55 protein-coding genes, 1 pseudogene and 1 riboswitch are annotated in these 54211 nt (G+C 71.1%); of the genes and pseudogenes, 29 read left to right on the top strand and 27 right to left on the bottom strand.

Annotated features, from left to right (window positions below; genetic code table 11):
* Positions 1 to 13: 13 nt before the first annotated feature.
* Positions 14 to 385 carry a response regulator gene (locus MMSR116_RS21860; protein WP_010686379.1) on the bottom strand — a complete coding sequence of 124 codons (372 nt, stop codon included), beginning with the start codon at positions 383 to 385 and terminating at the stop codon, positions 14 to 16.
* Positions 386 to 459: 74 nt separating this feature from the next.
* On the opposite strand from MMSR116_RS21860, the gene MMSR116_RS21855 reads away from it, so the two are divergent.
* The gene (locus tag MMSR116_RS21855) at positions 460 to 762 is read left to right on the top strand and encodes a DUF3572 domain-containing protein (protein ID WP_432419915.1); all 303 of its coding nucleotides are present in this window, start codon (positions 460 to 462) and stop codon (positions 760 to 762) included.
* 93 nt (positions 763 to 855) lie between these two features.
* Here the strand turns inward: MMSR116_RS21855 and MMSR116_RS21850 are convergent, their stop codons facing one another.
* The 3 genes from MMSR116_RS21850 to MMSR116_RS21840 all read right to left on the bottom strand — a co-directional run bounded on the left by MMSR116_RS21850 (position 856) and on the right by MMSR116_RS21840 (position 3480).
* Entirely contained in the window at positions 856 to 1713 is an 858-nt protein-coding gene (locus MMSR116_RS21850; protein WP_010686381.1) for a class I SAM-dependent methyltransferase, read from the bottom strand.
* 16 nt (positions 1714 to 1729) lie between these two features.
* Positions 1730 to 2239, bottom strand: coding sequence for an OsmC family protein (locus tag MMSR116_RS21845; protein WP_039894376.1), 510 nt, complete (start codon positions 2237 to 2239; stop codon positions 1730 to 1732).
* Between the two features lie 116 nt (positions 2240 to 2355).
* On the bottom strand, positions 2356 to 3480 hold the full coding sequence (locus tag MMSR116_RS21840) for an aminotransferase class I/II-fold pyridoxal phosphate-dependent enzyme (protein WP_039894378.1): 1125 nt from the start codon (positions 3478 to 3480) through the stop codon (positions 2356 to 2358).
* Positions 3481 to 3732: 252 nt separating this feature from the next.
* Here MMSR116_RS21840 and MMSR116_RS21835 point away from each other — a divergent pair, with 252 nt between their 5' ends.
* The 3 genes from MMSR116_RS21835 to MMSR116_RS21825 all read left to right on the top strand — a co-directional run bounded on the left by MMSR116_RS21835 (position 3733) and on the right by MMSR116_RS21825 (position 6229).
* On the top strand, positions 3733 to 4998 hold the full coding sequence (locus MMSR116_RS21835) for an adenosylmethionine--8-amino-7-oxononanoate transaminase (protein WP_039894380.1): 1266 nt from the start codon (positions 3733 to 3735) through the stop codon (positions 4996 to 4998).
* Between the two features lie 130 nt (positions 4999 to 5128).
* Positions 5129 to 5518, top strand: a complete 390-nt coding sequence (locus tag MMSR116_RS21830) for a response regulator (protein ID WP_039894381.1) — start codon at positions 5129 to 5131, stop codon at positions 5516 to 5518.
* A gap of 84 nt (positions 5519 to 5602) precedes the next feature.
* The gene (locus MMSR116_RS21825) at positions 5603 to 6229 is read left to right on the top strand and encodes a MarR family winged helix-turn-helix transcriptional regulator (RefSeq protein WP_010686385.1); all 627 of its coding nucleotides are present in this window, start codon (positions 5603 to 5605) and stop codon (positions 6227 to 6229) included.
* A 10-nt stretch (positions 6230 to 6239) separates the two neighbouring features.
* Here MMSR116_RS21825 and MMSR116_RS21820 read toward each other — a convergent pair whose 3' ends face one another.
* Entirely contained in the window at positions 6240 to 7460 is a 1221-nt protein-coding gene (locus tag MMSR116_RS21820) for a GTP-binding protein (RefSeq protein ID WP_010686386.1), read from the bottom strand.
* A 185-nt stretch (positions 7461 to 7645) separates the two neighbouring features.
* Between MMSR116_RS21820 and MMSR116_RS21815 the strand changes: the two genes are divergently transcribed.
* Positions 7646 to 9790: a TonB-dependent receptor gene (locus MMSR116_RS21815; protein ID WP_039894382.1), complete on the top strand. Its 2145-nt coding sequence runs from the start codon at positions 7646 to 7648 to the stop codon at positions 9788 to 9790.
* A gap of 12 nt (positions 9791 to 9802) precedes the next feature.
* Here MMSR116_RS21815 and MMSR116_RS21810 read toward each other — a convergent pair whose 3' ends face one another.
* Both MMSR116_RS21810 and MMSR116_RS21805 read right to left on the bottom strand, forming a co-directional pair.
* Positions 9803 to 11272, bottom strand: coding sequence for a hypothetical protein (locus MMSR116_RS21810; protein ID WP_010686388.1), 1470 nt, complete (start codon positions 11270 to 11272; stop codon positions 9803 to 9805).
* On the bottom strand, positions 11266 to 13449 hold the full coding sequence (locus MMSR116_RS21805) for a TonB-dependent receptor (RefSeq protein WP_010686389.1): 2184 nt from the start codon (positions 13447 to 13449) through the stop codon (positions 11266 to 11268). Before MMSR116_RS21805 ends, MMSR116_RS21810 begins: the two co-directional genes overlap by 7 nt.
* Before the next feature lie 285 nt (positions 13450 to 13734).
* Positions 13735 to 13927, bottom strand: a riboswitch (cobalamin riboswitch).
* Positions 13928 to 14031: 104 nt separating this feature from the next.
* Between MMSR116_RS21805 and MMSR116_RS21800 the strand changes: the two genes are divergently transcribed.
* Both MMSR116_RS21800 and MMSR116_RS21795 read left to right on the top strand, forming a co-directional pair.
* Positions 14032 to 14499 (top strand): NUDIX hydrolase, encoded by a 468-nt coding sequence (locus MMSR116_RS21800; protein ID WP_010686390.1) that lies wholly within the window; start codon positions 14032 to 14034, stop codon positions 14497 to 14499.
* A 142-nt stretch (positions 14500 to 14641) separates the two neighbouring features.
* The gene (locus tag MMSR116_RS21795) at positions 14642 to 16042 is read left to right on the top strand and encodes an RluA family pseudouridine synthase (protein ID WP_158169095.1); all 1401 of its coding nucleotides are present in this window, start codon (positions 14642 to 14644) and stop codon (positions 16040 to 16042) included.
* Here the strand turns inward: MMSR116_RS21795 and MMSR116_RS21790 are convergent.
* Complete coding sequence (locus MMSR116_RS21790; RefSeq protein ID WP_010687203.1) at positions 16009 to 16722, bottom strand: alpha/beta fold hydrolase; 714 nt, start codon at positions 16720 to 16722, stop codon at positions 16009 to 16011. The genes MMSR116_RS21795 and MMSR116_RS21790 overlap by 34 nt on opposite strands.
* A 190-nt stretch (positions 16723 to 16912) precedes the next feature.
* On the opposite strand from MMSR116_RS21790, the gene MMSR116_RS21785 reads away from it, so the two are divergent.
* From MMSR116_RS21785 to MMSR116_RS21770, 4 genes are all read left to right on the top strand, one after another.
* Positions 16913 to 17296, top strand: a complete 384-nt coding sequence (locus MMSR116_RS21785) for a hypothetical protein (protein WP_010687204.1) — start codon at positions 16913 to 16915, stop codon at positions 17294 to 17296.
* 58 nt (positions 17297 to 17354) lie between these two features.
* Entirely contained in the window at positions 17355 to 18020 is a 666-nt protein-coding gene (locus MMSR116_RS21780; protein ID WP_010687205.1) for an HAD-IA family hydrolase, read from the top strand.
* A gap of 45 nt (positions 18021 to 18065) precedes the next feature.
* The gene (locus MMSR116_RS21775) at positions 18066 to 18857 is read left to right on the top strand and encodes an ATP12 family chaperone protein (protein WP_010687206.1); all 792 of its coding nucleotides are present in this window, start codon (positions 18066 to 18068) and stop codon (positions 18855 to 18857) included.
* A 136-nt stretch (positions 18858 to 18993) separates the two neighbouring features.
* Positions 18994 to 19314, top strand: a complete 321-nt coding sequence (locus tag MMSR116_RS21770) for a hypothetical protein (protein ID WP_039894831.1) — start codon at positions 18994 to 18996, stop codon at positions 19312 to 19314.
* A gap of 28 nt (positions 19315 to 19342) precedes the next feature.
* Here the strand turns inward: MMSR116_RS21770 and MMSR116_RS21765 are convergent, their stop codons facing one another.
* Positions 19343 to 19831 (bottom strand): glutathione peroxidase, encoded by a 489-nt coding sequence (locus MMSR116_RS21765; RefSeq protein ID WP_010687208.1) that lies wholly within the window; start codon positions 19829 to 19831, stop codon positions 19343 to 19345.
* Between the two features lie 248 nt (positions 19832 to 20079).
* Between MMSR116_RS21765 and MMSR116_RS21760 the strand changes: the two genes are divergently transcribed.
* Positions 20080 to 20340 carry a DUF6894 family protein gene (locus tag MMSR116_RS21760; protein WP_010687209.1) on the top strand — a complete coding sequence of 87 codons (261 nt, stop codon included), beginning with the start codon at positions 20080 to 20082 and terminating at the stop codon, positions 20338 to 20340.
* A gap of 55 nt (positions 20341 to 20395) precedes the next feature.
* On the opposite strand, the gene MMSR116_RS21755 is transcribed toward MMSR116_RS21760, so the two are convergent.
* Positions 20396 to 20929 carry a hypothetical protein gene (locus MMSR116_RS21755; protein WP_010687210.1) on the bottom strand — a complete coding sequence of 178 codons (534 nt, stop codon included), beginning with the start codon at positions 20927 to 20929 and terminating at the stop codon, positions 20396 to 20398.
* A gap of 124 nt (positions 20930 to 21053) precedes the next feature.
* On the opposite strand from MMSR116_RS21755, the gene MMSR116_RS21750 reads away from it, so the two are divergent.
* On the top strand, positions 21054 to 22442 hold the full coding sequence (locus tag MMSR116_RS21750; RefSeq protein ID WP_010687211.1) for an aminotransferase: 1389 nt from the start codon (positions 21054 to 21056) through the stop codon (positions 22440 to 22442).
* Between the two features lie 194 nt (positions 22443 to 22636).
* On the opposite strand, the gene MMSR116_RS21745 is transcribed toward MMSR116_RS21750, so the two are convergent.
* Positions 22637 to 23959, bottom strand: a complete 1323-nt coding sequence (locus MMSR116_RS21745) for an HlyC/CorC family transporter (RefSeq protein ID WP_039894833.1) — start codon at positions 23957 to 23959, stop codon at positions 22637 to 22639.
* Positions 23960 to 24018: 59 nt separating this feature from the next.
* Positions 24019 to 25464, bottom strand: coding sequence for a hypothetical protein (locus tag MMSR116_RS21740; protein WP_010687213.1), 1446 nt, complete (start codon positions 25462 to 25464; stop codon positions 24019 to 24021).
* Between the two features lie 337 nt (positions 25465 to 25801).
* On the opposite strand from MMSR116_RS21740, the gene MMSR116_RS21735 reads away from it, so the two are divergent.
* From MMSR116_RS21735 to MMSR116_RS21710, 6 genes are all read left to right on the top strand, one after another.
* Positions 25802 to 26200, top strand: coding sequence for a DUF3775 domain-containing protein (locus MMSR116_RS21735; RefSeq protein ID WP_010687214.1), 399 nt, complete (start codon positions 25802 to 25804; stop codon positions 26198 to 26200).
* Positions 26201 to 26223: 23 nt separating this feature from the next.
* Positions 26224 to 27516: an App1 family protein gene (locus tag MMSR116_RS21730; protein WP_010687215.1), complete on the top strand. Its 1293-nt coding sequence runs from the start codon at positions 26224 to 26226 to the stop codon at positions 27514 to 27516.
* 168 nt (positions 27517 to 27684) lie between these two features.
* Positions 27685 to 27942, top strand: coding sequence for a hypothetical protein (locus MMSR116_RS21725; RefSeq protein ID WP_010687216.1), 258 nt, complete (start codon positions 27685 to 27687; stop codon positions 27940 to 27942).
* A gap of 202 nt (positions 27943 to 28144) precedes the next feature.
* A complete protein-coding gene (locus MMSR116_RS21720; RefSeq protein ID WP_010687217.1) occupies positions 28145 to 29311 on the top strand; it encodes an MFS transporter in 1167 nt (388 codons plus the stop codon).
* 65 nt (positions 29312 to 29376) lie between these two features.
* Complete coding sequence (locus MMSR116_RS21715) at positions 29377 to 31569, top strand: primosomal protein N' (RefSeq protein WP_010687218.1); 2193 nt, start codon at positions 29377 to 29379, stop codon at positions 31567 to 31569.
* A 73-nt stretch (positions 31570 to 31642) separates the two neighbouring features.
* Positions 31643 to 32005 carry an STAS/SEC14 domain-containing protein gene (locus MMSR116_RS21710; protein ID WP_010687219.1) on the top strand — a complete coding sequence of 121 codons (363 nt, stop codon included), beginning with the start codon at positions 31643 to 31645 and terminating at the stop codon, positions 32003 to 32005.
* A gap of 6 nt (positions 32006 to 32011) precedes the next feature.
* Here the strand turns inward: MMSR116_RS21710 and MMSR116_RS21705 are convergent, their stop codons facing one another.
* The 6 genes from MMSR116_RS21705 to MMSR116_RS21680 all read right to left on the bottom strand — a co-directional run bounded on the left by MMSR116_RS21705 (position 32012) and on the right by MMSR116_RS21680 (position 36368).
* Positions 32012 to 32401, bottom strand: coding sequence for a hypothetical protein (locus tag MMSR116_RS21705; protein WP_010687220.1), 390 nt, complete (start codon positions 32399 to 32401; stop codon positions 32012 to 32014).
* 486 nt (positions 32402 to 32887) lie between these two features.
* The gene (locus MMSR116_RS21700; RefSeq protein ID WP_010687221.1) at positions 32888 to 33094 is read right to left on the bottom strand and encodes a Trm112 family protein; all 207 of its coding nucleotides are present in this window, start codon (positions 33092 to 33094) and stop codon (positions 32888 to 32890) included.
* A 13-nt stretch (positions 33095 to 33107) separates the two neighbouring features.
* The gene (locus MMSR116_RS21695) at positions 33108 to 33773 is read right to left on the bottom strand and encodes an LON peptidase substrate-binding domain-containing protein (protein ID WP_010687222.1); all 666 of its coding nucleotides are present in this window, start codon (positions 33771 to 33773) and stop codon (positions 33108 to 33110) included.
* A 43-nt stretch (positions 33774 to 33816) separates the two neighbouring features.
* Entirely contained in the window at positions 33817 to 34731 is a 915-nt protein-coding gene (gene trxA, locus MMSR116_RS21690) for a thioredoxin (RefSeq protein WP_010687223.1), read from the bottom strand.
* Between the two features lie 85 nt (positions 34732 to 34816).
* The gene (locus MMSR116_RS21685) at positions 34817 to 35284 is read right to left on the bottom strand and encodes a hypothetical protein (RefSeq protein ID WP_010687224.1); all 468 of its coding nucleotides are present in this window, start codon (positions 35282 to 35284) and stop codon (positions 34817 to 34819) included.
* Between the two features lie 109 nt (positions 35285 to 35393).
* Positions 35394 to 36368, bottom strand: coding sequence for a glutathione S-transferase family protein (locus tag MMSR116_RS21680; protein ID WP_010687225.1), 975 nt, complete (start codon positions 36366 to 36368; stop codon positions 35394 to 35396).
* A gap of 251 nt (positions 36369 to 36619) precedes the next feature.
* Between MMSR116_RS21680 and MMSR116_RS21675 the strand changes: the two genes are divergently transcribed.
* Complete coding sequence (locus MMSR116_RS21675) at positions 36620 to 36844, top strand: hypothetical protein (RefSeq protein WP_010687227.1); 225 nt, start codon at positions 36620 to 36622, stop codon at positions 36842 to 36844.
* On the opposite strand, the gene MMSR116_RS21670 is transcribed toward MMSR116_RS21675, so the two are convergent.
* Positions 36838 to 37800: an alginate O-acetyltransferase AlgX-related protein gene (locus MMSR116_RS21670; RefSeq protein ID WP_010687228.1), complete on the bottom strand. Its 963-nt coding sequence runs from the start codon at positions 37798 to 37800 to the stop codon at positions 36838 to 36840. The two genes, MMSR116_RS21675 and MMSR116_RS21670, sit on opposite strands and share 7 nt — an antisense overlap.
* A gap of 72 nt (positions 37801 to 37872) precedes the next feature.
* Between MMSR116_RS21670 and MMSR116_RS21665 the strand changes: the two genes are divergently transcribed.
* The 4 genes and pseudogenes from MMSR116_RS21665 to MMSR116_RS21650 all read left to right on the top strand — a co-directional run bounded on the left by MMSR116_RS21665 (position 37873) and on the right by MMSR116_RS21650 (position 41823).
* Positions 37873 to 38988 carry an SPL family radical SAM protein gene (locus MMSR116_RS21665; RefSeq protein ID WP_010687229.1) on the top strand — a complete coding sequence of 372 codons (1116 nt, stop codon included), beginning with the start codon at positions 37873 to 37875 and terminating at the stop codon, positions 38986 to 38988.
* A gap of 27 nt (positions 38989 to 39015) precedes the next feature.
* Positions 39016 to 39534 (top strand): 2'-5' RNA ligase family protein, encoded by a 519-nt coding sequence (locus MMSR116_RS21660; protein ID WP_039894850.1) that lies wholly within the window; start codon positions 39016 to 39018, stop codon positions 39532 to 39534.
* A gap of 31 nt (positions 39535 to 39565) precedes the next feature.
* Positions 39566 to 40324: a phosphatase PAP2 family protein gene (locus MMSR116_RS21655; RefSeq protein ID WP_039894839.1), complete on the top strand. Its 759-nt coding sequence runs from the start codon at positions 39566 to 39568 to the stop codon at positions 40322 to 40324.
* 204 nt (positions 40325 to 40528) lie between these two features.
* A pseudogene (locus MMSR116_RS21650) lies at positions 40529 to 41823 on the top strand (Gfo/Idh/MocA family protein).
* A gap of 6 nt (positions 41824 to 41829) precedes the next feature.
* On the opposite strand, the gene flgH reads toward MMSR116_RS21650, so the two are convergent.
* From flgH to flgF, 4 genes are read right to left on the bottom strand one after another with little or no spacing between them, the layout of a single operon-like run.
* A complete protein-coding gene (gene flgH / locus MMSR116_RS21645; RefSeq protein WP_010687233.1) occupies positions 41830 to 42579 on the bottom strand; it encodes a flagellar basal body L-ring protein FlgH in 750 nt (249 codons plus the stop codon).
* 36 nt (positions 42580 to 42615) lie between these two features.
* Positions 42616 to 43749, bottom strand: coding sequence for a flagellar basal body P-ring formation chaperone FlgA (gene flgA / locus MMSR116_RS21640; protein ID WP_010687234.1), 1134 nt, complete (start codon positions 43747 to 43749; stop codon positions 42616 to 42618).
* Between the two features lie 23 nt (positions 43750 to 43772).
* A complete protein-coding gene (flgG, locus tag MMSR116_RS21635; RefSeq protein ID WP_010687235.1) occupies positions 43773 to 44564 on the bottom strand; it encodes a flagellar basal-body rod protein FlgG in 792 nt (263 codons plus the stop codon).
* Positions 44565 to 44578: 14 nt separating this feature from the next.
* On the bottom strand, positions 44579 to 45319 hold the full coding sequence (flgF, locus tag MMSR116_RS21630) for a flagellar basal-body rod protein FlgF (protein WP_010687236.1): 741 nt from the start codon (positions 45317 to 45319) through the stop codon (positions 44579 to 44581).
* 255 nt (positions 45320 to 45574) lie between these two features.
* Here flgF and fliL point away from each other — a divergent pair, with 255 nt between their 5' ends.
* From fliL to MMSR116_RS21605, 5 genes are all read left to right on the top strand, one after another.
* Positions 45575 to 46138 (top strand): flagellar basal body-associated protein FliL, encoded by a 564-nt coding sequence (gene fliL / locus MMSR116_RS21625; RefSeq protein ID WP_010687237.1) that lies wholly within the window; start codon positions 45575 to 45577, stop codon positions 46136 to 46138.
* A gap of 45 nt (positions 46139 to 46183) precedes the next feature.
* Positions 46184 to 47401 carry a flagellar motor switch protein FliM gene (gene fliM, locus MMSR116_RS21620; protein WP_085988068.1) on the top strand — a complete coding sequence of 406 codons (1218 nt, stop codon included), beginning with the start codon at positions 46184 to 46186 and terminating at the stop codon, positions 47399 to 47401.
* A 20-nt stretch (positions 47402 to 47421) separates the two neighbouring features.
* A complete protein-coding gene (locus MMSR116_RS21615; protein ID WP_010687239.1) occupies positions 47422 to 47922 on the top strand; it encodes a DUF6468 domain-containing protein in 501 nt (166 codons plus the stop codon).
* Complete coding sequence (locus MMSR116_RS21610; RefSeq protein WP_191991832.1) at positions 47919 to 48788, top strand: MotE family protein; 870 nt, start codon at positions 47919 to 47921, stop codon at positions 48786 to 48788. The genes MMSR116_RS21615 and MMSR116_RS21610 overlap by 4 nt, the downstream gene beginning before the upstream one ends.
* 125 nt (positions 48789 to 48913) lie before the next feature.
* Positions 48914 to 49513 (top strand): cysteine hydrolase family protein, encoded by a 600-nt coding sequence (locus tag MMSR116_RS21605; protein WP_010687241.1) that lies wholly within the window; start codon positions 48914 to 48916, stop codon positions 49511 to 49513.
* 17 nt (positions 49514 to 49530) lie between these two features.
* Here the strand turns inward: MMSR116_RS21605 and MMSR116_RS21600 are convergent, their stop codons facing one another.
* From MMSR116_RS21600 to MMSR116_RS21585, 4 genes are read right to left on the bottom strand one after another with little or no spacing between them, the layout of a single operon-like run.
* Positions 49531 to 50817, bottom strand: a complete 1287-nt coding sequence (locus MMSR116_RS21600) for a leucine-rich repeat-containing protein kinase family protein (RefSeq protein WP_010687242.1) — start codon at positions 50815 to 50817, stop codon at positions 49531 to 49533.
* Between the two features lie 3 nt (positions 50818 to 50820).
* Positions 50821 to 51012, bottom strand: a complete 192-nt coding sequence (locus MMSR116_RS21595) for a DUF1192 domain-containing protein (RefSeq protein WP_010687243.1) — start codon at positions 51010 to 51012, stop codon at positions 50821 to 50823.
* Positions 51002 to 52243: a phosphopentomutase gene (locus MMSR116_RS21590; protein ID WP_010687244.1), complete on the bottom strand. Its 1242-nt coding sequence runs from the start codon at positions 52241 to 52243 to the stop codon at positions 51002 to 51004. The genes MMSR116_RS21595 and MMSR116_RS21590 overlap by 11 nt, the downstream gene beginning before the upstream one ends.
* Positions 52244 to 52245: 2 nt before the next feature.
* The gene (locus MMSR116_RS21585) at positions 52246 to 53877 is read right to left on the bottom strand and encodes an ABC transporter ATP-binding protein (protein WP_039894840.1); all 1632 of its coding nucleotides are present in this window, start codon (positions 53875 to 53877) and stop codon (positions 52246 to 52248) included.
* Positions 53878 to 54211 lie beyond the last annotated feature (334 nt).

Raw genomic sequence — 54211 nt, 5'->3', positions numbered from 1 at the left:
AGCCCCTCCGGGGTCACTTCGGCTCAAGATAAGCGCGAACCGTTGCCAAAAACTTCGCGACCGAGATGGGCTTCGACAGGTAGGCCTCGCAGCCGCCCTCGCGGATCCGCTCCTCGTCGCCCTTCATGGCGAAGGCCGTGATCGCGATGACCGGGATGCTCTTGAGATCGTCATCCTCCTTGAGCCACTTGGTCACCTCCAGGCCCGAGACTTCGGGGAGCTGGATGTCCATGAGGATGAGGTCGGGATGATGCGCGCGGGCGAGTTCGATCGCCTCGATGCCGTGGGCGGTCTTCAGGGTCGCGTAGCCGTTCGCCTCCAGGAGGTCGTTGAACAGCTTCATGTTCAACTCGTTGTCCTCGACGATCAGCACCGTCTTCTTCATGATCCGTTGTCCCGGTGCGCGCCGATCATGATTAGCGGGCGGTGAAGCCCCTCCCTCGCCTTTGTAGCGTTCACATGTTGATGAATGGCAAACCTCTTCAAGGGCATGAGCCCGCGGAACGGCTGGCTCTGGACGTTCTTTTGTGGATCGCTGGGGACGAAGACCGCCTGTTGCCCTTCATGGCGGCGAGCGGGCTCAGCCCCGACACCCTGCGCGCGAGCGCCCGCGAACCGGCCTTCCTGGTCGGCGTCCTCGACCATGTGATGGGCGACGAGGCGGTTCTCGTCGCCTGCGCGAGCGCCCTCGGCATCAAGCCGGAGCGGATCGCCGAGGCTTGGCAGCGACTGTCGCCGCGGCCGGACGACGAGTGGGCGTGACGCCGGCGGCTGTGGAAAAAGCCCTCTCACGGACGCCTGGGACACGGCGGACGGCGATCCGGGATCGTCTCGAAGCCTCGTCGCGGCGCCCCCTCACCCTGCCTGAACCAGCCAGCAGGCGGCACGCAACCGCACGGCGCCGCCCGTCGCGTGGCGGCGCAGCGCCGCGACCGCGGCCGCCTCGGCGCGGCTGCGTAGGTCCGGTTCGGCCTCCCGCACGAGATGCGATGTCGGGCCGAGGTTGAGGGCCACGTGGGCCGCTGCCTGTGCGGCCCCGGCATCGTCCGCGCCCCGGCCGAGGACCACGTCCCGGTCCAGCGCGTCGCAGGTGACGGTCCCGAACCCGTTGCCGCGCAGGAGCGCGGCCATCGCGTCCACATCGGCGAAGCGGAACGGCCCCGGCGCGTCCGGCGGCGGAGGCGGCGGTGCCTCCGGCAGGAGCGGCAGCACGGCCTCCCTGGGTACGCTGACCCACAGGTTCTCGGAGAGTCCCCGCCAGCACAGGAAGGTCAGTCGGCCTCCGGGCTTCAGCATACGGCGCAGGTTGGCGAAGGCGCGGCCGGTATCCGAAAAGAACATCACGCCGAAGCGCGACAGGGCCGCGTCGAAGGTTCCGAGATCGGCATGCTCCACGTCGGCCTCGACGAACCGGATCGGGGCGGCGCCGGGCGCCTCGGCGGCGATGCGGCCGCGGGCCACCGCGAGAAGCGGCGCCGAGATGTCGGCTCCCGTGACCGCGCCGCCTGGCCCGACCCGATGTGCCGCGTCCAGCGTCGTGGCGCCGGCGCCGCAGCCGATGTCGAGCACGGCGTGTCCGGGTGTAACATCCGCCCGGTCAAACAGGGCCTCGGTCAGCGGCGCGAAGACCGCGTCGAGGACCGCTTGGTTGCGGGCCCAGCGCGTCCCGACCTCGCCGTTCCAGTACTCGGCCTGCGTGACGCCGCCCGCCATGATCATCCCCTCCCCGTCAGGCCGTCGTGGCGGCGACCGACAACTCCGGCTTGTGGTTCAGGGTCTGGAACACGACGCAGTAGCGCTCGGTCAGCTTCAGGAGCTGGGCGAGCTTGTCCTCCGGCGCGTCCGTATCGAGCGTGAAGGACAGGCGGATGCTGCGGAAGCCCACCGGCGCCTCCTTGTCGACACCGAGGGTGCCGCGGAAGTCGAGGTCGCCTTCGGCGCTGACAGTCCCGGATCGGAGCGGGATCTCAAGGGCCGTCGCAACGGCCTTCAGGGTCACCCCGGCACAGGCGACCAGGGCCTCCAGGAGCATATCGCCCGAGCACAGCTCGGCTCCGGATCCGCCGGTCGCCGGGTGGAGGCCCGCCTCCGCGATGGCGCGGCCGGTCTCGACCTTGCAGGCGATCTTGGTGTCGTCGAGGGTGCCCTTGGCCTTGAGGGTGATGACCGCAGCATCCGGCGCGCTGCGGTACTTGTCCTTGATCGGAGCCTGGAGGGCTCGCAGCGCGCTGGCGTCCATGTCGTCCTCTCGATGCCGCTCTGCGCCCGCTTCTCGGGGGGCGGGCATTCCGGAGCGCACCCGCGCCCCGTCAGGGCATCGGTATAGGTGCCGGGCGCGGTCCGCGCAAAGCGCCGTCAGGGGCGCCCGGTCAGCCGCGCCACCGCGTCGGCCAGGGCATCGACCTGCGCCTCCTCGTGGGCTGCCGAGAAGGCCACCCTCAGCCGCGCAGTCCCCGGCGGCACCGTCGGCGGGCGGATCGCCACCACGAGAAAGCCGGCGGCCGTCAGCGCCGCCGAGATGGTGAGCGCCGCCTGCGCCTCCCCGACCAGCACCGGGACGACCGCGCTCTCGGCCTCCGGCAGGCCGAGGCGCGCCGTAAAGCGCCGGGCGAGGACGAGCGGCCGGGCGCGCCGATCCGGTTCCGCCTCCAGGATCGCCAGGGCCTCCAGGGCGGCGGCGGCCGAGGCCGGAGGCAGGCCCGTGGTGTAGACGAAGCTGCGGGCGCGGCTCGTCATCAGGTCGATCACGGGCCGCGACGCGCAGAGATAGCCGCCGTAGGATCCCAGCGCCTTCGACAGGGTGCCCATCTCCAGCGGCGCCCGCGGGCCTCCCTCGACCACGCCGATCCCGTGGGCGTCGTCGACGAGCGTCCAGGCGTCGAAGCCCTCCGCGATCCCCAGGATATCGCCGAGCGGTGCCCGGTCGCCGTCCATGCTGAACACCCGCTCGGTGAGGACGAGGGCGCGGCCGTGCCCGTACCGATGCTCCCCGAGCTGGCGCGCAAGGTCGCCGGGATCGTTGTGGCGGTAGGTCAGCACCCGCGCCCCCGAGAGCCGCGCCCCGGCCCACATGCAGGCGTGGGAGAGGTCGTCCAGCAGGATGAGGTCGCCGCGGCCGGCCAGCGCCGGAGTGATGCCCAGATTGGCCAGATAGCCGCTGCCGAAGACCAGCGCGGCCTCCGTGCCCTTATGGGCGGCAAGCTGCTCCTCCAGGGCGCCGAGATAGGGATGGTCGCCGGTCACCAGCCGGGATCCGCCGGCCCCGGCGCCGTAGACTGCCGCGGCCTCCTGGGCGGCCGCGATCACGCGCGGATGGTGGGAGAGGCCGAGATAGTCGTTGCAGGAGAACGAGACGAGCGCCCGGCCGTCCCGTGCAGCCGCGGCACCCGTCCCGCGCTCGGTCTGCACCAAGCGGCGGCGCAGGCTTCCGGCCTCCAGGGCGTCAAGCTTTTGGCGAGCGAAGGCGTCGAGGCTGTCCATGGGGGTGATGGGCCGCGCGGTTCGGCGGATGTCAAGGCGGCCGGATCCGCGCGCGGCCGCGCGCGCTTGTGCGGGACAGCGCGCGCGGATCAATCGTTGTTCGGCGCTCTGGCTTGCGCGATCGCCGTACGGGCGCTTCCTGACCCGCGGCACGCTGCCCAACCGTGGCCGGCATCGATCGACCCGGATGGCAGCGGATCCCGAGCGCGCGCCGGCTTGACCGATACTGCTCCGGCCGCGCATGCCCTCGCCATGACGCTTGACCCGTCTCGCACGCATCTCTGGCGGCCCTACACGCAGATGCGCGACGCCGCCCCGCCACTGGAGGCGGTGGCGACCCATGGCAGCCGCATCGTCCTCGCCGACGGCCGCGAACTGGTGGACGGCATCGCGTCCTGGTGGACGGCGGTCCACGGCTACAACCACCCGCACATAGCGGGCGCCGTGGCCGACCAGCTGGCGCGCATGCCCCACGTCATGTTCGGCGGCCTCACCCACGCGCCGGCTGAGCGGCTGGCGGCCCGGCTCGCCGATCTGCTCCCGGGCGATCTCGACCACGTCTTCTTCAGCGATTCCGGTTCGGTCGCCGTGGAGGTGGCGCTGAAGATGGCGGCGCAGATGTGGATCAACCGCGGGGTGAGCGGCCGGACGAAGGTGCTCAGCTTCCGCGGCGGCTATCACGGCGACACGATGGGGGCGATGTCGGTCTGCGATCCCGAAGAGGGCATGCATCGCCGCTTCGGCGCCTACCTGCCCATGCAGGTTTTCTGCGATTTGCCGCGGACCAGGGCTGAGGCCGAGGCTCTCGACGCGACGTTGGCGGCGCAGCGCGCGACCCTGGCGGCGGTGATCGTCGAGCCGCTCGTCCAGGGGGCGGGCGGGATGCGCACGCATCCGCCCGAGGTGCTCGCCACTGTCGCCAGGCTCGCGCGGAGTCACGGCCTGCCGCTCATCGCGGACGAGATCTTCACCGGCTTCGGGCGCACCGGCAGCCTCTTCGCCTGCGAGCAGGCCGGGATCGTGCCGGACATCCTCTGTCTGTCGAAGGCCCTCACCGGCGGCACCATGGCGCTCGCCGCCACCGTCGCCCGTACAGAGGTGTTCGAGGCGTTCTGGTCCGAGGATCCGGCGGCCGCGCTGATGCACGGCCCGACCTTCATGGCCAATCCCCTGGCCTGCGCGGCGGCCAATGCCAGCCTCGACCTCTTCGAGACCGAACCGCGGCTCGCCCAGGCGCGGACCATCGAGGCTTGCCTCGCCGCCGGGCTGGAGCCGCTGCGGCACACCCCCGGGGTGGCGGATGTCCGGGTCCTCGGCGCGATCGGGGCGGTGCAGTTCTGCCGGACGCCGGATCTCGGCGCCCTGAAGGCCCGGCTCCTCGACCGGGGAGTGTGGGTGCGGCCGTTCGGTGACATCGTCTACCTGACGCCCGCGCTCACGATCGATCCGGCGGATCTTGATCGCCTGATCGAGGCGATCGCCGCGGTGGTGAGCGAGCCGCCGTCTCCGGCAACGTGACGGTCCTGGGCCCTGTGGGCACGCCGCCGCTTCACCGGCCTGCAACCCGGAACCGTTTCTGCCGTTGGGCCTAGGGCTGAAGACGCGTGCGGCGGCCCTCGCGGCCGCACGCTGCCGGAGGGAGTAAACAGTGGCGAGTGAGCAGACGGGTTCGGGCGGCAATCGGCCGGTAATCCTCCTCGTCGAGGACGAGGCGCTGACGATTATGGACCTCGGGGACGTTCTTGAAGAAGGCGGCTACGACACCGTCCAGTGCGCCTCCGCCGAGCGGGCGCTCAGCATTCTGCAGGCGCGCCCGGATATTTGCGGGCTCGTCACCGACGTCCAGCTATCGGGCAAGACGGACGGATTCGACCTCGCAAGCTCCGTGGCCGAGGCACGCCCGCAGCTTCCGATCCTGATCGTGTCGGGACGGTCCGCCCCGGATCCGACTCGCATGCCCGAGCATGCCGACTTCATCGCCCGGCCCTGCACGGGCGAGGACATCCTGGACCGGCTCCAGCGTCTCATGCACTGCTAAGCGGCCGGCCGGTCCGGCCCCGTCATCGCAGCGTCACCGGTCAGCGCCACAGGGTCTCGGGCGGCTGGTGAAGGGGGATGAACGGTGCAACTTCAGGATCATCCGGCGGCCGCCGGCACGAACTCGGGCGCTCCGGTGGGCGATAACCAGAAACGCGATCGTCATGACGCCGACAGGGCGCCTCTGTCGCTGTCGTCCAAGAAGATGCGGCCGCCCGGGATCCGCAGCGTCGGCTGGGCTCTGGTGCAGGCCGCCCGCCTGCATCGCGCCCGCACGGGCGACCGTTTGGCCAAGCTCGGCCTGTTCGCCGGACAGGAGCAGGTCGTGCAGGCCCTGGCCGCCGCTGGGACGATGACGATGGGCGACCTCGCCGCGCTGCTGCGGGTGCGCCCGCCCACAGCGTCGAAGACGGTGACGCGGCTCGCGGCTCTCGGCATCGTCGAGCGCAGGGCCGAATCGGGCGATGGGCGCATCGTTCGCGTTCAGCTCACCGAGGCCGGTCTCGCGAAGGCGCAGGCGATCGAGCAGATCCAGGCGGAGGTGGAATCCGAGCTGCTCGACCACCTCGACAAGACCGACCGGCGCCGCCTGCGCAAGCTCCTTCGAAAGGCGGCCCGTGGCCTCGCCGAGGCGGCCGGCGCTTCCGGACAGGTGACCGAGGCGGACGCCGAGATCGAGGCCGAGGACGAGACCGAGGGACTGACCACTTGAGCGGCGACGCTCAGGCCGCCGGGCGCCAGGCCGGGAACGGGTCCGGCAGATCCCTGTAGGGCGCGGGATCGAACGGCGCCTGGTCCGATCCGGTCTCGATCAGGCAGGCATCCAGCGCCGCGGTGAGCGCCCCGCGGTCCATGCCGGTGCCGATGAAGACCAACTCCTGGCGCCGGTCACCCCAGACTTCGCTCCAGACCGCGTACAGGCGCTCCCGGAACTCGGAATCCTCCGGCCAGCGCCGGCGCGGGACCGCTGACCACCAGAAACCCATGGCGGAGATCCGCGCGACGGCCCCCGCGAGGGAGAATTCGCCGACCCAGTCCGGCCGCGTTGCCAGCCAGAAATGTCCCTTCGCCCGGATCAGGCCCGGCCAGGTGGCGTTGACGAAATCGTTGAAGCGCTCCGGGTCGAAGGGCCGCCGGGCACGGTACACGAAGGAGGCGATGCCGTACTCCTCGGTCTCCGGCACGTGTTGGTCGGCGCCGTAGAGGGCCTTGAACCAGAGCGGATGCTGCTGGGCCTTCTCCTCTTGGAACAGGCCGGTATCGAGGATCTCGGACAAGGGTGCTTGGCCGTGGTGGGTCTCGAGGATGCGGGCGTCGGCATTGAGGCCGCGCACCACCGAGCGGACCAGCGCGAGTTGCCCGGCGGAAACGTCGCGCGCCTTGTTGATCACCACGACATCGGCGAACTCGATCTGCTCCACGAGCAGGTCCACGAGCGTGCGCGTATCCTCGGTGCCGGCGCTCTCGCCGCGCTCGCGCAGGAATGCCGCCGAGCCGTAATCCCCGAGCAGGTTCACCGCGTCGACCACCGTCACCATCGTGTCGAGCCGGGCGAGGTCCGACAGGGCCTGCCCCGCCTCGTCCCGGAACGAGAAGGACGACGCAACGGGCAAAGGCTCAGCGATGCCGGTTCCCTCGATCAGCAGGTAGTCGAACCGGCCCGCCTCGGAGAGGCGGCGCACTTCCGAGAGCAGGTCGTCGCGCAGAGTGCAGCAGATGCAGCCGTTGGTCATCTCGACCAGCGTCTCGTCGGTGCGGGACAGGTCGGCGCCGCCCGTGCGGACGAGGTCAGCGTCGATATTCACTTCGCTCATGTCGTTGACGATCACCGCGACGCGACGGCTGTCGCGGTTGTTGAGCACGTGGTTGAGCAAGGTCGTCTTCCCGGCTCCAAGGAAGCCTGACAGGACGGTGACGGGGAGGCGTGTGTAGCGCTGGGTCATCTCTCCATTTTGATGTTATAACGTTTCAGAATCAAGCGAGTCGGCGGGTTCTCTTCAGAGCGAGACCCTGCATTCTGTTGCAACGATGTAACGTTTCTTGATGGCATCCGAGCGGGCAGGGATTACCGCTTGCGCTGGATCGCGATGCAGCAAGAATGAAACGATATAACACTGTGTGGGTGTCCATGTCTTTCTCGCGCGGCTCCGGCCTTCTCGCCAGCACGGTCCTGACTTCGACCGTCTGTGCCGGCCTCCTGACGCCGTCCGCCGTGTGGGCGCAGCAGGCCGTCGCTCTTGAGGAGATCAGCGTCACCAGCCCCAGCCCGATCCAGCCGTCGCGCGGCGGGGTCGCGGCGGAAGCCGCGGTGCCGATCGGCGTCTTGCCGGTGGCGACCAACACGTTCTCGCCGGTCACCGTGGTGACTCAGGACCAGATCGCGCGCGACCAGCCGCGGACCCTGGGTGACGCCCTGTTCGACCGGCCTGGCATCTCGGGCACGACCTACGCGCCGGGCGCGGCGTCCCGGCCGATCATCCGCGGCCTCGACAATGCGCGGGTGCGGATCCAGGAGAACGGCATCGTCAACGGCGGCGTGTCCGACCTCGGCGAGGACCACGCCGTGCCGGTCAACCCGTTGGTCTCCGACCGGATCGAAGTGATCCGCGGTCCCGCGACCCTGCGCTACGGCTCGGGCGCCATCGGCGGCGTCGTCTCGGCCGACAACAACCGGGTGCCGACCTTCATCCCGGCGAACGGGGTGCAGGGCCAGGTCACCAGCGGCTTCTCCAGTGTGGATAACGGCCGGCTCGGGGCCGCCACGGTGGATGCCGGCGGCGACGGCATCGCGGTCCACGCCGACGGCTTCAAGACCGCCAACGACAGCTACGCGATCCCCGGCGGGATCCAGCGCAACTCGTACAACGAGTCGCAGGGCGGCGCGGTCGGCATCTCGGCGATCGGCGACCGCGGCTTCATGGGCATCTCCTTCAGCCACTACGACGCGGTCTACGCGATTCCCGGCGGCGTGGCCGAGCAGGACCGCACCCGCCTCACCCCGAACCAGGACCGGGTCCTGTCGCGCGGCGAGTACCGCCCGCTCGACGGCCCGTTCGAGGTGATCCGCTACTGGGCTGGTTACTCGGTCTACCGCCACAACGAGGTCGGCATCGGCGAGGACGGGATCGAGGGTATCCAGGCGATCTTCAAGAACCGCGAGGCGGAAGGCCGCCTGGAACTCCAGCACGTCCCGGTCTCCACGGAGTTCGGCAAGTTGACCGGCGCTCTCGGCTTTCAGTCCGACCGGCGCGTGATCAACACGCAGCTCGAGTCGTTCCTGCCGAAAACCGAGTCCCGTGCCAATGCGGTCTACCTGTTCGAGGAGCTGGAGCTGCGCCCGGGTACGCGGCTACAGGCGGCCGGGCGCTACGAGGTCGACCGGCTGTCGAGCACGGCCGCCCAGTTCCCCGCCGACTACGTGCCGGTCGACGGCCAGGAGCCGTTCCAGTACGCGCGGACCCGGCGCTTCGCCCCGAAGAGCGCCAGCATCGGTGCGCTGCAGGACCTGCCCTACGGCTTCGTGGCCAGCCTCACCGGCTCCTATGTCGAGCGTGGGCCCACGGGCTACGAGCTGTTCTCGCAGGGCCCGCACGACGCCACCGCGACCTTCGAGATCGGCAACCCGAACCTCAAGAAGGAGCGCGCCCGGACCGTCGAGGCCAGCATCCGGCGGGCCGAGGGGCCGTTCCGCCTGGACGCCACCGGCTACTTCACCCGCTACACCGGCTTCATCTACCGGAACTACACGGGCCTGACCTGCGACGACGACTTCGCCTCCTGCGGCGTCGGCACCGACAACCGGCAGATCGTCTACCAGCAGCAGAACGCGACCTTCTACGGCGCCGAGATTATCGGCCAGTACGACCTCGTGCCGGTGGGCAACGGCTTCGCCGGCGTCGAGGCGCAGTTCGACTTCGTCCGCGCCCAGTTCGACAACGGCACGAACGTGCCGCGCATCCCGCCCTACCGGCTCGGCGGCGGCGTCTACCTGCGGGCCGACGGGTGGTTCGCGCGGGTGAACCTGCTCCACGCCTTCAGCCACGATGCCACGGCCGTGTACGAGACGCCGACCCCCGGCTACGACGACCTGCGCGCCGAGCTGAGTTATACCAAGGTCGTCGATCCCGCGGTCTACGGGGCGAGCGCGATCACCCTCGGCGTCCAGGGCCGCAACCTGCTGAACGACGACATCCGCAACTCGACCTCGTTCAAGAAGGACGAGATCCTGCTGCCGGGGCGGAACGTGCGGTTGTTCCTGACGGCGCGGTTCTGAGGGCCGCGTCGGTCATCGAGGTTTCGGGACCGGCAGGCCGCGGCGCAGCCTGCGCCAGCCCGCGACGATCCCCGTGACGGCGATCCCGGCGGCCAGGAGGTTCAGGATCCACTGGGCCGCGTCGTGGAGCGGGCGGCTGCCGGTCAGACCGGGCAGGTCGAGGCGGTGCGCCGCGTCGAACAGCCAGCGGTTGATCCGGCCCGAGCGGTCCAGGCGCTGGACGATGGTCCCGTCCCGGGGATCGACGTGGAGCCAGGTGGCGTCCGGGTCGCCGAACCGCAGCCGGAGCACCGGGAGCGGCCGCGGATCGGAGCCGTGCGGATACCAGTAGAGGTCGTAGGCGGTCATCTCCGCGACCGCCCGCAGGCCGCAGGGCAGCGCCGGGCCGGCGGCCCGCGCGATCGCGGCCGCGTCGAGCGCCGCGCCGTCATCCGCGCGCCGCGCCGAAGCGCCGGCCGGGCCGTCGGCGATGATCCACCACGAGCCGCCAAGGGCGACGAAGCGCAGCGCCCGGATCTTGGGCCCGGCGAAGCCGCGCAGGGCCTCGGCGGTGAGGCCGAGGCCCTGTGGCTGTCCTGCATAGGTGGTGCGGATGGCGGCGGGCGCCGCGGTCGACGCGAACCAGCGGTTCGGGTTCATCGAGATCCAGCCGCTGAGGATGAAGGTGCTGAGCCCGATCCCGCCGGCGAGGCCGAACAGGTGGTGCCAGCGGGCGAGCCCGCGATAGGGCGTGACGGCCCCGCCCGCGTAGCGCCTCCGGAGGCGCAGGCGCCAGATCCCGATCGCCAGCCCGGTCAGCGCCCCCAGGGCGGCGAGGCCCGACAGCCACAGCAGGACCGTCCGCCACAGCTCCGCCCGGGCGCGCAGCGGCGTGAGGTAGATCCAGTGCGTCACGGCGCCGACCCAGTTCCAGGCCCGCTCCGACCGGGTCGTGTCGAGGGCGATCGCGCCGGTGACCCGCGAGACGTAGAGCTCGGTCCCCGCCGGGTCGCCGAGGGCGACCTTCAGGAAGGGGCGGAGCGGGTCGTACCGGGCCGTGACGGTCCACTGGTCGCGCTCGACCGGCGCGACGCGCGCGTCCGGCATCCCATCGGCCGCGAGACGCAGCGCGTCTTCGGGCGTCACCGGCCCGAGCCGCGCGCCGGTCCGCGCCGAGACCGTGGCCCGGGCGCCGTCGCGGTCGGCGATCCGGTAGACGGCCTCCCCGCCCCGCATCTCCAGGCCGAAGGCGGCCGGCACGCCGCTGAGGCCGGCGGCCCGCAGCGCCGCGTCCGGCGCGACCGTAACCTGGTCCCAGGCGATCGGGCCGAGCCGTGACAGCCGCTCGGCCTCGGTGAGCGCCGGGAACGGCACGTAGAGCATCACCAGCCCGGAGCCGATCCACAGCGCGAAGAACAGCCCCGCGGCGATCCCGGCCCAGCGGTGGAACAGGAGCAGCCAGCGCCGTCCCGCCTTGCCGAGCCGGCGCGGCAGGCTCACCACGTCACCGTGTAGGCGACCTCGACCGAGCGCGGGCGCCCGAGCAGCCAGTTGGTCCCGACCCCGTTAACGGCGTTGCCCGAGATCGCGTAGACCTTGTCGAACAGGTTGTAGACCCGCACGGACAGGCGCGACTCCGCCGTGACCTGATGGTCGAGGACCACGTTGACGAGGTTGTAGGCTGGGCGCCGCGCCGTGTTGCCGAAGTCGCTGTAGACCTGCCCGACATTCTGCAGCCCGACCCGCGCGGTCCAGTCGCGGGTGACGTCCCAGGTCAGCCAGAGATTGGCCACGCGCTCGGGCACGTCGATCGGCTGGTTGCCGGCATACGAGACCGTGGCGCCGTTCACCGTCTGGTCGAACCGGTCGTACTGCGCGTGGAGGAGCGCGAGGTTGCCGTCGAGCCGCCAGCCCGGCGCGAAGCGCCAGCCAAGCGCCAGCTCGAAGCCCTGCGAGGACTGGCTCCCCACCTGCGTGGACAGCGTCGGCTGGCCGGGGATCGCCGAGATCAGGTTGTCCTTGACGATCCGGTAGCCCGCGACGGTCCATTCGAGGGCGCCGTCGAAGGCCAGCCCCTTGGCGCCGATCTCGACCTGATCGCCGGTCGCGAGCTTGAAGCCCGCCAGCGACTGCGACAGCGTGATCAGGCTGTTCACCGGGTCGGTGGCGAAGCTGTACTGGGCGTAGAGCGCGCTGTCCGGCGTCGGGTTGTAGACGAGGCCGAACCGGTAGCCGAGCGCCCGATAGGTCTTCTCGAACCGCGATCCCGTCTGCAGGTCCTCGCGGTTCAGCGTCGGCACGTCGAGGCGCACGCCCGTGAGGAACGAGAGCTTGTCCGACAGGATCACCCGGTCCTCGGCGAAGACAGAGGCCTGGCTCGTCTGCGTCGCGTAGGCCGGGCGCGCCCGGCCGTTCTGCGGGAAGAGGCCCGGATCGTAGCCGGTAAGCGGCACGCTCGTGGTCTGGTCGAAGTAGAAGTTGTTTGTGTGGCGGAAGTCGATGTGATTCACGTCGAAACCGGCCACGAACTGGTTGCGCAGGCCGAATAGGTCGCCTCGGAACGTCGCGTCGAGACGGTCTCCGACCTGCTCCTGACTGTGGTAGATCTCCAGGTAGTCGCCCCGGTCCACGAGCCCGGTGCCGCGGTTGTAGCTGTACTGCTCGACGTCGAGCCAGTGGCGCCGGCTGGTCAGCCGGTAGGCGGTGTTGCGGATCGTGATGTCGGCCGAGGGGGACCACTCGGTCTTGAGCTGGGTCCAGTTGTCGGCCCAGGTGATCTTCGCGTCGCGGACGTTGTAGTTGTTGAACCGGATGAGATCCGGGATCCGTCCCTCGACCAGCGGGGTGCCCCAGTAGCGGGCGGGCTCCTGGTAGCCGAGATCGTGGCTCAGGGTGAAGGCGAGGTCGGCGCTCGGCCGGAACAGCAGGGCGGCGGAGACCGCGAGGTTGCGGAAATCGCCCTCCGGCCGCATCCAGCCGTCGGCGCGGTTGCCGCTGACGTTGAGGCGGTACGCGAAGGTGTCGCCGTACTCAGCCTGGCCCAGCGGGCCGCCGGAATCGAGGGCGAGCCGCGCGACCCCGTCGGTGCCGATCACCGCGCGGGCGGCGTTGATCGGCACGAAGACCGGCTTCTTGGGCACCACGTTGATGACGCCGCCGATGGCGCCGTCGCCGTAGAGCACCGAGGACGGCCCGCGCAGCACCTCGATCCGCTCGACGTTCCACGTGTCGAACGGGAAGGTCACGGTGTTGGCGCCGACGTAGAAGCGCGTGCCGTCGTAGAGCTGCTGGATCGAGTTCGGGCCGGCGAAGCCGCGGGACGTGAACGCGCCGTTGCCGTTGCCGGGCGCCGCGATGGTGGTGATGCCGGTCGCGTCCTGGGTCACGGCCTCGGCGATCGTGTCCTGGCCGCGCAGCCGCGCGGTCTCGCCCGACACGATGTCGAGGCTGGCCGGCGTCTCCAGCGGCGTCAGGCCGAGGCGGCTCGCGGTCCGGTCAGGCGTGCGCAGGTTGAGCCCGTTCGGCGGGAGGCGGCTCGGGTCGCCGCCCGCGCCCGCGACCGACAGCTCATCCAGCGTGACCACCTCCTGTGCGGCGGCCGGACTGGCGAGGAGCGCGAGGAGAACGCCGCAGAGCGGGGCCCGCCCGCCGAGGCAGGAGCGATGGGTCGATGGAGACATGGGGAAAGCGGTCCGTGCGCGGCGCGCGCCGGCCCCCGCGTCCTACAAGCATTGTAATAACATTACAATGCGCTCGCTGTCTGGTAGCCTCTGCCTGTGCGGGCGCGCGACGGCGTCCTGCGACAGGGCTCGAGGGGTTCGGGACGGCGGAGACGGGCATGGGGAACGGCGTCGCGGGCGCGCTTGCTGTGGCACGTCACCGCGAACGAGGCCTCGGCGGCCGCCTCCCCTCGGGACTGGCGTCGCCTCGACACCCGCCAGGACACCCCGCCCGGCGCGTTTCGCGTGTGACCACGGCTGACGGCAGGTCTCCTGGCTCGCGGGTCGCCGCCCTCGCACCGTCTTCCCGGGGTGACCCAGTGACGTGGTGGTGAAGGGCTCGCCGCTTACAGTTGCGGGGGCAGCCGCGGCTTCGGGGCGAACCCCTCACAGCGTTCCCTTTTGATCCCCGAGGGGAACCGTCGCGCACAGCTTGGCCGTAGCGGGGCGGGCCGTCAACCGTGTGTCCGGTTGTTGCCGTGGATCGGCGCGCGGGGCACCGGGCCGTTGCGGCCTCGCCGACGACGGGCTAGCCCGTGCGGGATGACGGTCTGGCGGCCCCCTGCGGAGATTCGCGTCAAAGCGCTGGGTCTGCCCCGGCGCGGCAACAGCCTGCTCGTGGCGGAGGTCCGCGCGGATGACGGGCGGCTGAAAGGCGTCCGGCCCCTCGGCGGCAGCGTCGCGTTCGGCGAGCGGGTCGAGGGCGCCCTGATCCGGGAGTTCCAGGAGGAGCTCGGCGTCACCGTTTCGGTGCTCGGCGGCCCCCGCGTCATGGAGAACATCTTCACGCACGAGGGGCAGGTCGGGCACGAGGTGCTGTTCCTGTTCCCCGTCGCCCTGCCGCCGGGACGGTTCGACGGGCAGGAGCGCTTCGTCTTCCACGAGGATTCCGGCACTGCCTGCATGGCGCGGTGGTGGGATCTGGACGGGCTCGACGTGCCGGGCGGTCCCGACCTCTTCCCCGCCGGCCTGAAGGACCGCCTCCGCGACGCGTGGCGCGCGGAGACCTGACGGACCGGGCTGCCCCACCGCCTTTGCCGCTCGGCGCGGGCGATGCTACAGCCGGGCAATCCCATCGGTCCGGACGTCCGCGACGCCGCGGCCCATGCGCCCGGACGCTCCGTCCGACGCGGAGACGGGTGCCGGCGGAAGCATGACGACACGACCTCCCAGAAGCGGCGGGCCGACGGGGCGCAAGCCTCAGGCCGGCAAGTCCAGCCCCAGCAAGTTCAGGGGCGGCAAGGCCCAGGCCGACGGCCGCGCCCGCACGGGCCCGCGCACCAGCGCCCGCGACGCCGCCGAGCGCGCGGCCCGCAACCGCGGCGAGGATGCCGGCGCGCGCGATCCCTGGGGCGCGCAGGCCGCTGCGGCCCCGGCGCCGGCCGGCCGCCGAAGCCGCCCGCGACGGGCGGCCGCACCGCGCGACGCCGCGGCGGGCAAGCCCGGCGGCCGGCCGCCGGCCAAGCGCTCGGCGGCCCCCTCCCCGGCCCTCGCCTCTGCCCCCGCGCCCGGTCCGACCCGGCGCGAGCAGCGCGCCGCCGCCTCCGCGACCCTCGCCTCCGGCGTGCAGACCCTGACCGTCGAGCCGGACGAGGCCGGGATGCGGATCGACCGCTTCCTCACCGCCCGCTTCCCGCTCCTGCCCTTCACCCGCGTGCAGACCATCGTCCGCAAGGGCGAATTGCGGGTCGACGGCAAGCGCGCCAAGCCGAACGACCGGCTGGAGCCGGGCATGAGCGTGCGCGTGCCGCCGCTGCGCCTCGACCAGCCCACCGAGCGGCCGCGCAGCGCCGCCCGGGAGCAGGACGACGCCGCCTTCATCCGGTCGCTGATCCTCTACGAGGACGCCGACATGATGATCCTCAACAAGCCCTTCGGCCTCGCGGTCCAGGGCGGGTCGGGGACGGTCCGGCACGTCGACGGCCTGCTCGCCGCCCTCACGGGTCCGGACGGCCAGAAGCCGCGCCTCGTCCACCGGCTGGACAAGGACACGGCCGGCTGCCTGATCATCGCCAAGACCCGGCTCGCCGCCGCGACGCTGGCCAAGAGCTTCCGGTCGCGGGCGGCGCGGAAGATCTACTGGGCGCTCACCGCGGGCGTGCCGCGGGTCCGGCAGGGACGCGTCTCCACCTACCTCGCCAAGGAGGAGCCCACCGACGCCGACGCGCGGATGCGGGTCGCCAAGCACGGCGACGAGGGCGCGAGCCACGCGCTGACCTACTACGCCATGGTCGATCAGGCCGCCCAGAAGCTGTCCTGGCTGTCGTTCAAGCCGGTCACCGGCCGCACGCACCAGCTGCGCGCCCACGCGGCCCATATCGGCCACCCGATCGTGGGCGACCCGAAATACTTCTCTGTCGAGAACTGGGAGCTGCCGGGCGGCATCCAGAACCGCCTCCACCTCCTCGCCCGGCGGATCGTCATCCCGCATCCGCGCACCGGCAAGCCGGTCGACGTGAGCGCGCCGCTCCCGCCCCACATGGCCCAGAGCTGGAACCTTCTGGGCTTCGACGCCGCCCGCTACGACCCGATTGTCGAGGCGCCCGAAGCCTGAGCCAGGAGCCAGGGCACGATCGCGTCGGCGAGGGCGTCGGGGGCTTCAAGCGGCAGCATGTGGCCCGACCCGTCGATCACCGTCAGGGTCGCGCCCGGGATGCGATCCCAGATCTCCCGCGCCTCGTCGACGCTGCGCAGGGCGTCCTGCGCCGCGGCAACCACCAGAGTCGGGCACCGGATCGCGCCGAGCCGGTCGAGGTCGCCGGTGCGTGCCTCTCCGGCCTGACGCAGGAAGACCTCACCGCCGAGTTCGTCGCCCATGTGCCGGATGCGCGCGAGGAGAGCCGCGTCGCCGGCCCGGTCCGGATGCACCGACTGGACGATCGCGCCCCGGCTGAGGCCGCCGAAACCCTGCTCGCGGACATGGGTGACGGCGATCGCCTTCCGCGCCGCCTGCGCGCGGGTGTCGGCCCGCGCCGAGGTCGCGATCAGGACGAGGGCCTGCACGCGCTCCGGCGCGTGGACTGTGACGGCCCGGGCCACGTAGCCGCCCATCGAGAAGCCCACGAGGGCGAACCGGTCCGGGGCGTCTGCCAGGACGCGGAGCGCCATATCGTGGATCGTGGCGTCCTGCGTGAGATCGCCATGCGTGATGGGACCGACCGGCGCGAGCCGCGGGGCCATGTCGGTCCATAGTTCCGGGCCGGTCATGAAACCGGGAAGCAGCACGAGGTTCATGCCCAGAACCGAACTCCGTCAAATTCACGTCAGCGCCGACCGTCGCGGCGCGGTGTCTTAACGAGGTGTTTCCCCGGATCCAAGGGTCTGGCGTCCTACACGCCTTGGCAACCGGTTGCGGCGCCTCATATGCTGCCCTGCACCCTTCCCACCCCGAAGGGCGATTCCGGACGGTTCGAGATCCTGACGCATGAAGCTCGCGATGCTGGCCTGCCTCGCCGCCCTGTGCCTCATCGGGCCGTCCGCGCATGCCGCGCCGGGTGACGCTCCGAAACCGGCCGCGCCCGCGCATCCGGCGGCACCCGCCGAAGCCGGGTCGCCGCAGCCGGCCGGCACACCCGGCGAAGCGACGGCGCCGACCCAGGCTGCGCCCAGGGCCGCCGCGAGCGGCCGCGCCGAGCGCCGGCGGCGGTCCTACGCGGCTTGCAACCGGGCCTCCCATCAGCGCGGCCTGCGCGGGGGCAAGCGGCGGCGCTTCCTGATCCGCTGCCGGCTCGGCTACGAGCGGACCCGCAGCCAAGCCGGCCAGCCGGCCGCCGTCGGCCAGCCGACGCAGCCGGGCCGGAAGCCGTGAGGCGCCCCGACACCCGCGTGGCCGCACGACGGGGATGCGGGTTGGCGCACCGCCCGCGATGAGGCTCGTCGTCTTCGACGTCGACGGCACCCTTGTCGACAGCCAGCATCTCATCGTGGCGGCACAGGGGGTCGCCTTCGCGGAGAACGGCCTGCGGCCCCCGGAGCGGCGGGAGGCGCTGTCGGTGGTCGGCCTCTCCCTGCCGCAGGCCTTCCGTCGCCTTGTCGGCGAGGACGGCCCGATCGCGGAACTCTCCGAGAGCTACAAGCAGGCCTACAACCGCCTGCGGCTCGATCCGGCGCACGAGGAGCCCCTCTTCCCCGGCATGGCCGAGCTTCTCGCCACGCTGCATGCCCGGGAGGACGTGCTGATCGGCCTAGCCACCGGCAAGTCGCGGCGGGGTGTCGACCGGCTGATCGCGCATTACGGCTGGACGGACTGGTTCGCCACCACGCAGAGCGCCGACGACGCGCCGTCCAAGCCGGATCCCACCATGCTGCGTCAGGCCATGGACGAGGCCGGCAGCGAGCCGGGGGCGACCGTGATGGTCGGCGATACGACCTTCGACATCGCCATGGGCGTCGCGGCCGGCGCTACCTCGGTGGGGGTGGCCTGGGGCTACCACCCGCCCGAGGCGCTCTACGGGGCCGGTGCCGTGACGGTGGTTCCCAGCGCCGCTGCGCTCGAGGAGCGGCTTCTCGGCGGGACCGAAGTGGTGCGGTGACACGGGAGGCTCGCGCGGCGGCCGGAGAACGCCTATCTCGCGGTCATGAGCGATGAGACGACTGACTGGCTCGGGCGACCGGGCGACGGCGAGCAGCCCGATCCGGTGCGGGCAGCCCGCGGCCATGCCAAGCCCGCCCTCCCCCGCCGGTTCTACACGGAGGCAGGGTTCGCCGAGGATCCCGACGGCTTCCGCCTGACCCTGGACGGGCGCCCGGCCAACACGCCGGCCCGCAATCCGCTGCGGCTTCCGAACCGGGTCCTGGCTCAGGCGGTCGCGGCCGAGTGGGCGGCACAGGACGCGGCGATCGACCCGGCCCGCATGCCGCTGACCCGCCTCGCCAACACGGCGATCGACGGCGTGGCGCCCCGGCAGGCGGCGGTCGTGGCAGACCTGTGCGCCTACGCCGGCACGGATCTGGTGGCCTACCGGGCCGGCGACCCGGAGCGGCTCGTGGCGGCGCAGGCCGCCGCGTGGGACCCGGTCCTCGCCTGGGCCCGGGACGAACTCGGCGCGCGGGTGATCCTGAGCCAGGGCGTGATGCATGTGGAGCAGCCGCCCGACACGGTGCGAGCCCTCTCCGAAGCCGTGGCGGCGGTGACGGATCCGTTCGCCCTGGCAGGTCTGCACACCCTGACGACGCTCAGCGGCTCGCTGCTGATCGCGCTGGCGGTCCTGCGAGGCCGCCTGACCCCCGCGGAGGCCTGGGCGGCGGCGCATGTCGACGAAACCTACCAAGCCGAGGTCTGGGGCCGGGACGCCGAGGCCGAGGCGCGCCTCGCGGCCCGCCGCGCGGAGTTCGACGCCGCCGCTGCGTTCGTGCGGGTGCCCGGCTGAGCCGCCGCCTCGCGCGGGCCCCGTTTGCAGATGCAATCGCGCAACATCGCCGCGCTGCGGGAAAAACAGGCGCCGCGCCGGCTGACTCTGCACGAGGACTGACTTAAGGACGCTCTGTCCTGTGTTCGGATCGAGCATGAGCACCAATCAGTTCGACCGCTGCGGTTTCGAGGATGAGCTGGCCGCGCTGATCGCGCAGAACCAGTCTTCCGACGTGCAAGACGAGCGTCAGGCGCTATTTGAGGCATTGTCGGATCTCGAAGATCGCGCGAAGGCCGGCGCTGCCTCGATGTCAACCTTGCGCAAGATCGCGGAGGGTCGCTTCCTCGTCGGTATACTGCGCGATGCCGTGCGCCCCGTCCCGGTGGTCTCTCTGCGGACGGTGCTGCGGGCGCGCGGCCGTGCCGGTAGAGGCTCAGGCGCGCGTGCGCTCGCGGCGGCAGATCTGGACGCCTGAGGAGCCCTGCCGCGCATCCGGCAGGCGCTTATCCCGCGGACAGGGCGGCTCCGATCTTCGCCTCCAGCGCCGCGGGCTTGGTCGCCGGGGCGAAGCGCGCGATGACCCGACCGTCGCGGTCCACCAGGAATTTCGTGAAGTTCCACTTCACCGCCCGCAGGCCGAGCAGCCCGGGTCGGGCCCGGGTGAGATAATCGTAGAGCGGGTCGGCCCCGGGGCCGTTCACGGCAATCTTGCCGAGCACCGGGAAGGTCACGTCGTAGCGCAGCGAGCAGAAGCGCTCGATCTCCGCGGCGTCACCCGGTTCCTGGGCGCCGAACTGATTGCACGGGAACCCCAGGACTGTCAGGCCGGCATCCCGGTGGCGACGCCAGAGGGCTTCCAACCCCTCGTATTGCGGGGTGAAGCCGCACCGCGAGGCCGTGTTGACCATGAGCAGCACGCGGCCGCGGTGCTGTGCCAGAGGGTAGGAGCTTCCATCGGCGGCGGCGACGGTGAAATCGTGGACGCTTGTCATGCTCGACCACTCGGCCAAAGCGGCCGCGGCTGCAAGATCCGATGCGTCATTCCCGGGGGTGCCGCCCGCCGCGAGGCGTGACAGGCCGCAGCACATGCCGCAGCCCGTTCGCCCTTGGATTTTAATGTGGTTTATAGCTGGGGCCACACGCTTGGCCTATGCACCCGTCAATCGCGGCGACGACCCTCGGCACGGCCGCGAGTGAGGGTTGGCCGTACCCCCCGCCTGGACCTGACCGGGGTGCGTGCATGCCGCGCTTCTACTTCCATGTGCACGACGGCCACTCCGAACTCGACCCGGACGGGACCGAGTTGCCGGACTGGCAGTCAGCCCGGCTGGAGGCCATCCGTCTCGCCGGCGACATCCTGAAGCACGACGCACACCGGATCGCCCTCGGCGAGGATTGGCGCATCGAGGTCACCGACCAGACCGGCCTGATCCTGTTCCAGATGACCTTCCTGGTGGTCGAATCGCCGGTGATGCGGAGAAGCATCGCGGCGGAACGCTGAAGCAGGTCCGCAAGCCGGCAGGCCGCGTGCCCGGACGATTGCCCGGGCGCCCGCGTCAGGCGGGAACTTTCTCCACGTCGAAGCTCGGGCCCTGCGGGGTCATGCGGTCGCGGGTGACGATGCGCTCGCCGGGCGAGACCACGCCGAGGCTGACGTCGCGGTCGGGCAGGACCATCGTGGTGGTCTTGTTCACGTGGACCAGCACGTGCCGCCGCAGCGGGGCCGAGGCCGCAGCCCAGCGCTTCAGCTGCCCGTAATAGGGTTCGCGCCGCCACGCGTTCGCTTGGCCGGGATCGACCTGCACATTCATGTTGCGGGTCACGGGATCGAGGCTGAGCACCATCTTGGCGCGGTCGGGCTTCCATTCCGGCCCGAGCCAGCCCTCCGTCATCCAGAGGCAGTGGAACGCCCGGCAATGGTCGGGGCGGGTGGCGTGGATGGCGCAGCCCTGCCCGGCCCGCGTGTGGCGACACCATTGGCCCGCGACGCTCTCCACCGCCGGCACGTCGTAGACCTTGCAGCACAGCGTGCAGGCGCCGCAGGCGCGGCCGGGAGCGGGGTGGGCGACGAAGGCTTCGGGGCTGAGCATGGGGCGTATGGCGCGTGCGGCATGCATCCGGCTGTGGCCGGACGCGGATCCGCCGGGCTACCTGCCGGTGCATCAGGTCGGTAGTGTGGCGGCGGATCCAAGCGGCTTGAGGACCTTGCGACCGATGCTCTCAAATCTCGCGACCCGTGACGTCGAAACCCTGCTCCACCCCTACACCAACCTGTCGACGCACCGGCAGGTCGGCCCGCTGGTGCTGGAGCGCGGTGCCGGCGTCCACGTCTACGACACGGAGGGGCGGTCCTACATCGAGGGCATGTCGGGGCTCTGGTGCACGGCCCTGGGCTACTCGAACGCGGAGCTGGTCGAAGCCGCACAGGCGCAGATGGCGCGCCTGCCGTTCACCCACCTGTTCTCCGGCCGCAGCCACGATCCGGGGATCGAGCTGGCCGAGACGCTCAAGGAGCTGATGCCGGTCCCGACCTCGAAGATCTTCTTCACGTCGTCAGGGTCTGAGGCGAACGACACCCAGGTCAAGTTGACTTGGTATTACAACAATGCCCTCGGCCGCCCGCATAAGAAGAAGATCATCGCCCGCCAGAAAGGCTACCATGGCGTCACGGTGGCGAGCGCCTCGATGACCGGGCTCGCGGCGAATCACGCCGATTGGGACCTGCCGCTGCCGGGGTTCCTGCACGTCTCCCCCGCACACCACTACCGGGGGGCCGAGGCCGGTGAGAGCGAGGAGGCGTATTCCGCCCGCCTCGCCGCCGAGCTGGAGGAGACGATCCTGCGCGAGGGGCCTGAAACGGTGGCGGCCTTCATCGCCGAGCCCGTCATGGGGGCGGGCGGAGCGATCGTGCCGCCGCGCGGCTACTTCGCGGCGGTCCAGGCGGTGCTGGCGAAGTACGACGTACGCCTGATCGCCGACGAGGTGATCTGCGGCTTCGGCCGGCTCGGCACGTGGTTCGGCAGCGAGGCCCTGGGCGTCCGGCCGGACTCCATCTCCTTCGCCAAGGCCCTCACCTCCGCCTACATGCCGCTCGGCGGCGTCAGCATCGACGCGCCGATGTACGACGCGCTTGTCGGCCAGAGCGAGAAGATCGGCACTTTCGGCCACGGCACCACCTATTCCGGGCACCCGGTGGCCGCCGCAGTGGCGCTGAAGGCGATCGAGATCTACCGGCGTGACCGCATCATCGAGGGCGCGGCCGAGAAGGCGCCCCATTTCCAGCGCCGGCTCTCGGCGCTCGCCGACCACGCCATCGTGGGCGAGGCTGGCGGCATCGGGCTGATCGGCGGCCTCGAGATCGTCGCCGACAAGGCCAGCAAGCGGCAATACGATCCAAAGGCCGGTGTGGCGGCGCGTTGCGTCGCCTTCGCGCAAGGAGAGGGCCTGATCGTCCGGGCGCTGGCCGGCGACCGGGTGGCGGTCTGCCCGCCGCTGATCATCACGCCGGACGAGATCGACGACCTGTTCGACCGGCTCGGCCGGGCGCTGGACCGGACACGAGACTGGATCCGCGCCGAGGGGCTAGAGGCGATGCCGGAGTGACGTCCGGGTCCTGCGCCGTTCCGGGTACCTGAACGCGACCCCTCTCCCGGACGCCCGGAACGGAAGTGGACGGTGGTCCGGGAAGGGGCACGGGAGGTGGCGAAGCGTCCATCTGGATCAACCAGTGCCGCTGACGTGGCGCCCGCCCGTTCCCTCGGACGGGACCGCGTCCGCAGGTCCGACGCGGCGACGGTTCAAACCGCCCCGCGTTGCGCCTCCGGCTGCGCACTTGCCTGGACACCGGTCGGTGTCAGCGGCGTGATTCGGAGCGTCGTGATCCGGTTCTTGGCCTTCCGCAGCACCTGGAAGCGGAACCCGTAGAAGTTGAAGGCCGTCCCCTGGTCGGGAATGGTGCGGGCCTCGTGGATGACGAGGCCCGCGATGGTGGTCGCCTCCTCGTCGGGCAGGTTCCAGTCCATCGCCCGGTTCAGGTCGCGGATCGGCACGCCGCCGTCGACGTTGACCGAGCCGTCGCCCTGCGGCCGCACGCCGGAGACCGTGACGTCGTGCTCGTCGGCGATGTCGCCGACGATCTCCTCCAGGATGTCCTCCAGGGTGACGAGGCCCATCACCTCGCCGTACTCGTCGACCACGAGGGCGAAGTGGGTCTTCTTGGTCAGGAAGGCCTTGAGCTGGGCCCGCAGCGACGTCGTGCCGGGCACGAACCACGTCTCCAGCGCCAGAGCCTCGACCTTGAGGCCGGACGCGTCGCCTCCCGCGGCGTCGAGGGCCCGCAGCAGGTCCTTGGCGTGGAGCACGCCGACGATGTTTTCCGGCGTCCCGCGCCACAGGGGCATCCGGGTGTAGGGCGAGGACAGCACCGCGCGCACGATGTCCTCGGAGGGCTGGTCGGCGTCGATCGCCCGCATCTTGGTGCGGTGGACCATCACGTCGGAGACGGTCAGCTCCGACAGGTCGAGGAGGCCGCCCAGCATGTCGCGCTCGGCCTTGGCGACGCCGCCCTCTCGATGCAGCAGCGCCACCTGCCCGCGCAGCTCGTCGGCTGCGGTGAGGATCGACTGGTGCTCGCCGATGGTGATGCCGAATGGCTTCAGCATCAGCCGGACGACGTGCTCGATGGCGAGGGCCAGCGGCCCCATGAGCGCCACCGCGAAGGCCACCGGCCGGGCGGTGAGGAGCGCGGCCTGATCCGGCTTGGAGATGGCCAGCGTCTTCGGCAGCACCTCGGCGAAGACGATGACCAGCACCGACATGCCGACGGTGGCGTAGATCACGCCGCTCTTGCCGAAGAGCGCCGTGAGCACGCTGGTGGTGAAAGCCGAGGCGCCGATCGCCACGATGTTGTAGCCGATCAGCATGGCGCCGATGAAGCGCTCGCGGATCGCCAGAATGCGGTTCACGATCGCGGCCCGGGGATCGCCCGCCTGCTCCAGGGCGTGCATCCGCGCCCGCGAGGCCGCCGTGAAGGCGGTCTCGGCCCCCGCGAAGAAGGCCGAGAGCAGCAGCGAGATCACCACGATGCTCGCGGCGAACCACAGGTCGATATGGGTGTCCATCGGTTCCGTCAGGGGCCCTCGAGCGGCGGGTCGGCCGCCCATATAGCGGGTCCCGCAGCTTATTGCGCGCCGATCCGGCGCACCGTCCACGTCGCCCAGTAGACCGGCCGGCCGTAGAGGCTCGACGCGTCGCGTCCGGAGGCGGTCGGGGCGAGCCGGTCGAGCCAAGTCAGGAAACCGGCCTTGCCCGGATAGATGGCGGGCGTGTCCAGGTTGCCCTGCGCGTCCGTCATCCAGAAATGGGCGCTCCGGTCGTAGCGGCCGCTGCCGTCGCCGCCGGAGCGCAGGCCGAGATAGGCCGGCGAGCGCCCCGCCTCCACCGGATCGGCGTACAGCTTGAGGGCGCCGATCCCGTCGAGGCTCATGTCGGCCGTGTATTGCAGGCAGATATCCGCCACCGGCCCGCCCGGCGCGTTGGCCGGCCTCTGGCAGGTGTAGGAGACCGCCCAGCGCTGCATGCCCTTGGCCCGCGCCACCCGGACGAGGCTGCCGGGCGGCAGCGGCCCGGCGAGCTTCCTGGCGACCGACCAGACCTTCGGGCCGGCGAGATCCTGGGCGGTCCGCAGGTAGAGCGCGGTGCGGCGCTTCTCTGGGGGGAGGCCGCAATCCTCGGGGATCACGTCGGTGTAGACGTAGTGATACGTGCGATCGACGATGCTGATGGAGCCGGCCAGCCCGTGCGTCTCGAAGGCCGGCGCCGTGCAGGCCGAGGCCACCGGCTTGCCGGCCTCATCGATCACCGCGGCGGGCGTCGGCGGCTCGCTGCGTCCCCGACCGGCGCCGGCATCGAACGGCGTCCAGGCGAGCCCGTATCCATCGGCGGTACGCGTCCGGATCTCGAAGCTCTGGAAGTCGAGGGTGCGCGCCTCGATCTGGACGCGGCGCCGGACGTCGGCGACCCCTTCGATCGGGCCGTCCCGCTCGGTCCGTCGGCGCCCGCGTCGGCGGCGGCCCTCAGTCTCCGGCTCCTCCGCGCCGGTCACGCCGACGCGCTCCTGGCCGAGGAGGAAGACGTAGCTGTAGGCCTCCCCCGCCCAGTCGCGGCCCGCCACCGCGATCGGGTCGCGGGGGCCGATCCCCTCGGCGGACGGCGTCGGCTCAGACCAGCCCCGCCTGCGCGCCCGTTCCTCCGGCAGTTCAACCCAGAATCGGTCCGCCGACGGCGGGAGCGTCGTGGCCAGGGCCTCGAAGGTGCGACCGGTGCGAAGGGCGCCTCCGTCCCGGCTGTCCGTCGCGCGCCGCTCCGGGCAGGCTTCCTCGCCGCGTCGGGCCGCGATTGGAGTCTGTCCCTGAAACACCGCCTGCAGGGGACCGGGGGCCTCGGAGCGGGGAAGCCGCAGGATCTGAACACCGCGCACGAAGGCGCAGGACGCGGGCGAGATCAGCACGCCCTCGGCCTCGGATCCCTCGCGGCAGATCTCAAGATCTCCGCCACCGGTGACGAAACAGCTCGGCGCACTGCCCTCGAAGCCGGCCGGCCGGGCCTCCACCAGCCCTGGCCACACCAACGCTGTGGCGAGAAGGGCGCTGAGCCCGACGGCGCCGGACCGCGCCCAGGCAGCGCGCCCGGACTGGCAGTCTCTGGTCCGGGCAACGACGGTATCGGCGGGCGATGTCCTGGCAGTCTTCAGAGAAACCACGTCTATCGCCAGCGTTGATCCGGGTGTCGGGAAAGTCTCGCAGCCTGTAACGCAGGGTCGACAGGCCGGAAAGGGGCACGGATCACGCAGGCAGTCCACGGCGCGCGTTCTTGAGGATGGGGCGAACCCGGCGCCCGCTCGTCCGTTGTCGCGGCTTGAGGGCCCCGCGGGTCCGCCCCTGTCAGCGTCCGGAGATCAGCGCATGGATATCGCCGTCGAAACCGTCACCGACATCGTCATGCGGCTGCGCGCGATCGAGGTGAAGGAGGGCAACACCGATCCGGATTCGGGCTCCAACCCGATCGACGACGGCGCGACCGACGTACTGATCTCCGGCACCGACGACGCCACCGAGTCGGAGGTCCGCGGCATGATCGCCGGGCTCGACGACGATTCCCGCGCGGAGCTGCTGGCCCTGTTCTACGTCGGCCGCGGGGACATGGAGCCGGAGGAGTGGGGTGAGGCGGTGCGCTTCGCCCGCGAGCGCGAGGCCGCCGGCGAGGGTGTGGTGCCGACCCTGCTGGGGTCCCCGATCGCCGGCGATCTCCTGGAGGAGGGTCTCGACGCCCTCGGGCTCAGCCCCGAACTGCCGCAGGCCTGACCCTCTGAACGGCGGGCGGTGCCATGGCCTCGCGCGTGCGCAAGGGCGCCACGAAGGCGCTGCGGGTCCTCACCCGCCCGGTCCGCCGTGCGCAGGGCTACGGCGGCAAGGGCCGCGGCGGGCTCGTCGTGGAGCCCTATCGCGGCTACGGCTCCCGCGACGAGGTGTTTCTCATCGGCCGGGTCTTCCACCAATCGCCCGGCATCCCGGGCGAGGATCCCGAGTCCCTCCGGGCGCAATGGCGCGACCTGCGCCGCCGAATCGCCCGGCGCAAGGTGGCGGGCGTGACCGTGACCGCCCGGTTCGGCGACGCCGCCACCCGCGTCGAGACCGACCGGGACGGCTATTTCCGCGTGCATCTGCACCCGCGTGCAGCCCTCCCTGCCGAAGGGGATTGGCACCCGGTCGATCTCCTGCTGGAGGCCGAGCCGCCGATCCCCGCCGAGGGCGCGGTGTTCATCCCGCCCGAAAGCTGCCGCTGCGTGGTGGTCAGCGACATCGACGACACGGTGATGCGGACCGGCGTCGCCAACAAGCTCAAGATGCTCTGGCGGCTGTTCGTGGAGGATGCCGAGAGCCGGGTCGCCTTCCCGGGCGTGGCGGCGCTCTATCGGGCGCTGCATGCGGGGGCCGGTGGCGACGCGGGCAACCCGATGCTCTACGTCTCCCGGGCGCCTTGGGGCCTCTACGAGATGCTCTCCGAGTTCTTCCAGCGCCACGGCATCCCGGCCGGGCCGGTGCTGTTCCTCAGGGAATGGGGCCTGTCCTGGACCCACCCCCTGCCGCGGCGAGCCACCGATCACAAGCAGGCGCTGATCCGGCACATGCTCGCCCTCTACGGCGACCTGCCCTTCGTGCTGATCGGCGACAGCGGCCAGCACGATCCGGAGGTCTACGCGCAGATCGTCGAGGAAAATCCCGGGCGGGTGCTGGCGGTCTACATCCGCAACGTGTCCCGCGACGCCGCCCGGATCGAGGAGATCGTCCGCCTTGCGGGCGCGGTCGCGCGGGCAGGCTCCAGCCTCGTGCTCGCCGCCGACAGCGTCGCCATGGCCGAACACGCGGCCGCGATCGGCCTGATCGCGCCGGAAGCCGTGGCCGGCGTGGCCGACGAGCACGCGGCGGACGCGGAGACTGGACCCCGCCGGGAAACCGCCCGCATCACTGCCGAGCCGCCGGATGACAAGGCCGGCGCGGGGGATCCCGCGATCTCCCCCGACGCCATCGCGGAGGCCCTGGTCGGCGATGGCGCCGTCCCCGCGACGGTTGTGGTCGAGCCCGAGGAACCGGCGAGCCTTCCGTCCCTCCGCCGCTGAGCCTGCGGCTAGCTCGGTCGCTCACCGCCGGCGGGCCGGCCCGCGGGTCGCCTCACGAAATGTTGCAACGCAGCATCCCGTGTCACGCGCTTCACATCACGGGCGCGATGACTAGGTTCCGCCGTTCTCAAGCCGGTCCACGCTCTTCGAGGCTCCGGGAGTTCAAACGTGCAAACCTACACCCTCGCGATCGCCGACGGCGTCCTCTTCGCCTGCCTGCCCGACGAGGCCGACATCACGGCCGCGATCACGGACGCGACGGCCACCAGTTACGGCTTCGGCCTGAGCCTCGATATCGTCCGCGGGGCGACGCTGACCAACGCCGCCCGGCCCGACGACGAGGTCGTCTGGCAGGAGGGGTCGGACAGCGAATTGCTGGACGCGCACGGGCGCCGCTACCGCTACGCCGTCCGCCGCGCAGCCTGATCGGCAACCGCAGAAGCCCTGACACGTCGTCGCCCTGCGGTGCTACGGTCCCTCCCACTCGGTTTGGCGGGAGGTGGGATTTGGGGCTGATCTTTGCGGCGGCACAGAACCGTCCCACCGGCCTCTCGTGCCCCGCCTTCCGGAACTCCGCTGCCCGGGCCCGGTATGGCCGGGCGAAGACCGTCCCTGTGCGATCGCCTCGATGGGAGCGGCATTGACCGGGGCCGGACGCAGAGGCGGCCTCGCGCGCTTTCTCATCCTCTATGCTGCGCTCTATGGGGCCTATGGCAGCCTCTCGCCGATCCTGCCCGGCTTCCTCGCTGAGCGGGGCCTCGGTCCGAGCGAGATCGGCATTCTGCTCGCCGCGGCCGGCGCCCTCCGCCTCTTGGTCGGACCCGTGGCCGGGTCGTTCGCCGACCGTCACCGGGCCGGGCGTGCGGTCCTGGCGGCAAGCCTCGGCCTCGCCGGGCTCGCCGTGCTGGCCCATCTCCCGGCTGCGGGGTTCGTGCTGCTCCTCGGCCCGGGTCTCGCATACGCCATCGGGACCGCGGCGCCCGCACCCCTCTCCGACGCGCTGGCCCTGGCGGCGGCGCGCGGCGGCGCCGAGTTCCAGTACGGCTGGGTTCGCGGCGCCGGCTCGGCTGCCTTCATCGCGGCGACCTTGGCGGCGGGCGGCCTCATCGATGTGGGTGGCTTGTCCGCCCCGGTGATGGCGAGCGGAGTCCTGTTTCTCGCCGCAGCGGCCGCGGCCCTGGCCGTCCCATCCGAGCCGTCCGTTGCGCCCGAAGCGGGATCGCCGTGGAGCGACGTCTCTGGGCTGATCAGGTTCCCGCGGTTCCGTCGGACGGTGGTGGCGGCCGCCCTCGTGATCGGCGCGCACGCGATGCATGACGGGTTCGCGATGATCCTGTGGCGCCAGTCCGGCATCGGGCCCGGCACCGCGGGCCTGCTCTGGTCGGAATCGGTCGCCGCCGAAGTCCTGGTCTTCCTCCTCGTCGGCCCGCATCTGCTGAAGCGGATCGGGCTTCCGGCCGGGATCGCGGTGGCGGCCGGCGCCGGTGCCCTGCGCTGGGCGGTGCTGGGTTCCACCACCGCGGTTCCCTGGATCGCCGCCGTGGAGGCACTGCATGGGTTGAGCTTCGCCCTCCTGCACCTCGCCTGCCTAGGCCTGATCGAAGAGGTTACGCCGCCGGACCTGCGCGCCACCGCGCTCGCCCTCTACGGCACCCTGGGCCTCGGCTTGTCGGGCGTGCTCGCCACCTTGGCCTCAGGGGCGCTCTACGGCGCCCTCGGTGCGTCGGGCTTCTGGGTCATGGCGGCGATCAGCCTCGCCGCCCTACCGCTAGCCGCGAGTCTGCGCCGGCCCTGAACGGGCGGGTTCTTTTCCCCGGCCTATGGTACGGACCCGGAACGGAGCCGCCCGAAAAACCCTGCATGCCCTTCGTCGCCGAGATTCTGATCCCGCTCGCCCTCGACACGCCCTACAGCTACGTGGTGCCCGCCAGTCTCGGTCTCGCCGCGGGCGACGTGGTGCAGGTTCCCCTCGGGCCTCGCGAGATCGTTGGGGTTGTCTGGGGACTGGCCGAGACCGCCGGCGGCTCGAACCTGCGCCCGGTGACCGGGCGCCTGCCCTATCCGCCGCTCTCCGATCCGCTGCGCAGCCTCGTCGACTGGATCGCCCGCTACACGCTGGCACCGAAGGGCTCGGCGCTCGCCATGGTGCTGCGCCTGCCGGACGAGGCTGCGGCCGCCGAGACCGTCCGGGTCGCCGTGCGTATCACCGACAAGCCGCCCGCCCGGCCGACCGCCGCCCGCACCAAGGTCCTGGCGGTCGCCGCCGACAAGGCGCTCCGCGGCAAGAGCGCCCTGGCGAAGGAGGCCGGCGTCTCGCTCTCGGTGGTCGACGGCCTGATCGACGACGGTGCCCTGGAAGCTGTGGCGGTTGAGCCCGAGCCGGTCGCCCCTTACCCCGATCCCGACGCCCCGCGGGCGCCGCTCTCGCCCGCCCAGGCCGAGGCCGTCACCGCCCTTGTGGAGGGCTTCCCGTGGCGGCGGCCGCTCGGCGAGGACCAGCAGGCCGACAACCGGCCCGTCCTGCTGGAGGGCGTCACCGGTTCGGGCAAGACCGAAGTCTACTTCGAGGCGGTGGCCGACTGCATCCGCGCCGGGCGTCAGGCCCTGATCCTGATGCCCGAGATCGCCCTGACGGCGCAGTTCCTCGACCGCTTCGCCGCCCGGTTCGGCGTGCGGCCGGCGGCGTGGCATTCCGGGATCGGCGGCAAGCGGCGCGAGCGCCTCCGCGCGGCCGTGGCCGCGGGCGAGGCGCTGGTGGTGGTGGGTGCGCGCTCGGCCCTGTTCCTGCCCTTCGCCCGCCTCGGCCTGATCGTGGTCGATGAGGAGCACGAGACCGCCTACAAGCAGGAGGACGGCGTCCACTACCATGCCCGCGACATGGCGGTGGTCCGCGGGCGCCTCGAAGACTGTCCGGTGGTGCTCACCTCGGCGACCCCCGCCATCGAGACGCGCGTGAATGCCGCGAGGGGCCGCTACCGGCACGTCCTGCTGCCTGAGCGCTTCGGCGGCCGCCGTCTGCCCGACATCGCCGCCATCGACATGCGCCTCGACCAGCCGGAGCGCGGACGCTTTCTGAGCCCGCCGCTGGTGAACGCGGTGAAGCACACCCTGGAGCGCGGCGAGCAGGCGCTGCTCTTCCTCAACCGGCGGGGCTACGCGCCGCTCACCCTATGCCGGGCCTGCGGCCACCGCTACCAGTGCAAGAACTGCTCGACCTGGCTCGTCGAGCACCGTTTCCGCCGGGCGCTGATCTGCCACCAGTGCGGCTACGCGGAGCGGCGGCCCGAGGCCTGCACCGAGTGCGGCACCTTCGACAACCTCACCGCCTGCGGTCCCGGCGTCGAGCGGATCGCCGAGGAGGCTGCCGCCCTGTTCCCCGACCGGCGCATCGTCGTCCTGTCGAGCGATTTCCCCGGCGGCGCCGAACGCCTCCGGCAGGAGCTGGACGCGGTGGCGGCCGGGGAATGCGACCTCGTCATCGGCACGCAGCTCGTGGCCAAAGGGCACAACTTTCCCGGCCTGACCCTGGTCGGCGTCCTCGACGCCGATATCGGGTTGACCTCGGGGGATCCGCGGGCGGCGGAGCGGACCTTTCAGCTGCTCCAGCAGGTGACCGGCCGCGCCGGCCGCGGCGAGAAGCCCGGCCGCGCGCTGGTCCAGACCTACCAGCCGGACCATCCGGTGATCGCGGCTCTGCTGTCGGGGGATGCCGAGCGGTTCTACGCGGAGGAGATCCAGGCCCGCGAGGCGGCCGGCCTGCCGCCGTTCGGGCGGCTGGCGGCGCTGATCGTCTCGGCGAACGAGCGGGAGGTCGCGGAGGCGCATGGGCAGGCGCTGGCCCGCGCCGCCGAACCGCCGGAGGGCGTGATGGTGCTGGGTCCCGCCGAGGCGCCGCTTGCCCTGGTGCGGGGCCGCTACCGGTTTCGGCTGTTGGTGAAGACCGAGCGCAACGTCGACCTGCAGGCCTACCTGCGCGCCTGGATCGCCCGCGGCCCGAAGGTGCGAGGCAACGTGCGGGTCGCGATCGATGTCGACCCGCAGAGCTTTTTGTAGGACACTCGCCCCTCGGGCGGCGCTTCCCCGGTCGGAGACCGGCGGACGCGGGCGGTTCCCGGAGGAGCGATCAGTGCTGACTTACACCAAGACGCCGGATTCGAATGTCGCCGAGATCGTGGTCGACGGGAAGATCACCGACGAGGAGATGAACGCCGCGATGACCGCCATGAAGGCGGACCTCGACAAGGGCGGCAAGATCAAGCTGCTCGAGGACATCCGCGCCTTCGAAGGCATGGAGCCGGCGGCCTTCTTCAAGGACCCGCGCTTCGGATTCTCGATGATGAAGAGCGTCAGCCACGTCGCCTTGGTGACGGACGCGCCCTGGCTGAAGGCCCTGGCCGAGACGTTCAACTTCGTCTCGCCGACCCAGATCAAGGTGTTCGAGCGCGCCCGCCTGGACGAGGCGCGCAGCTGGCTCGCCGCAGCCGCCTGAACGGCCTCACTCGGCCTGCGCGGTGCGGTTGTCGCTGCGCCGCGCGGTCCAGCGACCGGAGCACAGGGAACTGACCTTCCAAGTGCCCGCGCCGTTGCCGGCCTGGAGCCGCCCCGTCCCGGTGCCGCTCGCCGTCCCGTTGCTGACGGTGAGCCCGACGCTGCCGTCCGCGCCGACATGCCCGCTGACTCGCGCGCCAGCGGCGCCGGAGATCAGCCGCACCTGCCCCTCGCGGATCGCCAGCGCATAGGTGTACCGCGCGCTGCACACGCCACTCTCCGTCACCAGTTCCACCGACCATGTCCCGCTATGCGGACCGGATTCCGCGCGAGCGGGCAGGCATGCGGGGACGAACAGGCCGGCGGCGACAGCCGCAGCGGCGGTCAGCTTGGTCATCGTAGGGCTATCTTTCAGCGATGTGGCCACCGCGCAGAGCGGCGTGCCTGGACAGAATCATCGATGGAGGATGACCCGAAGCTGAACGAAAGAAACGGCGAGAGTATGGCCACAGGCCGCATTGATAAGAATTGGCCTCGGCCAGCGCGCTGACGTACGGAATAGTCAAGCTGACGCTGGACAGCATTGAGATTAAATACCAGGTACACCTGCCGTCGGAATTTGTCGGGAATTTCTGCGGCGATCTGCCGAGATCGTCGCGGGCGGGTATCGCACCGTCTTTTACGAGTCGCATGCGGCGCCAGCGGCAAGCGACTCGGGATTCGGCAGACCAACGCACGAAGCGTCTGGAGAGAGCTAACGGTGTCGCTCACGCGGCGCTTCGGGTGCCGCGTCCCGGAACGGGTTCCGCTATCGCTCCGCCTGTCCGGTCAGAGGCGCGTCACATGAACCACGGGGTGCCAATCGAGCGCGACGCGATCGCCCTTAGTCCGTCAGCGGCCGGGCTTCCTCCGGCAGCATGATCGGGATCCCGTCGCGGATGGGATAGGCGAGCTTGGCCGACCGGCTGATCAGTTCCTGGCGGGCGGAATCATATTCCAAGGTGCCCTTGGTCAGTGGACAGACCAGGATCTCCAGGAGCTTCGGGTCGACGCGGGTCGCCTCGACGGGCGCGGTGAGGTCATTGGCCATCGTTTGAAAAAACCTACTGCATCGTCGATTCGGGTCCGGAGCCGCGAACCAGCTCCATCTGCGTGACCGCGATCAGGATCTCGGCCCGGGTCTTCAGGTCGGGCGCTTCCAGCATCGCCTGCTTCTCGCGCACACCGAACGGGCTCATCATGCACAGGGCGTTGACCAGCGCCTCGTCGGGCGCCTCGTCGATACCGGCCCAGTCCACCTTGAGGTCGTTCGACTCCACGAAGTCGCGCAGCGCCTTGAGGACACCGTCGCGGTCGACGTGTTCCTCGCCCGCGCGCGGCGCGAAGTCCACTGCGAAGCTGTCGTATGAGACATGGCAGCGCCGATACGCGCTCGCCGAGGCGAGTTCGCTCTCGACGCGGAAGCGGCTGATGCCCGTGAGGGAGATCAGATAACGGCCGTCGCCCGTCTCGGCATACTGCGTGATCCGGCCCGCGCAGCCGACGCGGTACAGCTTCGGCGTCGACGCGCCCGATCCTTCCGGGTCGGGCTGGATCATCCCGATGATCCGGTCGGTGCGCATCGCGTCGTCGACCATCGCGAGGTAGCGCGGCTCGAAGATGTTCAGCGGCATCTGCCCACGGGGCAGGAGCAACGCGCCGGACAGGGGGAAGACGGGGATCACGGCGGGGCAGTCCGCCGGGCCCTTGTAGCTCGCATGCGTGCTCATGGCGCCTCCCTGATGGGCTTGTGCCGGAGCGCGAGCCGGCGCCTCACGAGAACAGAAGCGCCGAGAGCTTGCGCCGCCCGCGGATCGTGTCCGGATCCATCACGCCCCAGGCTTCGAAGAACTGAAGGAGTTGCTTGCGCGCGCCGTCCTCGTTCCAATCCTTGTCGCGCTTGCGCAGCTCGATCAGGTGGTCGACCGCCTGCCCGCGCTCGCCCCGGGCCGCTAGGCCCAGCGCGAGGTCGAACCGCGCCTGATGGGCGTCCGGATTGGCCTCGACCTCCCGCTGCAGCCCCGCGAGATCGCCGAGCGAGGCGGCCTGTTCGGCGAGCTCGAGGGCGGCGCGGATGCCGGCGAGCGCCGGGTCAGAAGCCTTCGCCTCGGGGACCATGGCCAGAACACGCTTGGCGTTCTCGACTTCGCCCGCATCGAGCTGCAGCTTCGCGAGACCAGCCAGAGCCGCGACGTTGTCGGGCTGCTGCTCAAGGATCGCCGCGTAGATCTCCGAGGCACCCGCGAGGTCGCCTTCCTCGATCAGGCCGGCGGCCTCGGCAATGGCTGCCTCGACCGGATCCTGGACGGGGCCGGCGACCCGGGCGATCAGATCTTTGATCTGGCTCTCCGGGACGGCGCCCATGAAGCCGTCCACCGGCTGGCCCTTCTGGAAGACGATCACGGCCGGAATCGACTGGATGCCGAGCTGACCCGCAATCGACGGGTGCTCGTCGATGTTCATCTTCACCAGGACGACCGCGCCGGCCGCTTCCTTGACGACCTTCTCCAGGACCGGGGTCAGCTGCTTGCAGGGGCCGCACCAGGGCGCCCAGAAGTCGACCAGCACCGGGCGCTGCATCGACTCGGCGATCACGTCCTGCCGGAAGCCCGCCGTTGTGGTGTCCTTGATGAGAGTGCCGGTATCGCCGGCCGGGGCGCTGCCCCCGGCAAGGGTGTCGTTGAGCATCGGTCTGGCTTCGGAACCTTTTTGGAGGGAGCGCCTTAAATGGGGCTTCGGGCGCCGTCTGACCAGTCCGGATGGCGCCGGCTGCTCAGCGCGCAGGCGCTGCGGCCGGGGCACCCGCAGCTGTCTTGGCCGCCGTCACGAAGGTCCCGGCGAACAGGCGCCCGTCCGCCGCGCTCGCCTCGCAGGAGATCGCCGTCCGCCCGGGTTCCGGCGTGGAGAAGCGGCAGGCGCCTATGGCAAGGGTTGGCGCACCGTCCTTGCCGACGACCACCGCGTTGATCGGCTGCAGCGGGTCGGTCTCCTCCGTCGCCTCCTGCTGGGCGCCGTTGCCGCTGAAGCTGACCGCCGGACCGTCGGCAGAGCTGAAATCGAAGCTGGTGCGGTTGCGGCTCACCGCATTCGTGAGGACGTTGCTGCAGGTCGCGCTCAAGTCCTTCTCGGCGATCACGAGCTTCTCGCAGGTTCCTTCCAGCCGCAGCGCGGCCTGGGCGTGCGCTGCCGAGGGCAGGCTGAAAAGGGCGCAGAGCAGCGCGAGGCGCAGGCTGTTGGTCATGGCGATCGGGGGTTCCTCCGGTTGGGATCCGAATTAGGCGCGCGGCGCCGGCCGTCGAGGGTTGCGCCGGCCCAGCGGACCAGCCGTGACCCGTGGCGGCAGGGATGCTTCAGCCGAACCGTCGCGCCCGATCGTTTGGGGCCGAGAAATCCAGATCCGGGCCCAGCGGCACGATGCGCGTCGGATTGATGGTCGGATGACTCTCGTAATAGTGCCGCTTGATGTGCAGGAGATTTACGGTGGGCGCTACACCGGGGAGCGCGTATAGGTCGCGCAGGTAGTTCGACAGGTTCGGGTAGTCGGCGATCCGGCGCTTGTTGCACTTGAAGTGCCCGACATAGACCGCGTCGAACCGGACCAGCGTGGTGAAGAGACGGATGTCGGCCTCCGTCAGCCGCGCGCCGAGAAGGTAGCGGCTACGGTCGAGGCGCTGCTCCAGGGCATCGAGCTCGTCGAACAGGGCCTGGAAAGCGTTGGCATAGGCGTCCTGCGCGGTGGCGAAGCCGGCCTTGTAGACGCCGTTGTTCACCCGGTCGTAGACCCGCGCATTCACGGCGTCGATCTCGGCCCGCAGGTCATCGGGATACAGGTCGGGGCCCGTGCCGGTGAAGGCGCCGTCGAGCATCCGCAGGATCTCGGCGGATTCGTTGGACACGATCGTGTCGCGCTCCCGGTCCCAGAGGACCGGGACAGTGACGCGGCCGCTGTATGTCGGGTCGGCCGCGAGATAGACCTCGTAGAGGCGCCGGGCGTTGTGGATCGGGTCAGGCGCCGCGCCGGGCGTGTCACCGAAGACCCAGCCCTCCGAACCCATAAACGGATCAACCACCGAGACGGAGATCGCATCCTCCAGCCCCTTCAGCGCGCGACCGATCAGGGTCCTATGCGCCCAGGGGCACGCCAGCGACACGTAGAGGTGATAGCGGCCGGCCTCCGCGCGGAACCCGCCCTCCCCGCTCGGGCCAGGAGATCCGTCGGCCGTCACCCAGTTGCGGAACGACGACGCCTTGCGCTCGAAGCGACCGCCCGTCGAGGCCGTGTCGTACCACTGGTCGCGCCAGACGCCGTCTACCAGGAGGCCCATGGGTCATGTCCCGATGCAGGAGGATGGTCGAGACGAGATGGGCGTCGCGACCGGCCGGAAAAGGGCTACCGCGCGCGATCCTGGCGCGATCCGCCACGCGGTTCCCGGCGCCGTGCGAGTTCCGCGCAAGGCAGGGCTGCGTGACCCCTTCTGTTGCGGTGCAGCAAGATTGTCCATGGTGGTCGCACAGGCTCGTGGATGAGCGTCGTCATCGCGTCCGGTGCCTGGCAAGAGCCGATGGAGGTGAAGTGATGTCGTTCGCGCTGGTGCCCGTCGCCGAGGCGGCCCTGTTCACGTTCGGGTGCGTGATGATCCACGCCCTGCGACGCCACGCGGACGTGGTCACGGCGACGCTTGCCTGCCTCGTGACCCTGCTCGTGCTGATGATCGGGATCGCCTACGCGCCGGAGTCCTTCGCCAAGTATCAGGCCGCGAGCCTCGGCGATTTCGCCCGCGTGGAGCCGGCGCTCTACTGAGCCGCGGCGGGCGAATCCCCAAGCCTGCCGGTCTGGATCCGCGCGAGGCGCCCGCCCGTCCCGCGCTGGCCGGCGACCGCCACGTCGAAGTCGTCCCGCGGCACCCGGGCCAGGAAGCGCTCGGCCAGCTCGAACAGCAGGATGTCGGGCCGAACCCGCGCGATGTAGTCCCAATCCAGGCTCGACGACCAGACGAAGTGGACCTCGCTGAAGCTCTCGGCGAGCATCCCCGTCAGCAGGAACGGGTCGAAATGCGCGCAGGAATCGCCGAACAGGACGAGGCGCCGCGGGTCGGCGCCCGCCGACCGGTTCCGGTAGACGACATGCGCCCCGACGTGGACCTCCCGGTCGCGCCCCTCGGCCTCGTAGGCGGCCAGCAGAGCGCCGACCTCGATCCGCTCGGCGTCGCGCTGCAGCATGAAACGCTCGATCCGCTCGCGCGGGCGGTCGCGGAGCTTCTCGCCGATGTCCATGACCTCGTCGGAGACGATCTGGGGCCGCGCACCAATGTCGGCCGGCGGGATCGCGCCGAGGGCCCGCATGATCTCGCGATAGGCCAGCAGGCACCCGCGCACCGTCCAGTGCGTGTCGGTGCGCAGGTACAGCGGCACCGGCCCATTCCGGGCCGCCCGAAGCGGCGCCAGGAGATCGAGGTAGGCCGGATTCCGGGCGAGACCTCGGGCGAGACGTCGGGTCGAGGCTTTCGCCGGGGCGTAGCGAAGGCCGTCGGTCTTGTCGTCGTAGACCGAGAGCTTCTCCGGGACGATGACGTGCAGGCATCGGATACCCAGGCTCTCCGCTCGGATCGTGCGGGCCTTGATCAGCCGCGTCCAGGCGCGGAGCAGCAGCCAGTGGCGCAGCCCGCCCCGGTAGCGGTCCATGACGCGGTTGGTCCCTCCGGTGAGAAACAACCAGCCGTCGCGGCCGACATGCACGCTCTCCCTGCCTGAAGACATGACGGTGCTTTAGCCGCACCGGGATCGGGCGCCTAGACCGGACCCGGTGCGGCGCAGGCGCGTTCGACAGACATGCCTTCCTCGTCCGCCCTGGCGCTCGAAGTCCCGGAGACGGCGCGCCGTCTCCGCCCCACCCGTCTGTGGCAGCCGCGCCGGATCCTGGTCACGCCCGCCGCCCTGGAGCATGCGCACGGACGCGCCATGGTGGCTCGGGCCGAGGCGCAGGGCCTGCCGGTGGAGCGGCTCGCGTCCAACCGGATCCCGAGCCCGCGCGAGCCGGATCCGCGCCGCGCCTACGTGGCCGCCAAGGCGACCCTCGCCATCACGGCGGCGCCGCCAACAAAGCTGCGGCTCCAGCCGATCCCGCCCTCGGCCGATTGGCGCTTCGACCTCGCCGAGGGCTGTCCGGCCCATTGCCAGTACTGCTACCTCGCGGGCTCGCTCCAGGGGCCGCCCGTGACCCGCGCCTACGCCAATCTCCAGGCCATCCTGGGTAACCTCGCCGCTTATGCGGGCCAAGGCGCCGTCACGTCGAACTCCGCGGAGCGGGCCCACGAGGGGACCACCTTCGAGGCGTCCTGCTACACCGATCCCCTCGGGATCGAGCACCTCACCGGCTCGCTCTCGGCGGCGATCCGCCACTTCGGGGCCTGGGACGCGCCGGTGCAACTGCGCTTCACCACCAAGTTCGCCGCGATAGGCCCGCTCCTCGACCTGCCACACAACCGGCGCACCCGCATCCGCTTCTCGGTCAACGCCCGGACTGCGGCCCGTTACGAGGGCGGCACCGATTCACTCGACGCGCGGCTCTCCGCGATGGGACAGGCGGCGCGGGCCGGCTACCCCGTCGGCCTGACCATCGCGCCGATCCTGCCCGTGGCTGGCTGGGAGAAGGCCTATGCCGATCTGGTCCGCGAGGCTGCGGCGGCGGTGGCGGACGTGCCCGGCCTCGACCTGACCGCCGAACTGATCACCCATCGGTTCACCCCCGTCTCCAAGGCGGTGCTGCGCGGCTGGTATCCGGGCTCGGACCTGCCCTTCGACGAGGCGGAGCGCGTCGAGAAGCGCACCAAGTTCGGCTCGGTGAAGCACGTCTTCCCGAAGCCGCTGATGCAGGCGATGCGCGCGCATCTGACGGCCTGCCTTGCCCGCGACCTGCCGGCGGCACGGGTGCTGTACTGGACCTGAGCGGGTCCGGGCGCCATGTCGCCGGCCATGATGGACGCCGCCCCCCTGATCCTGACGCTCGCCTTCGATGCGCCGACCTTCGCGCGGTTCGACGGCGAGCGCCGCCGCCACTTCCCCGAAGCCCTGAACCGCATCCCGGCCCACGCGACGCTGTTCCACCACCTGCCGGGCGACCGGGAGCGGGGCGTGATCGAGGCGATCACCGCGCTCGCCCGCACCGTCCCACCCCCTGAGGTCGCCGTGACGGGTCTGCGCTTCACCGGGCGCGGCGTCGCCTACGTGCTCGAATCCGAGGGGCTCGCCGGCTTCCGGGCCCGGCTCGCCAAGGGCTTCGAACCCCACCTCACGGCGCAGGACCGCCAGGGCTGGCGCCCGCACGTGACGGTGCAGAACAAGGTCGCGCCGGAGACGGCCCGTGCTCTCCACGCCGACCTGTCGGCGGGTTTCGTGCCCTTCCGTTTCACGGCACCGGCGACCTTGCTGTGGCGTTACCTCGGGGGGCCTTGGGAACCCTTGGCGCGCCTGCCGTTCGGGGAGAATGCCTGATGCGAGTAGCGTCCCGATCGGAACTGGCGTCATGAGGGCGCCTAGCAGCTTGCGGCACAACCGGTTGACCGAGCCCGCGATGGCGGTCTGGCTTCGGCTCCGCCTCAACGAGGTCGGCCCCCTCGTGGCCCTGCTCGGTCTTAGCATCCTCGGCTACGGCTTCTTCTACCTCGCCCACGAGGTCGGCGAAGGATCCACGGCCGCACTCGACCGCAAGATCCTGCTGGCCCTCCGCAACCCGGCCGATCTCGCCGATCCGATCGGGCCGCCCTGGCTCGAGGAGACGATGCGCGACATCACCGGGCTCGGCAGCGTGTTCACGGTGCTGTTCATGACCTGTGCGGTGGCCGCCTACCTGGCGGTCTCCGGGCGGCGGCGGATCGGCTTCTACGTGCTGGCCGCGGTGGGCAGCGGCGAGCTGGTCTCGACAGTCCTGAAGGTCTTCTATCAGCGACCGCGTCCGGACCTCGTCCCGCACGGCATGGAGGTGTTCACGGCGAGCTTCCCCAGCGGCCACGCCACCATGGCGGCCATCGCCTATCTGACGCTGGCGACCCTGATCGCCCGAGTGGAGCGCAATCTGCGCGCGAAGGCGCTGGTCCTCGTCCTCGGCGTGACGGTGACGCTGCTCGTGGGCATCAGCCGGATCTATCTCGGCGTGCACTGGCCGAGCGACGTGCTGGCCGGCTGGTGCATCGGCGCGGCCTGGGCTTCCCTATGCTGGTTCGTCGCCCTGCAACTCCAGCGCCGCGGCGAGGTTGAGGCGCCGGACCCGCCGCCACCCGCCTGATGGCACCGCGGCGGTGTCGCCGCGCTCGGCGAGGACAGCGGCGCGTCCGCGCGCCGCGCCGAGGGCTGGAAACGGTAGCGCGGCCAGCGGCGTTCACCGTGGCGCGGTCGTCGGTGATTCTCGGGAGACTCCCCAAGCACTTTCCGGCCCGCAGCTGCGGCGTCTCGGCGCCGCTTCCCCCGATCCGGCAACACGGCGAGGCCCATGGCGGACGACACGCGGCTCTCTCGACGCAACCTCCTCGCGGCTGGCGGTGCCCTCGCGGGCGCCGCTGTGGGAGGGGGCGCACAGGCGGCGCCGCCGGCGCCGTCAGTCCCGGCCGATACCGGCGCGGTCCAGGGCGGCCGGGTCATGTTCCCGAACTGGCGCGGCCAGGGCGACCGCCCCCGGCGCCGACGCCCGCGCCGCAGCCGCCGAGCCAGCGCGTCGGCTACTGCGTCGTCGGTCTCGGGCGCCTGAGCCTCGACGAGATCCTGCCGGCCTTCGGTGCGACCAAGCGGTCACGGCTCGCCGCGGTGATGTCGGGCTCCCCCGACAAGGCCAAGCTGGTGGCGCGTCAGTACGGGCTGCCTGAGAGCGCGGTCTACGGCTACGACGAGTGGGACCGCCTGAAGGCCGATCCGGACGTCCAGGCCGTCTACGTGGTCACGCCGAACGGCGTGCACCGGGATAACGTCGTGGCGGCGGCTGGCGCGGGCAAGCAGGTGCTCTGCGAGAAGCCGATGGCGGTCTCGTCGCAGGAGTGTCGCGACATGATCGCGACCTGCGCGAAGGCGAACGTCAAGCTGATGATCGCCTATCGCTGCCAGTACGAGCCGCACAACCGCGCCGTGATCAAGATCGCCCGCACCGGCGAGTTCGGCCGGCCGCGGATGATCCAGGCCTTCAACGGCCAGACAACCGGGCTGCCGGAGCAGTGGCGGCTCCGGAGGCCCCTGGCGGGCGGCGGCTCGCTTCCGGATATCGGGCTCTACTGCCTCAACACGAGCCGGGCCGTGCTGGGGGAGGAGCCGGACCTGATCCAGGCGCAGATCCACTCGCCGGACGATCCGAAATACCGCGAGGTCGAGGAGACGGTGAGCTTCACGATGCGGTTTCCGTCCGGCGTGATCGCGCAGTGCCTGACGAGCTACGGCGTCTACGAGGCGCGCTCGCTGACGCTCCACACCAGCAATGCCTCCGTCGATCTTCAGAACGCCTTCGCGTACGAGGGGCAACGCCTGTATATCGGCCACAGGGACGGCAAGAGCGCCGCGCGGGACGAGAAGGTCCTGAGCGCCAAGAACCAGTTCGCCCTGGAGATGGACCACTTCTCCCGCTGCATCCAAGAAAACCTGCGGCCGCGCACGCCCGGCGAGGAGGGCCTGCAGGATCAGGTGCTCATGGAGGCGATCTACGAGGCCGCCCGCACCGGCGCGCCGGTGAAGGTCGGGCCGCCCGAGGGTGCGGGCACCGGCCTCGACGTCACGCGGGGGCCGGAGCCGGAGGAGCCGAGCTGAGGCGCCTCAGAACGGCAGCAGGATATCCACGATCTGCTGGCCGTAGCGCGGCTGCTGCACGTCGGTGATCTGGCCGCGGCCGCCATAGGCGATGCGGGCCTGGGCGATCTTCGTCGAGTCGATCGTGTTGTCCGACTCGATGTCCTCCGGCCGGACCACGCCGGCCACGATCATCTCGCGCACCTCGAAATTGACGCGGATCTCCTGCTTGCCCTCAACCACGAGGTTGCCGTTGGGCAGGACCTGGGTCACCACCGCGGCGACGTTGGTCGTCACGGATTCCGCGCGCTGGACCGATCCCGCGCCGTCGTTGGCGGTCGCGGAGGTGGCCGACAGCAGCGCCGTGCCGCCGACACCGAGGGACTTGCCGACGGCGTTGTTCTCAAGGCCGAGGGCGTTCGGCAGGCCGAAGCTCTCGGTGTTGGCCCGCGAGCGTTTGGTCTCGTTGCTGATGTTCGCCTGATCGGTGACGTTGACCTTGACGGTCAGGATGTCGCCGAGCCGTGCGGCCCGCTGGTCCTTGAAGAAGGCCCGCGAGCCGGTGCGCCAGAGCGAGTTCGGCGCGTACGAGACCGGCTGCACGTCGGGCATCGGCATCCGCACCGGCTTGTAGCCCGGCTGGCTGGTGGGATCCTCGATCGCCGACAGGGCCGGGGTCGCGCCGACCTGCGAGAGCCGGTCAGCGGTGTTGCACGCACCGAGCGCGCCCGCGATCAGCGCGGCGGCGAGCGGGTTCAGGACGAGGCGGCTGGCCATCGGGCAATCACTCTTCGACGCGTACGGAACGGATGCTCAGCGCAGGGAGGCGGTCGCCTGGACCGGCGCGGCGGCGGCCTGCTGGGCCGCGGGGTTCGGGCTCACCGAGACCCGGCCGGGCCCGACCACGGTGGCCTGGAGCACCTTCTTGGAGGCGACGTTGACGACGTTGACGACGGCGCCCATCCGGCCGCCCTCATTGGCCAAGCCGCGCATCGACAGGCTGACGCTCGCGGTCTCGTACACGATGGTCACGCTCTCGCCCCGGGCAACGAGTTCGGGCGGAGCGGTGTCGGAGACTCGGAGCGCCGTGCCGGCCGGGAGCGGGTGCTGGGCGACTTCGCCCAGGATCGCGGTGCCGCTGGCCTGCGCGTCGGCCGCCACCGCCTCGCGCGGACGGCGTTCCATGATCACGTCGCCCTCCTTGACGGCTTCCCCGCGGTTGAGGCCGCGGGTCAGCACCGCGACTTCGCGAAGCTCGATGACCACGCCGGAGACCCGCAGCGAGGCCTGCCGCTCGCCCAGGCTGACGAGCCCCGCCACCCGGCGGGACCGCGGATCGTAGGTCAGGTCGAGGGCGGCCGGCTGGCCTTCGAGATCCGCCGGGGCGAGGAGGACCGGGCTGTCGCCGTCGAACCGGACGGCCACGCCGCGCGGGTCGAGGCCGAAGCCCGCCTGCAGGCCCTGCTTGAGCGCGGCCTCGAGCTCCGGCGGTCCCAGGCGCCGTGCGGCGCGCTGAACGGCGATCTGCAGCCGGCCGCCGGTTTCGAGGCCGGCGAGGCCCAGCGCCGAGGCCGCGTCGACGATGCGGCGGGTCTGGATCGTGCCGGTGGCCCCCAGGGCCGGGGCGCGGAACAGCGGGCGCGTGGCGATCGCTGCCGGCGCGCCCTCGACGAGGTCGGCGAGCGTCAGTACGTCGCCCCGGGCAGTGATATCGCCGCGCAGCCGCAGGCCGTCCGCCCGCGCCATGGCGGGGATGGCCAGGGCGCCGATCGCCGCGAATGTCAGGAAAGCCAGCACGGCGCGCAGCAGCACGGCCGCGCCGAGAGGCGCCGCCCGCGGGCGGGCGCGGCGGACGATCGGGCTGAGGTCGCTCTCGTCCGCCGTCGTGCTGACGAGCGAGAGGGCGACGGGCTCGAAGGCGGGATCTTGGGGCATGCCGGCATACATCGTCGGGGACCTGGGCGCGCGCGTCAGCTGCGGAACATCTGGGTGGTGGTGGAGAGCATCTGGTCGGCGGCGGTCACGACCTTCGAGTTCATCTCGTAGGCGCGCTGCGCGGCGATCAGGGACGAGATCTCCGTGACGGCGTTCACGTTCGCCTCCTCCAGGTAGCTCTGCTGGAGGTTGCCGAAGCCCTCGGCGCCCGGCAGGCCGCTGATCGCCGGCCCGGAAGCCGCGGTCTCGATGAACAGGTTGTCGCCGATCGATTCGAGGCCGACCTTGTTGACGAAGCGCGAGAGCTGGAACTGGCCCAGCGCCTGCGGCGCCGTCTGCCCGGGCAGCGTCGCCTGCACGGCGCCGGTGGCGCTGATCGTCACCGCGGTCGCGGTCTGCGGCACGGTGATCGCCGGGTCGAGCAGGTAGCCGTCCCGGGTGACGAGCTGGCCCGAGGCCGACAGGTCGAAGGAACCGTCCCGGGTGTAGGCGGTGCGGCCGTCCGGCATCGTCACCCGGAATAAGCCCTCGCCGCGGATCGCGACGTCGTAATCCTTCTCGGTCGACGAGAGCGTGCCCTGCGACATCACCCGGGCCGTCGAGGTCGTCTTCACGCCCGAGCCGAGGGCGAGGCCGGCCGGCAGCTGGGTGTTCTGCTCGGAGGTCGATGAGCCGGCCCGGCGCAGGTTCTGGTAGAGCAGATCCTGGAAGTGCACCTGCTGGCGCTTGTAGCCGGTGGTGCGCAGGTTCGCGATGTTGTTGGAGATGACCTGGACGTTGAGTTCCTGGGCCGCCATGCCGGTGGCGGCGGAGTAGAGGGCGCGCATCGCTCGAGGCTCCCTTACGCGACGTCGGCGAGGCGGCGGATCGCCGTGCCTCGCAGGTCGTCGAGGCGGGAGATCATGCTCGACACCATGGCGTAGGAGCGGTTCACGTCCATCAGCCGGGTCATCTCGATGACCGGCCGGACGTTCGAGCGCTCCAGCGCGGCGGGTTCCAGACGGCCCTCGAGGCCGGCCGGCCGCGCCGGGTCGGGGGAAGCGTAGAGGTTCGCCCCCTCGTTGGTCAGCCGCTGCGGGTTGGCGAAGGTGACGAGCTTGATCTTGCCGCGGATGCCGAGATTGGTCGACACCGTGCCGTCAGGGCCGATCGAGAGGCCGGTCTCCTGCGGGTTGATGGTGATCGGGCCGCCGTCGCCCGCGACCTTGTAGCCGTCGCTGGTCACCAGCGCGCCCTGCGGGTCGATCTCGAACGCGCCGTTGCGGGTGTAGCGCTCGCCCTGCGGCGACTGCACGGCGATGAAGGCCGAGCCTTTGATCGCGACGTTGAGGGGGTTGCCAGTCTGCTCGACCGGGCCCTGCCCGAGATCGAGCGTCGTGCCCTGATCGATCACGTAGGAGAGGCGCCGGTCCGGCCGGGCGAAGGAATCCGCGCTCGCCACCGGCATCAGGTATTCCTGGAAGCGGCTGTTGCGGGCCTTGAAGCCGGTGGTCGACACGTTCGCCATGTTGTTGGCGATCACGTCCAGCTCGCGCTGGAGCGCCACTTGGCTCGACACGCCGACGAAGAGGGCATTCTGCATCGTGGACTCGGGGACTCGTGCGCCGCGGAGGCGGCAACGATCCATTCAGCATACGTCGTGCCACGGATTTCCCACCGAATTTGCCCTCTGAATTGAAGGGCTTGGGTCGGATTCCGGTCACCATGCGCGAAGGACTGGCGCGCCCCGCGGCAAACCTGGCCCGGCAGGAATTGCCCGCTTAACGGCACGTTAACCCTGATGCTCCGATATCCGGGTGTACCGGGCCCGCGGCTTCCCGCGAGAGAGCATTATTTCATGGCCAAGAAGCCCAAAAAGGCCCCCGCCGAGGGTGGCGAGGCCGGAGCCGAGGCAGCCCCGAAGGGCAAGAAGAAGCTCATGATCATGGTGGCCGCCGCGGTCCTCGTGGTGGGCGGCGGCGCGGGCGCCTACCTGATGATGGGACATGGCGGTGGCCACGGCGACAGCGCTGAAGCCGCGTCGGGCGGCGGCCATGGCGGTGGCCACGGGGGCGGCGACGGCAAGGGCGTCGGACCGGACGGCAAGAAGCAGGTGGTCTTTGTAGAGGTGCGGGAGATGCTCCTGAACCTCAGCCCGGAGATGCCCCAGGACAAGTCCCGGTTTGCGAAGGTGCGGCTCGCCCTCGAATTGAAGGACAGCAAGGTCGAGGAAGAGGTGAAGCCTCTGATGCCGCGCGTCGAGGACGCGTTGCAGATCTACATGCGCGAGCTGCGCGCCAGCGACCTCACCAGTTCGGTGGGCCTGTTCCGGCTGCGCGAGGAGCTGCTCCGGCGCATCAACATCGCCCTCTTCCCCGCGAAGGTGGAGGCCGTGCTGTTCAAGGACGTGATCGTCCAATGATCCGGCCGCTCACCCGTCCCGCCGCCAGGGTCTGATCGAGCGCGCCTGATGGAACCCGAGGACGAACTCCCCGAGGACGACTGGTCGGCGGCCCTCCTGGAGCAGGGCGCCGAGAGCGGCGACACGTCGCTCGCCGAGGAATGGGGTGCCGCCCTCGCCGAGCAGGGCACGACGCGCAACGCGGGCGACGTCGCCGCCGAATGGGCGACGATGATCGAGGATGGGGAGAGCGACAACCTCCCCGAACTCGCCGGCAACGACCGGGTGCTGAACCAGGACGAGATCGACGGCGTCCTCGGCTTCTCCATGCGCGAGCTCTCGGCCTCCGGGGCCGGGGGCGTGCAGGCCATCGTCGATTCGGGCGTCGTCCAGTACGAACGCCTGCCGATGCTGGAGATCGTCTTCGACCGGATGATCCGGTTGCTGTCGACCTCCCTGCGCAACCTGTTCCAGGACAACGTCGAGGTGACCCTCGACAACATCACGTCGGTGCGGTTCGGCGACTACCTCAACGCAATCCCGCTGCCGACCCTGCTCGGCGTGTTCCGGGCCGAGCAGTGGGAGAATTCCGGCCTCGTCACGGTCGACTCGAACCTCGCCTACGCGACCTTCGACCTGCTGCTCGGCGGCAAGCGCGGCGGCTCGTCGAGCCGCCTCGACGGGCGGCCGTTCACCGCCATCGAGATGACGCTGGTGCGCCGCCTCGTGGAGATCGTGCTGGGCGACTTGGAGATGTCGTTCCAGCCGCTCTCGCCGGTGACCTTCGGCATCGACCGGATCGAGACCAACCCGCGCTTCGCCACCATCACACGGCCCGGTAACGCCGCGATCCTGATCAGCCTGCGCCTCGACGTCGACGGGCGCGGCGGCATGCTGCAGATCCTGTTCCCCTACGCGACGATCGAGCCGATCCGGGAGCTGCTCACCCAGAGCTTCATGGGCGAGAAGCTCGGCCGCGACCAAGTCTGGGAGGGACACCTCGCCACCGAGATCTGGCAGGCCGACGTGACCATGGAGGCGGTGCTGCACGAGATGATGCTGCCTCTGAAGCAGGTCATGAGCCTCAAGGTTGGCGAGACGCTGATGTTCGACGCCAAACCGTCGGACCTGATCACCGTCCGATGCGGCGACTGGGCGCTGACGCAGGGCCGGATCGGCCGGGTCGACGGCCACATCGCCGTGCAGGTCACGCGCCCGCTGCGACGCTCGCGCACGACGATCCAGGCCTACGAGGCCTCGATGAACAACCGCTCGGACAGCTGAGCCCTGATGAGGGTCCCGACATGAGTCTCTTCGTCACCCTCGCCGCCGACATCCTGGTCGCCGTCCTGCTCGCGGCGACGATCGTGACCTCGCTGCGGCTGTCGCGACGGATCAGCCAGCTCAAGGGCGACGAGACGGCTCTGCGCCAGACCATCGGCGATCTGATGGTGGCCACCGGCACCGCCGAACGCGCCATCGCGGGCCTGCGCGCGGCGGTCGACGACTCCGATCGCATCCTCAATACCCGCCTGGAGACCGCCACGGCCCGCGCCGCCGAGCTGTCCCAGCAGGTCGAGGCCGGCGAGCACGTGGTGGCGCGCATCGGCGCCATCGTGGCGCAGATGCGGACCGTTCCGGCCCGGCCGGAGCCGCCACCCGCTCCGCCCGCGCCCGCCCCGGTCCCGGCCGCGCCCCGGCCAGAGCCCAGCAGCCCGAACGGCGAGCGCCTCGGCGCGGCCGCCGCCGCCGCCCTCGCCATGAGCGAGCGCGCCCTCGCCCGTGTCCGGGCCCGCGCCGCGTGACCGGGGTCAAGGCCCCGAAGCTTCCACCACCGAAGCCTGAACCCGCCCCGAAGCCGGTTCGCACCGACACGGCGCTGCGGCGCTCGCGCCTGAAGCCCGTGCGGCCGATGCGGCTGCGCCTCGTCGATGCCGTGGCCCTGGCGGCGGGCGGCCTCCTCGTGCTGAAGCTCCTGACCCTCCTGCAGGCCGGCTTGCCGGAGACCGGCGCGCTGCCGGAATACGGCCGGGCGGTGGCGCGGGCGCGCACAGGCTACGAGCCCCCCGATCCGGCCACGACGGGATCGGTGGGGGCCAAGGAGGACCCAGCCGCGGCCGAGAAGGCCGTCGAGCCGCCCGCGCCGTCCGCCGCGCAGCCGGCGGCCGCGCAGCCGGCGACCCCGCCCTCCGTCCCGCCCACTGAGCGCGCCTTGCTGGAGAAGCTCGGCGCCCGGCGCGACGCCCTGCGCCAGAAGGGCGACGAGCTGGACCTGCGTGAGAAGATGCTCGGCGAGGCCGAGCGCAAGCTGGAGACCGGTCTCGGCGACCTGAAGAAGGCGGAGGACAAGGTCGATTCCGTCACCAAGGCGAAGGAGGAAGCCGAGAAGCAGGGTCTCAAGAACATCGTCACGATGTACGAGTCGATGAAGCCCAAGGACGCAGCCCGGGTGTTCGACCGCCTCGGCCACGACGTGCTGGTGCCGATCGTGCTGGCCATGAACCCGCGCAAGATGGCCGAGGTGCTGGCGGTGATGCAGCCCGATACGGCCGAGCGCCTGACCGTGGCGCTGGCCAACCGCGCCCGGGGCGGCGGCGTGCAGGCCCAGGCCGGTCCAGGGCTGCCGGCGAACGAACTTCCCGCGATCGATCCGGGGCCGCCGGCGCGATAGGCCGGCGCGCGTCCGGCGACATCCTGGGGACCAATGGCCGATGGTGCCGCCCCGGCGCCGCGGTGTAGGGTCCCTCGCCAACGACAATCGCCCCGTTCAGCGGGTGATGCTCTGGGAGAAACGGGATGTCCGAACCAGCAACCCTGCGCGGCCTGTCAGGCCTCAGCCCGGAGCCGGCCGCGCTCAAGGGCTCGGCCCTCGTGATGATCGACCTCCAGCAGACTTACCGCGAAGGTGTGATGCGGCTCGACGGCGTCGAGCCGGCGTTGCGCGAGGCGGAGGCGCTGCTGGCGCGCGCGCGCGCGGCCGGCATCCCGGTCTTCCACGTCCGCCACGATGCCGGTCCAGGCACGCCCTACGACGTGACGGCGCCGATCGGCCAGATCAGTCCAGAGGTGGCACCGCAGGGCGAGGAGCCCGTGATCACCAAGGCCTATCCGAGTTCGTTCGTCGGCACCGATCTCCAGGCGCGCCTGGAGGAGGCGGGCGTGAAGGATCTCATCCTGGCGGGCTTCATGACACATATGTGCGTCAACTCCACGGCCCGCAGCGCCTTCAACCTCGGCTTTCGTCCGACCGTCGTGGCCGCCGCAACGGCGACCCGCGACCTGCCCGCGACGGACGGCAGCGTGGTCCCCGCGCCCCAGCTTCAGGCCGCGAGCCTCGCCGCGCTCGGCGACCTCTTCGCCGTCGTGGCGCGTCGACAGGCCGACATTCCCGATTAGGGCGCTGCCGGGACGGCTCAGGCCGACCTCTGACCCAATGCGGCGACTACTTCCACGAGGCTCGGCCGCCGGTCCGGGTCCGGCTGCGTGCAGGCCTCCACCAGAGCCTGCAGCCCGGGCGGGGGCGCCTCGCAACGCTCGAGCACCTCGCCGATCAGGATGCCGACCGCCCGCACCTCGATCCGCGCCAGCGCGGCGCCCGCGTCTCCGCCCGGCAGCGCCGAGGCGGCGCCGAAATCGCTGAGCACGGCCGCGCCGGTGCCGGCATCCCACAGGGTGTTGTGGGCGTAGACGTCGCCGTGAAGCAGGCCGCGTCCGTGCAGGTGGGCCACGGCGCCCGCCACCGCGCGGGTGATCCGCAGGGCCGCCTCCGGGCCGACGCGCAGATCCGCATCGTAGATGTCGCGGCTGCAACTCGCGAGGCTCGGCGGTCCGGCGAGCACCCGCCAGTGGGTTGGGAGAAGCCGGAGCAGCAGCCCCTGCGCGCCGTCGGGATGGCCGTCGAGGCGGCCCAGCGCTCCGGTCAGCGCCGGATGCGTGCCGGCGGCGAGGCAGGCCTCCATCTCGCGCTCGGGCAGGCCGTCGCTGGTCATGGCGCCCTTGAACAGCTTGAGCGCGACCGCCTCCCCGCGCCACCCGGCGCGGTGTACCCGTCCCGAGGCGCCCTCCCCGAGAAGGTCACCGACCTCCAGATCCGCCCACGGCACCCGGGGCGCCGGGGCGGGCTCCGTCGCCGGCTCGGCGGGATTACCCGCGTAGGCGATCCAGGCGAGCCGTGGCAGGCGGGTCAGCCAGGATGGCAACGTCTCGATGCGGTTGCAGGCGAGCCGGATCAGCTCCAGGTTCGATGCGCCCGCGAGCGTCTCCGGCAGCGCGCCGATGCGGTTGCCGGCCAGCATCAGCTTCTGAAGGCGTGGGCGCTCGCCGAGAGTTCCGGGCAGATGCTCGATCCGGTTGTCGGTGAGCGTGAGCCAGCGCAGGTCGCGCGGCAGGGCCTCGGCCGGAACCGCGCTGATGCCGCAGCCACGGAAGCCGAGCTGGCTCAGCGTCGGACAATCGCCCAGCACTGGCGGCAGGCGCGCAAACGGGTTGCCGGAGCCGAACAGAACCCGGAGGCGGCGCAGCCGCCCGAGATCCGCAGGAAGGTCGGTCAGGCTGCCACGGCCGAGATCCAGCACCTCCAGCGTGTCGGCCAGGGCGAAGACCTCGCGCGGGACCTCGGTAAGCCCGTCCGGCAGGCGCAGCTCCCGCGCGCCGCCGAGATCGCCGCGCCGCAGGGCCGCGAGAGTATCCGACCGGTCCAAGCGTCAGCCCCGCTTGAAAAAGGCGTCGGCGGCGCCCTGCGCCGCCTGCTTGGCGGATCGGGCTGCCTCGATCCGGGCGATTTCGGCCCGCAGGAGTGCGATGCGCTCGTCGAGGTCGGAGAGCGAGAGCGTGTCGAGGGATTGCCCGACCTCGTGGGTCACGGGCCTGCGCGGCCGGTCTTCGTCATCCCGCATGCTGTCCCTCCTTCAGGAACGGCCGTCCGGCGCCGTCCCACGGCAGGCCCAGATGGCCCGCCACCGTGGCGCCGATATCGGCGAAGCTGTCGCGCCGGCCGATGGCGCGGCCGGCGATGCCCGGCCCGAAGGCCAGGACCGGGACCTGCTCGCGGGTGTGGTCGGTCCCGGTCCAGGTCGGGTCGTTGCCGTGGTCGGCGGTGATCACCGCGAGATCGCCCGGGCGAAGCGCCGCCAGGATTTCAGGGACGCGCGCGTCGAACGCCTCCAGCTCGGCCGCGTAGCCGGGCACGTCGCGGCGGTGGCCGTGCTCCGTGTCGAAATCCACCAGGTTGACGAAGATCAGGCCGCCGTCCGGCAGGTCCTGCAGGGCCTCGAGGCCGGCCTTGAGGCAGGCGGCATTCGGACCGGGCTTGATCTCGCGGCCGGTGGCGCGGTGGGCGAAGATGTCGCCGATCTTGCCCACGCTCACCACCGCGCGGCCGGCCGCCTCCGCCTGATCGAGAAGCGTGCGGCCCGGCGGCTCCACGGCGAAATCCTTGCGGTTGCCGGTCCGGCGGAAGCCTGTCTCCGGCGAGCCCACGAACGGCCGCGCGATCACGCGGCAGACCCGGTAGGGATCGCATAGGCGCCGCGCCACGCGGCACAGGTCGTAGAGCTGCTCCAGCCCGAAGTCGTCCTCGTGGGCGGCGATCTGGAACACGCTGTCGGCCGAGGTGTAGCAGATCGGCCGCCCCGTCCGGAGGTGCTCGGCCCCGAGTTCGTCAATGATGGCGACGCCCGGTGCGTGCCGGTCTCCGAGGATTCCCGGCAGACCGCCCTCGGCAATCAGGGTCTGCACGAGGTCGGTCGGGAAGGCCGGCGCCGTGTCGGGGAAGTGGCCCCAGGGCTCGGGCAGGGGCAGGCCGGCGATCTCCCAGTGGCCGGAGGGCGTATCCTTGCCGGCGGCCGTCTCGACGGCGTGGCCGTAGGCGCCTCCCGGGGGGCCCTCAGGGGCGAGATACGGCGGGATCCGGCCGGACGCTCCGGCCGCGGCGAGCCCGAGCCCCAGCGCTGCGAGGTGGGGCAGCCGCAGCGGTCCGGCGCGGAGCCCCGCGCGGTCGCCGCGCCCGGCCGCGCAGGCCTCGGCGATGTGCCCGAGCGTGTCGGAGCCGGCATCGCCGTAGGCCTCGGCATCCGGCGCCCCGCCGATGCCGACGGAATCGAGGACGATGATGAGCGCGCGCGCCACGGTCAGGCCGGCTCCAGCTCGGCCGGGGCGTCGCTGTCGAGGGCGAAGGCGGCCTTGAACAGGGCGCGGGTATAGGCGGTCTGCGGGTTCGCGAAGATCGACTCCGCGGCGCCCTCCTCGACCACGCGGCCGTTCTGCATGACCACGACATAGTTGGCGAGCGCCCGAACCACCTTCAGGTCGTGGCTGATGAACAGGTAGGCGAGGCCGCGCTCGCGCTGCAGGTCGCGCAGCAGCGTCACGATCTGCGCCTGGACCGAGCGGTCGAGCGCCGAGGTCGGCTCGTCGAGCACGACGAAGCGGGGGTTGAGCACCATGGCCCGCGCGATGGCGATCCGCTGGCGCTGACCGCCGGAGAACTCGTGCGGGTAGCGGTCCATGGCGGCCGGATCGAGCCCGACATCGGTGAGCGCCTTCGAGACCACGGCGCGGCGCTCGGCCCGGGAGCGGACGGCACCCTGGACCACGAGACCCTCGGCGACGATGTCGGCCACCGACATGCGCGGCGAGAGCGAGCCGTAGGGATCCTGGAAGACCACCTGCATGTCCCGGCGCAGGGGGCGCATCTGCGCCACGCCGTAGCCGTCGATGGCCTTGCCCAGGAACACGATCGGACCTTCCGAGCCGGTCAGCCGCAGCAGGGCGAGGCCGAGCGTCGTCTTGCCGGACCCGGACTCCCCGACGACGCCCACGGTCTCGCCGGCGCGGACCCGGAGGGAGACGCCGTCCACCGCCTTGACGTGGCCGGCGACGCGTCGGAGCAAACCCGCCTTCAGCGGGAACCAGACCTTGAGCGGACCGGCCTCGACGAGCGGCGGGGCATCGGCCGGGACCGGGTTGGCGCGGCCCTTCGGCTCCGAGGCGATCAGGCGACGGGTGTAGTCGTGCTGCGGGTTCGCGAAGACCGACCGGGTCTCGCCCGCCTCCACGATCTTGCCCTTCAGCATCACGCAGACCCGGTCGGCGATTCGCTCGACGATGCCGAGATCGTGGGTGATGAACAGCATCGCCATCCCGAGGCGCTTCTGCAGGTCGGCGAGCAGGGCCAGGATCTGCGCCTGCACGGTGACGTCGAGCGCCGTGGTCGGCTCGTCGGCGACGAGGAGATCGGGCTCGCAGGCGAGCGCCATGGCGATCATCACCCGTTGGCGCTGGCCGCCGGAGAGCTCGTGCGGGTAAGCGCCCATGCGGCGCTCCGCGTCGCGCAGACCGACGAGGTCCAAGAGTTCAAGGATCCGCCGCCGGGCCGCCTTGCCGGTGAGCCCCCGATGGAGGCCCAGCACCTCGCCGATCTGCCGCTCGATCGTGTGGAGCGGGTTGAGCGACGTCATGGGTTCCTGGAACACCATGGTGATGTCGGCGCCGCGCACATCGCGCATCGCCCGCTCGGGCAGGCCCGCGAGGTCGCGGCCCTTGAACAGGATCCGCCCGCCCGGGCGGGCCGCGCCGTCGAGGAGCCGCAGGATCGCCAGCGCCGTCACCGACTTGCCCGATCCCGACTCGCCCACCAGCGCCACGGTCTCGCCCCGACAAATGGTGAAATCGACGCCGTCGACCGCCACCGTCTCGCCCTCCCGGGACCGGAAGGCGACGGACAGTCCCTCGACGGAGAGGAGCGGCTGGGTTTCGGACATGGGCCCCTTATAGCGCGCCGGAGCGCGGACCCTAGTCTATCGTGCGGTCACGCCGCGACCCGATCGGTCTCACCCCTCGGATCCGCGCGCCAAAGCACACGACACCGGATGACGCAGGCCCGCCTGAGCCTTCCAACCCTTGCCCTCATCCTGAGGTGCCGGAGCGTAAGCGCAGGCCTCGAAGGAGGCCTTCAAGAATCGCGCGGCCGGCTGGAAGCCTCCTTCGAGGCCGCTCCGCGGCACCTCAGGATGAGGCGAGCGAGTGGGATCACCTCATCACGCCGCCGGGAGCGCGGTCGTGTACGTTACCGGCGCACCCGAGCGTCGGGTGAGG

It is taken from the genome of Methylobacterium mesophilicum SR1.6/6 (genome assembly GCF_000364445.2).
Lineage (GTDB): Bacteria > Pseudomonadota > Alphaproteobacteria > Rhizobiales > Beijerinckiaceae > Methylobacterium > Methylobacterium mesophilicum_A.
The sequence above is the reverse complement of the archived record's forward strand: the minus strand, read 5'-3'. Positions and strand labels throughout refer to the sequence as shown.

What these genes read in the sequence shown, in the direction of transcription:
- trxA (WP_010687223.1), bottom strand. Translation starts at nt 34,731, where the DNA reads ATGCTCAACGACACCCTTGCCGGGGGCAGCGCCCCGGCCGGCGATACC.
- MMSR116_RS21655 (WP_039894839.1), top strand. Translation starts at nt 39,566, where the DNA reads ATGAGGGCGCCTAGCAGCTTGCGGCACAACCGGTTGACCGAGCCCGCG.
- MMSR116_RS21675 (WP_010687227.1), top strand. Translation starts at nt 36,620, where the DNA reads ATGTCGTTCGCGCTGGTGCCCGTCGCCGAGGCGGCCCTGTTCACGTTC.
- MMSR116_RS21770 (WP_039894831.1), top strand. Translation starts at nt 18,994, where the DNA reads ATGAGCACCAATCAGTTCGACCGCTGCGGTTTCGAGGATGAGCTGGCC.
- MMSR116_RS21700 (WP_010687221.1), bottom strand. Translation starts at nt 33,094, where the DNA reads ATGGCCAATGACCTCACCGCGCCCGTCGAGGCGACCCGCGTCGACCCG.
- flgF (WP_010687236.1), bottom strand. Translation starts at nt 45,319, where the DNA reads ATGCAGAATGCCCTCTTCGTCGGCGTGTCGAGCCAAGTGGCGCTCCAG.
- MMSR116_RS21720 (WP_010687217.1), top strand. Translation starts at nt 28,145, where the DNA reads ATGGGAGCGGCATTGACCGGGGCCGGACGCAGAGGCGGCCTCGCGCGC.
- MMSR116_RS21695 (WP_010687222.1), bottom strand. Translation starts at nt 33,773, where the DNA reads ATGAGCACGCATGCGAGCTACAAGGGCCCGGCGGACTGCCCCGCCGTG.
- flgH (WP_010687233.1), bottom strand. Translation starts at nt 42,579, where the DNA reads ATGGCCAGCCGCCTCGTCCTGAACCCGCTCGCCGCCGCGCTGATCGCG.
- MMSR116_RS21670 (WP_010687228.1), bottom strand. Translation starts at nt 37,800, where the DNA reads ATGTCTTCAGGCAGGGAGAGCGTGCATGTCGGCCGCGACGGCTGGTTG.
- MMSR116_RS21815 (WP_039894382.1), top strand. Translation starts at nt 7,646, where the DNA reads ATGTCTTTCTCGCGCGGCTCCGGCCTTCTCGCCAGCACGGTCCTGACT.
- MMSR116_RS21760 (WP_010687209.1), top strand. Translation starts at nt 20,080, where the DNA reads ATGCCGCGCTTCTACTTCCATGTGCACGACGGCCACTCCGAACTCGAC.
- MMSR116_RS21860 (WP_010686379.1), bottom strand. Translation starts at nt 385, where the DNA reads ATGAAGAAGACGGTGCTGATCGTCGAGGACAACGAGTTGAACATGAAG.
- flgA (WP_010687234.1), bottom strand. Translation starts at nt 43,749, where the DNA reads ATGTATGCCGGCATGCCCCAAGATCCCGCCTTCGAGCCCGTCGCCCTC.
- MMSR116_RS21845 (WP_039894376.1), bottom strand. Translation starts at nt 2,239, where the DNA reads ATGGACGCCAGCGCGCTGCGAGCCCTCCAGGCTCCGATCAAGGACAAG.
- MMSR116_RS21705 (WP_010687220.1), bottom strand. Translation starts at nt 32,401, where the DNA reads ATGACCAAGCTGACCGCCGCTGCGGCTGTCGCCGCCGGCCTGTTCGTC.
- MMSR116_RS21755 (WP_010687210.1), bottom strand. Translation starts at nt 20,929, where the DNA reads ATGCTCAGCCCCGAAGCCTTCGTCGCCCACCCCGCTCCCGGCCGCGCC.
- MMSR116_RS21715 (WP_010687218.1), top strand. Translation starts at nt 29,377, where the DNA reads ATGCCCTTCGTCGCCGAGATTCTGATCCCGCTCGCCCTCGACACGCCC.
- MMSR116_RS21745 (WP_039894833.1), bottom strand. Translation starts at nt 23,959, where the DNA reads ATGGACACCCATATCGACCTGTGGTTCGCCGCGAGCATCGTGGTGATC.
- MMSR116_RS21850 (WP_010686381.1), bottom strand. Translation starts at nt 1,713, where the DNA reads ATGGCGGGCGGCGTCACGCAGGCCGAGTACTGGAACGGCGAGGTCGGG.
- MMSR116_RS21780 (WP_010687205.1), top strand. Translation starts at nt 17,355, where the DNA reads ATGAGGCTCGTCGTCTTCGACGTCGACGGCACCCTTGTCGACAGCCAG.
- MMSR116_RS21750 (WP_010687211.1), top strand. Translation starts at nt 21,054, where the DNA reads ATGCTCTCAAATCTCGCGACCCGTGACGTCGAAACCCTGCTCCACCCC.
- MMSR116_RS21665 (WP_010687229.1), top strand. Translation starts at nt 37,873, where the DNA reads ATGCCTTCCTCGTCCGCCCTGGCGCTCGAAGTCCCGGAGACGGCGCGC.
- MMSR116_RS21585 (WP_039894840.1), bottom strand. Translation starts at nt 53,877, where the DNA reads ATGTCCGAAACCCAGCCGCTCCTCTCCGTCGAGGGACTGTCCGTCGCC.
- MMSR116_RS21805 (WP_010686389.1), bottom strand. Translation starts at nt 13,449, where the DNA reads ATGTCTCCATCGACCCATCGCTCCTGCCTCGGCGGGCGGGCCCCGCTC.
- MMSR116_RS21795 (WP_158169095.1), top strand. Translation starts at nt 14,642, where the DNA reads ATGACGACACGACCTCCCAGAAGCGGCGGGCCGACGGGGCGCAAGCCT.
- MMSR116_RS21730 (WP_010687215.1), top strand. Translation starts at nt 26,224, where the DNA reads ATGGCCTCGCGCGTGCGCAAGGGCGCCACGAAGGCGCTGCGGGTCCTC.
- MMSR116_RS21855 (WP_432419915.1), top strand. Translation starts at nt 460, where the DNA reads ATGTTGATGAATGGCAAACCTCTTCAAGGGCATGAGCCCGCGGAACGG.
- MMSR116_RS21680 (WP_010687225.1), bottom strand. Translation starts at nt 36,368, where the DNA reads ATGGGCCTCCTGGTAGACGGCGTCTGGCGCGACCAGTGGTACGACACG.
- fliL (WP_010687237.1), top strand. Translation starts at nt 45,575, where the DNA reads ATGGCCAAGAAGCCCAAAAAGGCCCCCGCCGAGGGTGGCGAGGCCGGA.
- MMSR116_RS21660 (WP_039894850.1), top strand. Translation starts at nt 39,016, where the DNA reads ATGATGGACGCCGCCCCCCTGATCCTGACGCTCGCCTTCGATGCGCCG.
- MMSR116_RS21800 (WP_010686390.1), top strand. Translation starts at nt 14,032, where the DNA reads ATGACGGTCTGGCGGCCCCCTGCGGAGATTCGCGTCAAAGCGCTGGGT.
- MMSR116_RS21615 (WP_010687239.1), top strand. Translation starts at nt 47,422, where the DNA reads ATGAGTCTCTTCGTCACCCTCGCCGCCGACATCCTGGTCGCCGTCCTG.
- MMSR116_RS21785 (WP_010687204.1), top strand. Translation starts at nt 16,913, where the DNA reads ATGAAGCTCGCGATGCTGGCCTGCCTCGCCGCCCTGTGCCTCATCGGG.
- MMSR116_RS21605 (WP_010687241.1), top strand. Translation starts at nt 48,914, where the DNA reads ATGTCCGAACCAGCAACCCTGCGCGGCCTGTCAGGCCTCAGCCCGGAG.
- MMSR116_RS21835 (WP_039894380.1), top strand. Translation starts at nt 3,733, where the DNA reads ATGACGCTTGACCCGTCTCGCACGCATCTCTGGCGGCCCTACACGCAG.
- MMSR116_RS21765 (WP_010687208.1), bottom strand. Translation starts at nt 19,831, where the DNA reads ATGACAAGCGTCCACGATTTCACCGTCGCCGCCGCCGATGGAAGCTCC.
- MMSR116_RS21685 (WP_010687224.1), bottom strand. Translation starts at nt 35,284, where the DNA reads ATGACCAACAGCCTGCGCCTCGCGCTGCTCTGCGCCCTTTTCAGCCTG.
- MMSR116_RS21775 (WP_010687206.1), top strand. Translation starts at nt 18,066, where the DNA reads ATGAGCGATGAGACGACTGACTGGCTCGGGCGACCGGGCGACGGCGAG.
- MMSR116_RS21790 (WP_010687203.1), bottom strand. Translation starts at nt 16,722, where the DNA reads ATGAACCTCGTGCTGCTTCCCGGTTTCATGACCGGCCCGGAACTATGG.
- MMSR116_RS21820 (WP_010686386.1), bottom strand. Translation starts at nt 7,460, where the DNA reads ATGACCCAGCGCTACACACGCCTCCCCGTCACCGTCCTGTCAGGCTTC.
- MMSR116_RS21840 (WP_039894378.1), bottom strand. Translation starts at nt 3,480, where the DNA reads ATGGACAGCCTCGACGCCTTCGCTCGCCAAAAGCTTGACGCCCTGGAG.
- flgG (WP_010687235.1), bottom strand. Translation starts at nt 44,564, where the DNA reads ATGCGCGCCCTCTACTCCGCCGCCACCGGCATGGCGGCCCAGGAACTC.
- MMSR116_RS21595 (WP_010687243.1), bottom strand. Translation starts at nt 51,012, where the DNA reads ATGCGGGATGACGAAGACCGGCCGCGCAGGCCCGTGACCCACGAGGTC.
- MMSR116_RS21735 (WP_010687214.1), top strand. Translation starts at nt 25,802, where the DNA reads ATGGATATCGCCGTCGAAACCGTCACCGACATCGTCATGCGGCTGCGC.